At 43.6% G+C, this 57,671-nt stretch carries 52 protein-coding genes and 2 pseudogenes (2 of these 54 cut by a window edge); 24 read left to right on the top strand and 30 right to left on the bottom strand.

Annotation, left to right across the window (positions count from 1 at the left end; translation table 11 throughout):
* The 6 genes from paaG to AZH43_RS05130 all read left to right on the top strand — a co-directional run.
* On the top strand, positions 1-143 hold the 3' portion of the coding sequence (gene paaG / locus AZH43_RS05155; RefSeq protein WP_067667278.1) for a 2-(1,2-epoxy-1,2-dihydrophenyl)acetyl-CoA isomerase PaaG. The gene continues 649 nt to the left of window position 1, outside the view; the window shows 143 of its 792 coding nt (coding positions 650-792); the start codon falls outside the window, past its left edge; the stop codon is at positions 141-143.
* A gap of 3 nt (positions 144-146) precedes the next feature.
* A complete protein-coding gene (locus AZH43_RS05150; protein WP_067667277.1) occupies positions 147-1,700 on the top strand; it encodes a 3-hydroxyacyl-CoA dehydrogenase in 1,554 nt (517 codons plus the stop codon).
* A gap of 12 nt (positions 1,701-1,712) precedes the next feature.
* A complete protein-coding gene (gene pcaF, locus AZH43_RS05145) occupies positions 1,713-2,924 on the top strand; it encodes a 3-oxoadipyl-CoA thiolase (protein ID WP_067667275.1) in 1,212 nt (403 codons plus the stop codon).
* 60 nt (positions 2,925-2,984) lie between these two features.
* Positions 2,985-4,277: a phenylacetate--CoA ligase PaaK gene (paaK, locus tag AZH43_RS05140; RefSeq protein WP_067667273.1), complete on the top strand. Its 1,293-nt coding sequence runs from the start codon at positions 2,985-2,987 to the stop codon at positions 4,275-4,277.
* A gap of 64 nt (positions 4,278-4,341) precedes the next feature.
* On the top strand, positions 4,342-5,283 hold the full coding sequence (paaX, locus tag AZH43_RS05135; protein WP_067667270.1) for a phenylacetic acid degradation operon negative regulatory protein PaaX: 942 nt from the start codon (positions 4,342-4,344) through the stop codon (positions 5,281-5,283).
* A 43-nt stretch (positions 5,284-5,326) separates the two neighbouring features.
* On the top strand, positions 5,327-5,926 hold the full coding sequence (locus tag AZH43_RS05130; RefSeq protein ID WP_067667268.1) for a gamma carbonic anhydrase family protein: 600 nt from the start codon (positions 5,327-5,329) through the stop codon (positions 5,924-5,926).
* A 513-nt stretch (positions 5,927-6,439) separates the two neighbouring features.
* On the opposite strand, the pseudogene AZH43_RS05125 reads toward AZH43_RS05130, so the two are convergent.
* The 6 genes and pseudogenes from AZH43_RS05125 to AZH43_RS05100 all read right to left on the bottom strand — a co-directional run bounded on the left by AZH43_RS05125 (position 6,440) and on the right by AZH43_RS05100 (position 13,052).
* A pseudogene (locus AZH43_RS05125) lies at positions 6,440-7,684 on the bottom strand (carbohydrate porin).
* A gap of 142 nt (positions 7,685-7,826) precedes the next feature.
* The gene (locus tag AZH43_RS05120; RefSeq protein WP_067667266.1) at positions 7,827-9,167 is read right to left on the bottom strand and encodes an MFS transporter; all 1,341 of its coding nucleotides are present in this window, start codon (positions 9,165-9,167) and stop codon (positions 7,827-7,829) included.
* A 151-nt stretch (positions 9,168-9,318) separates the two neighbouring features.
* The gene (locus tag AZH43_RS05115; protein WP_067667264.1) at positions 9,319-9,678 is read right to left on the bottom strand and encodes a protocatechuate 3,4-dioxygenase; all 360 of its coding nucleotides are present in this window, start codon (positions 9,676-9,678) and stop codon (positions 9,319-9,321) included.
* Positions 9,679-9,701: 23 nt separating this feature from the next.
* Positions 9,702-10,538, bottom strand: coding sequence for a gallate dioxygenase (locus tag AZH43_RS05110; RefSeq protein ID WP_067667262.1), 837 nt, complete (start codon positions 10,536-10,538; stop codon positions 9,702-9,704).
* Positions 10,539-10,981: 443 nt separating this feature from the next.
* Entirely contained in the window at positions 10,982-11,692 is a 711-nt protein-coding gene (locus AZH43_RS05105; protein ID WP_067667260.1) for an alpha/beta fold hydrolase, read from the bottom strand.
* A 121-nt stretch (positions 11,693-11,813) separates the two neighbouring features.
* A complete protein-coding gene (locus AZH43_RS05100; RefSeq protein WP_067667257.1) occupies positions 11,814-13,052 on the bottom strand; it encodes a LysR family transcriptional regulator in 1,239 nt (412 codons plus the stop codon).
* Positions 13,053-13,158: 106 nt separating this feature from the next.
* On the opposite strand from AZH43_RS05100, the gene AZH43_RS05095 reads away from it, so the two are divergent.
* Genes AZH43_RS05095 through AZH43_RS05085 form a run of 3 tightly spaced genes read left to right on the top strand, consistent with a single transcriptional unit; the run spans position 13,159 to position 15,691 of the window.
* Positions 13,159-13,899 (top strand): PIG-L deacetylase family protein, encoded by a 741-nt coding sequence (locus AZH43_RS05095; protein WP_067667256.1) that lies wholly within the window; start codon positions 13,159-13,161, stop codon positions 13,897-13,899.
* Positions 13,896-14,609, top strand: coding sequence for a 4-carboxy-4-hydroxy-2-oxoadipate aldolase/oxaloacetate decarboxylase (locus tag AZH43_RS05090; RefSeq protein ID WP_067667254.1), 714 nt, complete (start codon positions 13,896-13,898; stop codon positions 14,607-14,609). Before AZH43_RS05095 ends, AZH43_RS05090 begins: the two co-directional genes overlap by 4 nt.
* A gap of 2 nt (positions 14,610-14,611) precedes the next feature.
* A complete protein-coding gene (locus tag AZH43_RS05085; protein WP_067667252.1) occupies positions 14,612-15,691 on the top strand; it encodes a 4-oxalomesaconate tautomerase in 1,080 nt (359 codons plus the stop codon).
* A 363-nt stretch (positions 15,692-16,054) separates the two neighbouring features.
* On the opposite strand, the gene AZH43_RS05080 is transcribed toward AZH43_RS05085, so the two are convergent.
* From AZH43_RS05080 to AZH43_RS05040, 9 genes are all read right to left on the bottom strand, one after another.
* Positions 16,055-16,321, bottom strand: coding sequence for a hypothetical protein (locus tag AZH43_RS05080; RefSeq protein WP_067667250.1), 267 nt, complete (start codon positions 16,319-16,321; stop codon positions 16,055-16,057).
* The gene (locus AZH43_RS05075; protein WP_067667248.1) at positions 16,318-17,877 is read right to left on the bottom strand and encodes a PepSY-associated TM helix domain-containing protein; all 1,560 of its coding nucleotides are present in this window, start codon (positions 17,875-17,877) and stop codon (positions 16,318-16,320) included. Before AZH43_RS05075 ends, AZH43_RS05080 begins: the two co-directional genes overlap by 4 nt.
* 3 nt (positions 17,878-17,880) lie before the next feature.
* Positions 17,881-18,159 carry a hypothetical protein gene (locus AZH43_RS05070; protein ID WP_067667246.1) on the bottom strand — a complete coding sequence of 93 codons (279 nt, stop codon included), beginning with the start codon at positions 18,157-18,159 and terminating at the stop codon, positions 17,881-17,883.
* A 57-nt stretch (positions 18,160-18,216) separates the two neighbouring features.
* Complete coding sequence (locus AZH43_RS05065; RefSeq protein WP_067667244.1) at positions 18,217-20,373, bottom strand: TonB-dependent siderophore receptor; 2,157 nt, start codon at positions 20,371-20,373, stop codon at positions 18,217-18,219.
* A gap of 672 nt (positions 20,374-21,045) precedes the next feature.
* Positions 21,046-22,251: an amino acid aminotransferase gene (locus AZH43_RS05060; RefSeq protein ID WP_067667243.1), complete on the bottom strand. Its 1,206-nt coding sequence runs from the start codon at positions 22,249-22,251 to the stop codon at positions 21,046-21,048.
* A gap of 35 nt (positions 22,252-22,286) precedes the next feature.
* The gene (locus AZH43_RS05055) at positions 22,287-23,699 is read right to left on the bottom strand and encodes an amino acid permease (protein WP_067667241.1); all 1,413 of its coding nucleotides are present in this window, start codon (positions 23,697-23,699) and stop codon (positions 22,287-22,289) included.
* Between the two features lie 191 nt (positions 23,700-23,890).
* Positions 23,891-24,952, bottom strand: a complete 1,062-nt coding sequence (gene hppD, locus AZH43_RS05050; protein WP_067667239.1) for a 4-hydroxyphenylpyruvate dioxygenase — start codon at positions 24,950-24,952, stop codon at positions 23,891-23,893.
* A 426-nt stretch (positions 24,953-25,378) separates the two neighbouring features.
* Positions 25,379-25,834, bottom strand: coding sequence for a very short patch repair endonuclease (locus AZH43_RS05045; protein WP_067667237.1), 456 nt, complete (start codon positions 25,832-25,834; stop codon positions 25,379-25,381).
* Between the two features lie 656 nt (positions 25,835-26,490).
* Positions 26,491-26,691 carry a hypothetical protein gene (locus AZH43_RS05040; protein WP_406564608.1) on the bottom strand — a complete coding sequence of 67 codons (201 nt, stop codon included), beginning with the start codon at positions 26,689-26,691 and terminating at the stop codon, positions 26,491-26,493.
* Positions 26,692-27,237: 546 nt separating this feature from the next.
* On the opposite strand from AZH43_RS05040, the gene sbmA reads away from it, so the two are divergent.
* Together sbmA and AZH43_RS05030 are read left to right on the top strand one after the other, a co-directional pair.
* A complete protein-coding gene (gene sbmA / locus AZH43_RS05035) occupies positions 27,238-28,434 on the top strand; it encodes a peptide antibiotic transporter SbmA (protein WP_067667235.1) in 1,197 nt (398 codons plus the stop codon).
* A gap of 260 nt (positions 28,435-28,694) precedes the next feature.
* The gene (locus tag AZH43_RS05030) at positions 28,695-29,663 is read left to right on the top strand and encodes a hypothetical protein (RefSeq protein WP_319822703.1); all 969 of its coding nucleotides are present in this window, start codon (positions 28,695-28,697) and stop codon (positions 29,661-29,663) included.
* A 104-nt stretch (positions 29,664-29,767) separates the two neighbouring features.
* Here AZH43_RS05030 and AZH43_RS05025 read toward each other — a convergent pair whose 3' ends face one another.
* From AZH43_RS05025 to AZH43_RS05015, 3 genes are all read right to left on the bottom strand, one after another.
* A complete protein-coding gene (locus AZH43_RS05025; protein WP_067667231.1) occupies positions 29,768-30,346 on the bottom strand; it encodes a DJ-1/PfpI family protein in 579 nt (192 codons plus the stop codon).
* Between the two features lie 234 nt (positions 30,347-30,580).
* Positions 30,581-31,096, bottom strand: coding sequence for a chromate transporter (locus AZH43_RS05020; RefSeq protein ID WP_067667229.1), 516 nt, complete (start codon positions 31,094-31,096; stop codon positions 30,581-30,583).
* A complete protein-coding gene (locus tag AZH43_RS05015) occupies positions 31,093-31,668 on the bottom strand; it encodes a chromate transporter (RefSeq protein ID WP_067667227.1) in 576 nt (191 codons plus the stop codon). The genes AZH43_RS05020 and AZH43_RS05015 overlap by 4 nt, the downstream gene beginning before the upstream one ends.
* A gap of 122 nt (positions 31,669-31,790) precedes the next feature.
* On the opposite strand from AZH43_RS05015, the gene AZH43_RS05010 reads away from it, so the two are divergent.
* The 3 genes from AZH43_RS05010 to AZH43_RS05000 all read left to right on the top strand — a co-directional run bounded on the left by AZH43_RS05010 (position 31,791) and on the right by AZH43_RS05000 (position 34,569).
* Entirely contained in the window at positions 31,791-32,678 is an 888-nt protein-coding gene (locus tag AZH43_RS05010; protein WP_067667225.1) for a LysR family transcriptional regulator, read from the top strand.
* A 332-nt stretch (positions 32,679-33,010) separates the two neighbouring features.
* Positions 33,011-33,871, top strand: a complete 861-nt coding sequence (locus AZH43_RS05005; protein WP_067667224.1) for a hypothetical protein — start codon at positions 33,011-33,013, stop codon at positions 33,869-33,871.
* 179 nt (positions 33,872-34,050) lie between these two features.
* A complete protein-coding gene (locus AZH43_RS05000) occupies positions 34,051-34,569 on the top strand; it encodes a hypothetical protein (RefSeq protein ID WP_067667222.1) in 519 nt (172 codons plus the stop codon).
* A gap of 64 nt (positions 34,570-34,633) precedes the next feature.
* Here AZH43_RS05000 and AZH43_RS04995 read toward each other — a convergent pair whose 3' ends face one another.
* The 5 genes from AZH43_RS04995 to gatA form a co-directional block, all read right to left on the bottom strand.
* Positions 34,634-35,104 carry a hypothetical protein gene (locus AZH43_RS04995; RefSeq protein ID WP_067667220.1) on the bottom strand — a complete coding sequence of 157 codons (471 nt, stop codon included), beginning with the start codon at positions 35,102-35,104 and terminating at the stop codon, positions 34,634-34,636.
* Between the two features lie 250 nt (positions 35,105-35,354).
* Positions 35,355-36,227, bottom strand: coding sequence for a putative phage abortive infection protein (locus tag AZH43_RS04990; RefSeq protein WP_067667218.1), 873 nt, complete (start codon positions 36,225-36,227; stop codon positions 35,355-35,357).
* The gene (locus AZH43_RS04985) at positions 36,221-36,679 is read right to left on the bottom strand and encodes a hypothetical protein (RefSeq protein WP_067667216.1); all 459 of its coding nucleotides are present in this window, start codon (positions 36,677-36,679) and stop codon (positions 36,221-36,223) included. Before AZH43_RS04985 ends, AZH43_RS04990 begins: the two co-directional genes overlap by 7 nt.
* A 110-nt stretch (positions 36,680-36,789) precedes the next feature.
* Positions 36,790-38,271, bottom strand: coding sequence for an Asp-tRNA(Asn)/Glu-tRNA(Gln) amidotransferase subunit GatB (gene gatB, locus AZH43_RS04980; RefSeq protein ID WP_067667214.1), 1,482 nt, complete (start codon positions 38,269-38,271; stop codon positions 36,790-36,792).
* A complete protein-coding gene (gatA, locus tag AZH43_RS04975; protein ID WP_067667212.1) occupies positions 38,271-39,749 on the bottom strand; it encodes an Asp-tRNA(Asn)/Glu-tRNA(Gln) amidotransferase subunit GatA in 1,479 nt (492 codons plus the stop codon). Before gatA ends, gatB begins: the two co-directional genes overlap by 1 nt.
* A 638-nt stretch (positions 39,750-40,387) precedes the next feature.
* Here gatA and AZH43_RS04970 point away from each other — a divergent pair.
* From AZH43_RS04970 to AZH43_RS04960, 3 genes are all read left to right on the top strand, one after another.
* Positions 40,388-41,794 (top strand): iron-containing redox enzyme family protein, encoded by a 1,407-nt coding sequence (locus tag AZH43_RS04970; RefSeq protein ID WP_067667210.1) that lies wholly within the window; start codon positions 40,388-40,390, stop codon positions 41,792-41,794.
* 225 nt (positions 41,795-42,019) lie between these two features.
* Positions 42,020-42,511, top strand: a complete 492-nt coding sequence (locus tag AZH43_RS04965; RefSeq protein ID WP_067667208.1) for a hypothetical protein — start codon at positions 42,020-42,022, stop codon at positions 42,509-42,511.
* A gap of 275 nt (positions 42,512-42,786) precedes the next feature.
* Positions 42,787-43,389, top strand: coding sequence for a nitroreductase family protein (locus tag AZH43_RS04960; RefSeq protein WP_067667396.1), 603 nt, complete (start codon positions 42,787-42,789; stop codon positions 43,387-43,389).
* 111 nt (positions 43,390-43,500) lie between these two features.
* On the opposite strand, the pseudogene AZH43_RS04955 reads toward AZH43_RS04960, so the two are convergent.
* Positions 43,501-45,289, bottom strand: a pseudogene (locus AZH43_RS04955) (acyl-CoA dehydrogenase).
* 162 nt (positions 45,290-45,451) lie between these two features.
* Between AZH43_RS04955 and AZH43_RS04950 the strand changes: the two are divergent.
* Positions 45,452-46,432, top strand: a complete 981-nt coding sequence (locus AZH43_RS04950) for a GlxA family transcriptional regulator (protein WP_067667206.1) — start codon at positions 45,452-45,454, stop codon at positions 46,430-46,432.
* An 18-nt stretch (positions 46,433-46,450) separates the two neighbouring features.
* On the opposite strand, the gene AZH43_RS04945 is transcribed toward AZH43_RS04950, so the two are convergent.
* The 4 genes from AZH43_RS04945 to AZH43_RS04930 all read right to left on the bottom strand — a co-directional run bounded on the left by AZH43_RS04945 (position 46,451) and on the right by AZH43_RS04930 (position 50,139).
* Complete coding sequence (locus AZH43_RS04945) at positions 46,451-47,653, bottom strand: MFS transporter (RefSeq protein WP_067667204.1); 1,203 nt, start codon at positions 47,651-47,653, stop codon at positions 46,451-46,453.
* Positions 47,646-48,089 (bottom strand): MarR family winged helix-turn-helix transcriptional regulator, encoded by a 444-nt coding sequence (locus AZH43_RS04940; protein WP_227509787.1) that lies wholly within the window; start codon positions 48,087-48,089, stop codon positions 47,646-47,648. Before AZH43_RS04940 ends, AZH43_RS04945 begins: the two co-directional genes overlap by 8 nt.
* A 310-nt stretch (positions 48,090-48,399) precedes the next feature.
* Positions 48,400-48,954, bottom strand: coding sequence for a thermonuclease family protein (locus AZH43_RS04935; protein WP_067667201.1), 555 nt, complete (start codon positions 48,952-48,954; stop codon positions 48,400-48,402).
* A 267-nt stretch (positions 48,955-49,221) separates the two neighbouring features.
* Positions 49,222-50,139 carry a LysR family transcriptional regulator gene (locus tag AZH43_RS04930; protein ID WP_067667199.1) on the bottom strand — a complete coding sequence of 306 codons (918 nt, stop codon included), beginning with the start codon at positions 50,137-50,139 and terminating at the stop codon, positions 49,222-49,224.
* A 94-nt stretch (positions 50,140-50,233) separates the two neighbouring features.
* Between AZH43_RS04930 and AZH43_RS04925 the strand changes: the two genes are divergently transcribed.
* The 6 genes from AZH43_RS04925 (at position 50,234) to AZH43_RS04900 (ending at position 55,809) form a co-directional block, all read left to right on the top strand.
* On the top strand, positions 50,234-51,475 hold the full coding sequence (locus AZH43_RS04925; protein WP_067667197.1) for an acyl-CoA dehydrogenase family protein: 1,242 nt from the start codon (positions 50,234-50,236) through the stop codon (positions 51,473-51,475).
* A 147-nt stretch (positions 51,476-51,622) separates the two neighbouring features.
* Positions 51,623-52,744 (top strand): phosphotransferase family protein, encoded by a 1,122-nt coding sequence (locus AZH43_RS04920; RefSeq protein ID WP_067667195.1) that lies wholly within the window; start codon positions 51,623-51,625, stop codon positions 52,742-52,744.
* Entirely contained in the window at positions 52,741-53,439 is a 699-nt protein-coding gene (locus AZH43_RS04915; RefSeq protein ID WP_067667193.1) for a histidine phosphatase family protein, read from the top strand. The genes AZH43_RS04920 and AZH43_RS04915 overlap by 4 nt, the downstream gene beginning before the upstream one ends.
* A 23-nt stretch (positions 53,440-53,462) precedes the next feature.
* The gene (locus tag AZH43_RS04910; protein WP_067667394.1) at positions 53,463-54,206 is read left to right on the top strand and encodes an SDR family oxidoreductase; all 744 of its coding nucleotides are present in this window, start codon (positions 53,463-53,465) and stop codon (positions 54,204-54,206) included.
* A 147-nt stretch (positions 54,207-54,353) separates the two neighbouring features.
* Entirely contained in the window at positions 54,354-55,196 is an 843-nt protein-coding gene (locus AZH43_RS04905; protein ID WP_067667392.1) for a methylated-DNA--[protein]-cysteine S-methyltransferase, read from the top strand.
* Positions 55,183-55,809, top strand: coding sequence for an alpha-ketoglutarate-dependent dioxygenase AlkB family protein (locus AZH43_RS04900; RefSeq protein ID WP_067667191.1), 627 nt, complete (start codon positions 55,183-55,185; stop codon positions 55,807-55,809). The genes AZH43_RS04905 and AZH43_RS04900 overlap by 14 nt, the downstream gene beginning before the upstream one ends.
* A 92-nt stretch (positions 55,810-55,901) precedes the next feature.
* Here AZH43_RS04900 and AZH43_RS04895 read toward each other — a convergent pair whose 3' ends face one another.
* Positions 55,902-56,648 carry a hypothetical protein gene (locus AZH43_RS04895; RefSeq protein WP_067667189.1) on the bottom strand — a complete coding sequence of 249 codons (747 nt, stop codon included), beginning with the start codon at positions 56,646-56,648 and terminating at the stop codon, positions 55,902-55,904.
* Between the two features lie 208 nt (positions 56,649-56,856).
* On the bottom strand, positions 56,857-57,671 hold the 3' portion of the coding sequence (locus AZH43_RS04890) for an alpha/beta hydrolase-fold protein (RefSeq protein WP_162840076.1). Its footprint extends 598 nt past the window's final position; the window shows 815 of its 1,413 coding nt (coding positions 599-1,413); its start codon lies beyond the right edge, outside the window — the gene reads right to left on this strand; it ends in the stop codon at positions 56,857-56,859.

The raw sequence follows: 57,671 nt of genomic DNA, 5'->3' as shown, positions 1-57,671 counted from the left end.
TTAATGCCGCTGCGCACAATAACTTGGACGATCAGCTGATTTTAGAGCGCGATTTACAGCGTTTGGCGGGCCGCTCCAGTGATTATAAAGAAGGTGTGCAGGCCTTTATGCAAAAACGAACTCCTGAATATAAAGGATGCTGAGTTATGCCGCAGATTAATTTACAGCAGGCTAAAGTTGCGGTGATTGGTGCAGGTACCATGGGAATAGGTATCGCCCAGCTGGCCGCCATGAACGGACATCAGACCTATGTTTTTGATACTGACGCAGCCAAAACCAAGCAGGCCTTAGAGCAGCTGTCGGTACAGCTGAATAAGCGTGTGCAAGCTGGAAAAATGCCCCAGCAGCTGTTTGACAGCACTCTGGCAAATTTAACGGCAGCCGATGCGCTGGCGCAGCTGGCTGATGCAGATTTAATTATCGAAGCGATTATTGAAAAGAAAGAGGTGAAGCAGCATCTATTTCAGCAGCTGGCTGAAATTTGTTCTGAGCAAGCAATTTTTGCTTCGAATACATCTTCTATTTCTATTACGGCTATTGCTTCGGCTATTTCTCATCCTGAACGGGTCGTGGGACTGCATTTTTTTAACCCCGCGCCTGTCATGAAGCTGGTAGAAATTATCAGCGGCTTAAAAACGGATTCGGCTCTGGCTGATGCGCTGTCTGCTTTAATGGCTGCGTGGAAAAAAGTGCCTGTGACTGCTAAATCGACTCCCGGTTTTATTGTAAACCGCGTTGCGCGCCCTTACTACGCCGAAGCATTTCGTGCATTGCAGGAAAATGTCACAGCACCGGAACAATTAGATTTCATCATGCGTGAATGCGGCCGTTTTGCAATGGGTCCATGTGAGCTGACAGATTTAATTGGACAGGATGTAAATTTTTCAGTCACGAAAAGTGTCTATCAAGAGTTTTTTTATGAGCCGCGCTACCGTCCGTCCTTGATTCAAAAAGAATTGGTTGATGCAGGCTGCTATGGCCGTAAGTCAAAACAAGGTTTCTATGACTACAGCCAAGCAGAAGTTCGGCCAAAATATGAATTGCCGGTCTGTTATGCCAAGTCCTTGCATAAATTAAAGCTTGTCGTGAAAGGTGCATGGCCGCATTCCTCCGCTTTGATTCAGCGTCTAATGCAGTCTTCTCACATCCAGCTGGATGTAGAAGCCGGAGGCTATGATGAAATCTTAATCGGTGATGTTTCTTTGCGTTTCAGCTTGGGAGCGTCAGTTGATATTGACCATATCAATGACAAGGTGGTGCTGATGGATTGGCATGCTGACTGGGCCCATGCCAAAGCAATACCGCTGACGGCGTCTGCCTGCTGTACACAAGAAGACATGCATGCTGTCGATTTGCTTTTTGCCGGCATGAATGTGATACCGATTTGGAGCAAAGACCATGCTGGGCTTTATGTGCTGCGCACTATTTCAATGCTGGTCAATGAAGGTTGCGAAGCTGTTCTGCATAATATTGCATCTGAACAAGATATTGATTCAGCAATGAAATATGGCGTTAATTATCCGCAAGGCCCATTTGAATGGGCAGAAAAAATCGGATATAACATTATTTTACAAACTTTAGAAAATATGTATCGTATTTATGGTGAAGATCGTTATAGACCTAGTATATATTTAAGAAAGCAGGCTGCCTTAGCAAAGGCGCAGAAGATTCAGCCGCAGCAGTTTCGTGCTGCAGGCTAAAGGAAAGTGAACATGGAACAAGTTTATATTTTTGATGCAATCCGTACCCCGATTGGGCGTTATGCTGGCGGTTTAAGCAGCATTCGGGCAGATGATCTGGCTGCCAAACCGATTCAGTATCTGAAAAAACAGCATCCGAATTTGCCTTGGGCTGAACTGGATGAGGTTATTTTAGGCTGCGCCAATCAGGCTGGCGAAGACAACCGAAATGTCGCGCGGATGGCATCATTGCTGGCAGGATTGCCGGATTCAGTGCCTGCTATTACCGTTAACCGTTTATGCGCTTCCGGGCTGGATGCAGTCGGACTGGCCGCCCGCGCAATTAAAGCCGGTGAGGCGCGGTTTATTTTGGCTGGCGGTGTGGAGTCGATGAGCCGCGCGCCATTTGTTCAATCTAAACCGGCTGCAGCATTCAGCCGTACTCCGGAAATATTTGATACGACCATTGGCTGGCGCTTTATTAATCCAAAGTTTAAAACCGCTTTTGGTGTTGACAGCATGCCGGAAACAGCAGAAAACGTTGCTGAAAAATATAGCATCAGCCGGGAAGATCAGGATTTATTTGCTTACCGCAGTCAGCAAAAAACTGCGACTGCGCAGCAAAATGGTATTTTTGCAGAAGAAATCTTAGCTGTTGACATTCAAGACCGTAAAAAAAATACCGTCACTATTGCCGTGGATGAGCATCCTCGGGCTGAAACAACGCTAGAAGCCTTATCCAGCTTGAAAGCGCCATTCCGTAAAGAGGGCGGTTCAGTAACAGCAGGCAATGCGTCTGGCGTGAACGATGGCGCTGCCTGCATTTTATTGGGTAATCAGCAATTTGCAGATGAGCAGGGATTGGCGCCTTTAGCCAAAGTGGCGGCAATTGCCAGTGCGGGTGTAGAAGCGAAATATATGGGCATAGGCCCTGTGCCGGCAGTGCATAAAGTTTTGAAGCTGACCGGTTTAAGCCTAGACCAGATGGATGTGATTGAGCTGAATGAAGCATTTGCAGCGCAGTCATTGGCCGTCATGCGTGAGCTGGGCTTAAGCGACGATGATGCACGGGTCAATCCAAACGGCGGCGCGATTGCTTTAGGCCATCCGCTGGGCATGAGCGGGACACGCTTGGTCATTACCGCCATGAAAGAATTAAAGCGCCGCAAAGGAAAGTATGCGCTATGCACCATGTGTGTAGGTGTCGGACAGGGTGTTGCACTGATTATAGAAAATGTGGATTAAGGAAATAATCTGCGGAATGAATAAACGGGCAGTCAGGACGGCTGCTTCAGGAGAAAGAATATGAATAACAATGCAATGGAAAAAATTGAAACGGTTTCAATTGATGAGCTGCGCAGCGTGCAGCTGGAGCGCATGAAAAAAACGCTGCAGCACGCTTATCAAAACAGCCCGGTGTATAAAAAGAAGTTTGATGAAGCAGGCGTACATCCTGACGATTTCAAATCTTTAGAAGATTTGGCGAAGTTTCCATTCACCACCAAAAAAGACCTGCGTGATAACTATCCCTTTGGCATGTTTGCTGTTCCGCAAGAACAAATTGTGCGGGTGCATGCATCTTCTGGCACAACCGGTCAGCCGACGGTTGTGGGATATACGCAAAATGACATTAACCTTTGGTCAGATGTGGTGGCGCGTTCACTGCGCGCAGCAGGATTGAGCAATAAAGATACCATTCAGGTGTCTTATGGCTATGGCTTATTTACTGGCGGTTTAGGCGCGCATTATGGCGTAGAGCGCTTGGGCGCAACAGTCATTCCAATGTCAGGCGGCCAAACAGAGCGCCAAGCGCAGCTGATTCATGATTTTAAGCCAACGGCGATTATGGTGACGCCATCGTATTGTTTGAACATTATTGAAGCATTAGAGAAGAAGTTCGGAACAGCGAAAAATTGCTCGATTAAAACCGGTGTTTTCGGTGCAGAGCCTTGGACCAATGAAATGCGTAAAGAAATTGAAGAGCGCCTAGGCATTGACGCGCTGGATATTTATGGCCTATCTGAAGTGATGGGGCCGGGTGTTGCCATGGAATGCCTTGAAACAAAAGACGGCCCAACAATTTGGGAAGATCATTTCTATCCTGAAATCATTCATCCTGAAACAGGGGAAGTGCTGCCGGATGGCGAGCTGGGAGAACTGGTATTCACCACGATTACCAAAGAAGGCATGCCGGTGATCCGTTACCGCACCCGAGATTTAACTCGTTTGCTGCCCGGCACAGCGCGCACGATGCGCCGTATGGATAAAATTGTCGGACGCAGTGATGATATGATGATTATCCGCGGGGTAAATGTATTTCCTTCGCAGATTGAAGAACAGATTTTGCATATTCCGCAGCTGATCCCGAATTATCAGATTCAAATTTGCAAAGAAGGCCATTTAGACACATTGCATATTCGGACCGAAATGCGTAAAGATGTTAGCCAGACATTGACGCCGCAGCTGGAGGCTCAGCTGAAAAGTCAGATCAAAACCATGGTGGGCATTTCTGTTTGTGTGGAAGTGCTGCCAGAAGGCAGCTTGCCTCGTTCAGAAGGCAAGGCGCAGCGGGTATTTGATATCCGTAAATCAGCATAAGTTTAGGAAGGGAATAAATCATCTGGTTTGTTCCCTTAAAATCAGAAGGTAATAGTTAAACGAAATGAATCCAAAATTAAAACAAGCAATCGATGATTTCATTAATACTGAGGCGCTCAGCGGCACTTCATTGATTATGACAGTCTTTGGTGACTGCATTTTTCACCGGGGCGGCATTATCAGTTTAGCAAGCCTGATTCAGTTAATGGATGTGTTTGGCTTTAATGAACGTTCAGTTCGTACGGCGGTGTTCCGTCTGGTACAAAATGGCTGGCTGATTTCTGAAAAAATTGGCCGCACCAGCTATTATCGTGTGACGGAAAGCAGCCGCCAGCGTTTTATTGTGGCCGATCAAAAAATTTACAGTTTCAGCCATCAGGAATGGGATCAAAAATGGGATTTGGTTCTGCTCAGCTCAGTCGAGCTGGAAAACAAACTGGTGCTGAAAAAAGAACTGGAATGGCTTGGCTTTGCCAATATTGCAACCAATGTCATGGCTTATCCGGGCTGTGATCATTTAAAGCTGCAAAATTTATTGCTGAACTTAAAAATGACAGATCAAGTGGTTATTTTTAAGGCCGAAGCGCTGCAGCTTTGGCAAGAGTCTTATCCAACGGTTAAGCGGATGGTCGAGACCAATTGGCCGGTACAGGAATTGCATCAGCGCTATGAAAAATTTATCGGAGATTTCAGAGAGTTTTTCAATTTGGTGGAAAATGAGGACGAGCTGGATCCGGTACAGGCTTTCCAAATCCGAATTCTGCTGATTCATCAATACCGCCGTATTTTGCTGAAAGATCCTAATTTGCCATTTGAACTGCTGCCTGGTCACTGGCTGTCATTAAATGCCAGGAATTTAAGCAGCAATCTTTATCAAACCGTGGTGATGGCCGGTGATGAATTTTTCATGGAAACGGCAAGAACATCGGAAGGTTCTATGCCGCCTGCGCATCCGCAATTCTATAAGCGCTTTGGCGGGTTAAAGCAGGAAGAAGCCAGTTATTAATTGCCTTGAAGGCAAAGGTTTAAATGTTTTAAAGGAATAAACAATGCCGTGCTATGCCATTGATGGTGTGATCCCAGTCGTGAGCCCCAAAGCTTATGTTCATCCTACTGCTGTTTTAATTGGCGATGTAATTGTTGAGGAGGGGGCATATATTGGCCCTTTCGCCGCGCTGCGCGCAGATTTTGGCGGCATTCATATCCATCAAAATGCCAATGTGCAGGACTCCTGCATTATTCATGGTTTTCCAAACTATGTCACTGTAGTTGAAGAATTTGGCCACATTGGACATGGCGCAATTTTGCATGGCTGCCGTATCCGTAAAAATGCCTTGATCGGCATGAACAGTGTGATTTTGGATGAGTCTGATATTGGCGAAAACACCATTATCGGTGCTAACAGCACGGTTAAGGCCAAAGCGCACATTCCAGCTAATTCTTTGGCTTTAGGCAGTCCTGCACAGGTCATTCGAGCGCTGGATGAAAAGGAGATGGCGTGGAAATCGCAAGGCACACAGCAATATATTGAATTGACGGAGCGCTGTATCAAGACGATGCATGAGGTTCAGCCGCTGACAGTGAATACATCAAATCGTTTAACGCATGAGTCTTTTTATGTCAATCATACGCTGAAACCGAAAGGCTGATATTTGCTGTAATCATATTTGCAGTAAATCGGCATAAAAAATGGAATATAACGCTGTAATCGCTGAATATAAAAAGCAGGGTTTTAAACAGTATTTTTAAGAGGTTTAATCTCCCGTATGGTTTTTGATAAAAGCCTGCAGATCTGTTGAAGCCGCTTTCAATGAATTGGCTGGAACTTGAGTTCAGCCAATGTCTTTTCAGCCGGAGCTATTGATATAAATGGGCTGTCTACGTAGTTTTGCCTTTTTACCCATTCACTCCATATTTTAGGTCAATAACAATAAGATCAAGAATCAGCGTTATTCATGATCTATTCAGGTTTTTATTCATATCATTTGGTTTATGGATATTTGAAAACGGCGGTTTGTTTGAGGGGAGGGGCAATGCATAATGAAATTGCTCAAACTCCATGTAACGCGCTGAAACATACTGTTCAGAATGCTTAAGCCCAGAAGCAGGTCTGGGCTTAATCTATAAAAAATACTTAAAAAGAGATTGAATGAATCAACTGATTAGAAATTCAATTTAACACTTACACCCGCCACCCATGCGTCATCCGTTTCTTTAAGGCCATTCGGCTGGTAAACATATTGCAAGTTCGGGCGGATCATCACAGCTGGCGAATAGTTATAGACATAATTCAGCTCCACATCTATTTCGTCATTTTTATTGCTATTAGAGGCAACTTTATCATTGAATTGATAGCGGCCCAAGCCAAAGCCGATCTGGTCCATCGGGCGGGTATCCAGCGGGCCTTTATACCAAAAAGCCGCTTGCTGTGTATTTGCAACTGAAGCAGTGGATTCATTGTTAAAGGTTAAATTGACAGAACTGTATAAACCGCGGCTGCCATTGGCGCTTTGTGCGGTCAATTGCTGTTGTGCATTCAGCCACACGCCGGATTTTGCATCTTGGCCTGCTGATCCATCAATTTTTTCATAATCTTTGCTGCTCCAGAATCCTCCAATTTTGTATTCGCCCGCCAAGTCATTTATTTTTTTTGTTTTCCACGCCAACTCTACGGGAACCATTACACCATTTGCACGATCGGTGCTTAAGTTGAAGTTTGCATTGTCTTTTTCTTCAGTATTTTCAGGATTATTTTCATATACGCCTGCACCGATTGTCCATTCAGGAGCAAGCCTGTATTTAACATTGGCCGCCCAGCCGCTGACGGGACCGTTGTACCAGACATCGCCTTGCGCTTTGCCCATTTGGCCACCGCACAGAATAATACTTTGGAATTAACAGTGAGAGCTGTTGAAATCTTCTGCCATGCCCATTCGGCCGAGCTTCACCTGCAGGGTATTGTCGATAAAGCCAGTTTTGATCCATGCTTGGGTCAAGCGCCAGATATTTCCGCGCCCATAAATTTCTGTTGGACTGCCTTTCATGCCAATGTCCTGCGCTAAGTTTTTGCCGTCGCGCTTGGTAACAGTGATTGCTGCGGTTGTGTCTTGCCAGCCTGCAATTTTATTCAAATCAAAATTCGCACCCAGCGCAACTTGGTTGGCGTTGCGTGTTTGATGGCTATCCGACTTGCCGCCATCTAATAGCGAGGCTGTTTGATTCATGACAGTCACATTGAATTTATAGCCCTGTTCTTCAAGCTGCTGACGGCCGCCATTCCAGTCGCCGAAAAGCCATTGGCGGTCTGGTGACCACGCTTCATTGGCAGCGGCCTGTACGTTAACCATTGCTATTAAAGACGCAATTAATAATGTTTTTCCCTGATGAGCGGCCATTAAATTTTTCATATAAAGCGGATCCTTTGCTGATTTTCGATGATGCGAAAGCGCAGGGGAAAGTTGAGCTTTCCCGCTGGGCTGCCGTTGACGTTATTTATGTAAATGTGATGGCTTAGAAGAAGATGCCGAAGCATCTGTCATATTTTTTTGTTTAAGGCAGGCTGTTTAGTTCGCTTAAAACTTTTTCAGACTTTTGTTTTTTTATGGCGAAGTACATCAGTACAACCGCCACACCGCCAACTGCAAAGAGTACGGCGTCAATATTGTAAAGATGCAATGGCTGTATGCCTGCGTCCAGAAGGTAGCCGGCACCCAGCGGTGACAAAATACCGCCTAAACGGCCCATGGTAATGGCTGAACCAACGCCGGTTGCGCGGATTTCTGTTTCATAGGTGCTGTTGGTGAGGGCATACATGCCTGCAACACAGCCGTTATTGAAGATGCCGACAAGTACCGCAATCCACATGGCATGCAGGTAATTGCCCGAGTTTAAAACAAAGATGGCGATGCAGACTGCTGTAATGGTAAAGAAGGTTGAAAGTACAAAGTGGATTCTGTAGCGGACTGTCAGGAAGGCCATCAGAATTGCGCCAAAAATACCGCCAAAGTTTAGGATAATGCCAAGGCTTACCCCTTGTTCTGCAGACATGCCTGCCATAGACAGCAATTTAGGGGTCCAGGTTAAGATAAAGTACTGACCGGCCATAACCGAGAAGAATGCAATCCAGACAAAGATGGTACGGGCTTTTAAATCACCTTTGAACAAGCTCTTGATTGACACTTTACCCGTGATAATTCCTTGGTAAGCAGGGAATTCTTGAATAGTGCCGATGTTGAATTTCGCCAAGGTCCGGTTGATTTTTTCCAGTGTATTGGGTTTGCGCTTGATGAGCTGATATTCCACAGACTCCGGCAGGATGAAATACACCAGCGCCAATACAGCCAGCGTAAAGAATCCGCCATACATAAACACGCTGCGCCAGCCTGTTGTGCCAATCAAGCGGAATGCAATCATGCCTCCCAATACCGCACCTAAGGCATATCCTGTAGACAGCAGCGCCACAGACAGGTTTTTCCATTTGGTCGTCGAGAACTCATTTGCCATGACTGCGCCATTTGTCAGCAGTCCGCCGATGCCTAAACCGGTGATGAAGCGTAAAGACCCCAATTGTGCATAGCTGCTGACTTGGCTGCTGAACAGCATGGTAATGCCTGAAAGCAGCAGGCAGGACAGAATAATGCTGCGCCGTCCGACTTTATCTGCAATAGGCGCAATAAAGAGTGAACCGACAGCCATGCCGATTAAGCCAAGGCTGATTAAAATTCCCAAGCTGGACCCTGCAAGCGCCCATTCTTTGGACACAGAAGCAGCGGTAAAAGACATGACCTGCACATCATAGCCATCGACAATATTCAGTAAAATGCATAACCCGACCAGCAGCCAGCGGTAGCTGTTCATTGGCCTTGTTTTTAATTCGTTAAATATATCCATATGATTAATTCCATTAATTTTTCAGATTTTTTTTGGGTAAACAAATCCATGGCGCTATGAAATACCATTTTTCAGACCATGGAATGTATGGACGGCATAGGATAAAACTGCAATCAGCTTTTATCTTATAGTGCGCAGCATAGCCCCGTATTTAAGTTGCATTGGGGACATTGCGGGTTTGCATAAACTCGTCATAGCTCACACCGCGCATGTGTGCATAGATTTCTAAATTGGTTTTTTTAACGACCCGGGCAAATTTTTCCAAGACAAAGAAATTCACACCGTGCTGGATCAGTCCGATCCAGTTTTGATCGAGCACCAATTCTTGTTCATATTCTGTGAGCTTGGCTTCCTGCATGAGCGCTGAAGGATCATCATAGAAACGCTGGCGCCATTCGGCACTGATCATTTTCCAGAAGAATCGGTTGATATTGAGTCGTTTATTGCACACGCGCACATCAAAAATATATGTGCCGGCAAGCTTCTCAATACCCTCTAACTGTGGATTCATTCTAAATTTCCTTTTTAAAATGCTTATGCGTTTTCGTACAGCACTGCTGTCATCGCTGTGGTTGTGGCGAGATAGTAATTCAAATGGGTCTGTTTTATAGAATCACCTAAAGCGCCGCGCATCGCGAGCCACATAATTTGTTCAACACTTTCTGCGCCTCCGCGTTCTACAAAATCGATATGCTTTAATTCGGTCAATTTTTCTGGGTTTTTTTCCAATAACTCCAGAAATTCATGATCCCAATCGGTATTGTTAAAGCCGACACGTTCACCGTGAACCTGATGGGATAATCCACCGGTTCCGACCACAACAACTTTTAAATCTTCAGGATAGCTTTCAATAGCGCGCCTTAAAGCTTGTCCCAGACGGTAGCAGCGGCGTGCGGTTGGCAGCGGGAACTGCAAAACATTGACTTCAATAGGAACAATGGCGCCAGGCCAGTCTGGCTGATGCGGCCAAAGCAGAGGCAGCGGAGACAGGCAGCCATGATCGAGCGGCTTATCATGAAAAACAGTCAAATCAAATTCATCATTCACCAGACTTTCAGCAATATGCGCCTGCAATTCAATATTGCCTTTAACTGGCGGCAAATTCCGCAAGCCGGCGCCTTCATCCGCAATGGGAAATGCATCGCTGATGCCTAAGGCAAAAGTTGGATAAAAATCAAAGAAAAAAGAAGAACAGTGGTCATTATAAAACATGACCATGGCATCAGGCTTTTCTTTGGCAAGCCAATCCGCAATCGGCTTATATCCATCAAACATTGGTTTCCAAGCCGGATCTTCCTGTTTGCCTTTGTCGTAGGCAACCCCAATCGTCGGGACATGAGAAGTTCCAATTCCACCAATAATTTTCGCCATGAAGTTTGTTCCTTAACTTTAAATCTTGATCTCATGCGCCCGAGCTGTCACTTGGTATAAGCAGCCATTTGCCTAGATCATTACATGATGACATTTTTATGCTTCTTTATACTGAAAAGATAATTCGTTTCACTCGTAAAGGTATGATTTTTATTTATATGAATGAATGGCTCGCATTAAGATGATTTCTTAATTATAAATATTTGAAAATAATAAATAAATTAATTTTAATTGATTCACTCGGCTTAAATTGCAAGGTGCTTGAATACTGGATTTAAATACCGAATAAAAAGAAATAAAGCATGATTAAAAGTGATGATGGTCAACGCAATGAAGAAGTTCACAGGATTGTTGTATTGAGTTTTTCAAAATCCAGCAAATACATGCTTGCATCTGCTGGAATGAAAAGAAGAGGGCGCTGCACCTAAAATAAGGCCGTATGGTTAGCGCTGTAGCGGATTGCGCTCTAGCCAATGCTGTAATGTGATATTTACCTGATCTGCCGCTTCAATAGGCGACATATGGCCGCAATGTTCGTAGATATGCAACTCTGCCGCGGGATTCAGTACACACATGCTTTCATGCTGTTCCAAGGTGCTCCATTGATCGTTGCGTCCGACACCAAGATACAGGGGAACATCAATCCTGCGGAATACCTGTTCTGCATTGGGCCGGTTAAGTAGCGCTTGAATCTGCTGTTCAAAACTGCCGGCAGTCTGCTGTAAAAGCATTTGCTTCATGGGCTCGAACATCTGTGGATTAGAGCGGTTTCCTTCATAAATCATCGGTTTCAACCAATGCTCTACTAAATAAACCATTCCATGCTGCTCTGCAGCGCGGAGCAAGGCATAGCGTTTTTCTGCCTCTAATGCTTTTTGAGGATGAATACCGAAATCCAGCAGTGCAATTTTACTGACCAATTCAGGCGCTTGCCGGATGATTTCCAAGGCCACGCATGCGCCCATGCTGTGTCCAATAATAACGCTGGGCGCATGCAGCTGATGAATAACTCTTTTTGCCATTTGTTCCATGCAATTGATATCTGGGAAGCAAAATACAGAAACGTCATACTGTTCAGAAAAAAAATCCTGCTGCGCGCGCCAAATGCTGTGGTCGCAAAGCAGGCCGGAAAGAAAAATAATTGGAGTAGGCATGCATTGTCCTGCCGCAGAAATACAAATGAGTAAATACCGTCTTTGTTTTATGCTGCTTCAGCAGGAAAAGATAATGCCTTTGATGGTCACGGCTATGCATTTTATTTATAAGCGCCTGCATTTAACCGCTTGGTTCTGTTGCGGCGCATACCGCTATTAAGCTGTCAATGAGCGCTTTGCTGGCGGCGGATTGAATACTGTTTTTGCGGAAAATAATGCCGATTTGCCGAGTGGTGTATTGCAGGTCAAACGGCAGCTTTTTAATCAGGCCTTGATCAAGTTCATGCTTCATCTGCTGTTCAGATACCACAGCAACCATATTGGACTGTAAAAGCAGGCCGCGGCTGAGCGCCAGATCCCCCGTTTCCACGGTCGGTTCTGGCGGTGTCAGATTCAAGCTGCGGAAGTTATTTTCCATTAAAAGACGGGCAGGAGAATTAGCGCGGGGCAAAATCCATTGCTGTTCCAGCAGATCGTGGAACTGCACTTTTTTTCTCAGCAGCGGATGCTTGTTACGGACCACCATAAACATGTTTTCATCAAACAGCACCTGAATGTCCAGATCTGAAGACTGCTGCTGAGGGCGCAGCGCGCCGACAATAAAATCAATATCGCCTGAACGCAATTGGGCAACCAGAGATTCGTAGGCATTTTCAAAGGTCAAAAAACGGATTGCAGGAGAGTGAGCCGCAAGTGAAGCAATCGCTTTGGGCAGCAGAAAGGTTCGAATCAGCGGCAGTGCGCCAATCCGGACGGTTCCCTGCAGTTTGCCGATAAAGTCTGCGGTTTGGTTGGGAACATCATGAATAATATTGAGGCAGCGCTTAATGTTTTGCTGCAGTAAATCGCAGATTTCTGTGGCTTTAATGCCATTTGGCGTGCGGATAAATAATTCTATATTTAACGCTTCTTCCAGCAGTTTGACGGAGGCGCTGACTGCTGGCTGAGTAATGCCCAGCAAAGACGCGGTATTCTTCATGCCTTTGGTTAAATACAGCGTCGAAAAAATGTCCAAACGGCGGGTGTTGTATAAAAAGAAGGGCTCATTGATATTTTGAGAAGGCGCTGCGCCTTGATGCTTGTATTGATGCACCAGTAACGGAATTTGACGCAGCTCCTCAATTGCGCTTTTGACTTGCGCATGAATATGATGGCCAATTTCAGTTAAAATGACGCCGTTATGATGGCGTTCAAACAATTCGGCATTCAGCTGTTTTTCCAAATCCGCAATGGCGCGGGTAATGGCGGATTGGGTACGGTATAAATGTTCAGCCGCTTTAGAGATATTTTGAAATTCTGCAACTGTTAAAAAGAACTTCAGCTGCATCAAGTTAATCTGGCTATGTGTGTTCGGGCACATAAAAATCCTTTTTCAAAATATAAATAAAACTCATATCCCTGCGGGATAAAGTCATTATCTTTTCCATTTTGTACGTGTGAACATTTCAGTACAAAGGAGATGATTTATGAACGGCAATACTTCTAACAAAACAGGTCTTGTAATCAGCGCTCACTCGGCAGATTTTGTATGGCGCTCAGGCGGTGCAATTGCACTGCATGTAGCGCGCGGCTATAAAATGCATGTCGTCTGCCTGTCTTATGGCGAGCGCGGCGAGTCTGCGAAGTTATGGCGTCAGGCAGGGATGACCGAAGAAAAGGTCAAAGCAGTGCGCGAGCAAGAAGCGCGTGCTGCGGCAGAGGCGCTGGGCGCCAGCATTGAATTCCTGAATCTTGGGGATTACCCTTTGCCGAGCAACAGCGACATTATTTTTAGACTAGCTGATATCTACCGCGAATTACAACCTAGTTTTGTGCTAAGTCATTCTTTACATGACCCTTATAATTATGATCATCCGCGCGCGGCGCATCTTGCGCAGGAAGCGCGCATCATTGCTCAGGCTGAAGGCCATAATCCAGGTCAGCAAATTATTGGCGCGCCTCCATTTTACTGCTTTGAACCGCACCAGCCTGAACAATGCAATTGGAAACCGGACGTATTTTTAGACATTACCGAGGTTTGGGATAAAAAATACGCGGCGATTCAGTGCATGCAGGGGCAGGAACATCTTTGGGAATACTATACCCGTGTAGCGCTGCAGCGCGGTGTGCAGGCTAAACGCAATATCGGCATCACCAGTGCAAAAAATATTGTCTATGCAGAAGGCTATCAAAGCATCTTCCCGCGTGTAACGGAGGATCTTGCATGAGTCAGCTTGGCCGCAAAGGCGTCGTGGTCCGCAATATAGACCGTGCTGATGCAGAAACTGTAAAAAAACTGGCAGCTTATGGCGTGGCGACTGTGCATGAGGCGCAGGGCCGCAAAGGCCTGCTTGCGCCGCGCATCCGCCCGATTCAGCAAGGCGTGTCAATTTCAGGCTCTGCGGTAACGTTATCGGTTGCGCCGGGCGACAACTGGATGTTCCATGTCGCTGTAGAGCAGTGCCAAGCTGGCGATATTATTGTGGTTGCGCCTACATCACCCTGTGTGGACGGTTTTTTTGGCGACTTGCTGGCAACCTCCATGAAAGCGCGCGGTGTGATTGGCTTAGTCGGCGATATCGGCATCCGCGACAGCCAAGTGCTGCGTGATATGGGCTTCTATGTCTGGTCACGGGCGGTATATTCGCAAGGTACGGTCAAAGAAACTTTAGGCTCTGTGAATATTCCAATTGTCTGTGCTGATCAGCTGGTAAATCCGGGGGATGCCATTGTTGCCGATGATGACGGCGTGGTTGTCGTGCCGCGCAATGATGCCGCCAATGTTCAAATCCTGAGCCAAAAGCGCATGGACTTAGAAGAAGCGAAACGTGTGCGCATGGAACAGGGCGAACTCGGTTTGGACATTTATGAAATGCGCCCTAGATTGGCAGACAAAGGGCTGATTTATGTAGACCGCTTGGAAGATATGGAAACTTAACCATGCAAACAAAAATACGGTGCATGCTCATGCGGGGAGGAACCTCAAAAGGAGCATATTTTCTGGAATCAGATTTGCCGCAAGATTCTGCGCTGCGTGATCAGGTCTTGCTGGCTGTGATGGGTTCACCTGATGCGCGCCAAATTGACGGCTTAGGCGGAGGAGATTCCTTAACCAGTAAAGTGGCCATTATCAGCCCATCTGAACGTGATGATGCCGATGTAAATTACCTGTTTGCTCAGGTTAATGTGGATCAGGCGATTGTGGATTATGGGCAGAATTGCGGCAATATTTTATCTGGTGTTGCACCGTTTGCGATAGAGCGCGGTTTGGTTCAGCCAGAAGATGCTGTGACTTCGGTGCGGGTGTTTATGCAAAACACTGGGCAGCTGGCGGAAGTTGTAGTGCAAACGCCAAATGCTGAACTGGAATATGCTGGGGAAACTTTTATTGATGGCGTGCCGCTGCCTGCTTCAGAAATCATTTTGAACTTTCAAAATATTGAAGGTTCAACCTGCGGCAGCCTGCTGCCGACAGGGCAAGCGCAGGACGTTATTCATGAAACACCTGTGACTTGTATTGATAACGGCATGCCTGTGGTACTGATTCGGGCAGCAGATTTTGGGATTCAGGGCAGTGAATCGAAACAGGAACTGGATGCCAATCAAGCATTGAAAGCGCGTATTGAGGCGATACGCCTCATTGCAGGCGCAAAAATGAACTTAGGTGATGTCAGCCAAAAAAGCGTCCCTAAAATGTCCATTATTTCTGCACCTTTGGCTGGCGGCGCAATTAATACCCGCACGTTTATTCCGCATAAATGCCATGCGGCCATCGGCGTATTTGGGGCAACCAGTGTGGCTGCTGCTTGTTTGATTCAAGGCACTGTGGCGGCGGATATTGCGCGTACTTGCAATGATTTGCAGCAGCGTTTGGATATTGAACATCCGCAAGGGCGCTTGACGGTGCTTTTAGAGCGGGATGATCAGCTGAATATGACGGGCTGCGGCTTTATCCGCACGGCGCGGGCAATTTTTGACGGTTTTGTCATGATTCCTGAACGAATTTGGCCGCAGCCTTAATGGGCAGAATGCGATGCAATTACGCAGATTGGCATTCTGGAGATTAGATTTAGGCGTAATATTTATTTCAGCATCATGAGATCAGTATCTGTAGCAGAGCTATTGCAGATACTGCTTTTCATGATTCATTTTGCAAAAATCCCGGCCTGCTTTAAGCGCCTGCAGTATTTAAAAGTTAGCGGATATTCATTACAAAATTTTGTGGCTCATATGATCGGGAGAATACAGTATTTTTCGCGTCTGAAATTCAGGTACATCCAATAGGCAGCTGTATTGATTTTCTGTACAGTTCCTTAAGCATTGATTTCTCTTTGGCGCTAAAGCCTTAAGGTTTTAGGAGCAAGATTGCAGCAGGTAAATCGCTCAGCGATTGGCCTTGAGAATAAATAGAAATAACAGCGGTGCGGAAAAAATACACAGCGCAACAATACTGATGCTGCTGCCAAATGTTAAGCACAGCAGATATAGCGCAAGAATCAGGCTGATGCATGATGCTGTTCTAGTCCATTTTGGCCTATGGGCAAGCCAAGCTTGCGCAGACTGACGGGTTTGAGCAATCTTTTTGCTGCTGACCGTATAAAAGCCATAGAAGGCAATCCAAATCAAGCAGCAGGCTAGGACTAGTTTCATTTTGAAGCCTTCAGCATTGAGTTTTGTTTGAGGCGTATTTTATGCACCGCCTTTTGCTGAATAGGGGTGATTTTTTGGTGCAGAAAAAGGGCAAGAATCGCAAAAGTTAAAATCATCAGGTCTACACGTAAAAAAAGCCAATATTGCGAAAACGACTGTATATAACCCTTTGACATTAGGTAGGCAGCATCGAATATAGGCAACAGCATCGCCGCCGCAATAAAGCATTTGAGCTGTGTTTTCCATAGCGCGCGCTGTGCTGTGAGCAGCGCGATGATTAAGCTGGCGAGCCAGACAGCAGAAAATGCATATATTTCATAATTGGGCCCGCCCGCCTGAACCTGAATGAGCCGGTTAGCGTATAAATACGCCAGCATGGCGCAAGGCAGGCCAATGACAGCTGCAATATTGAAACGGTTGACGGCATAATGGCCTAAATGAAAGCGATCATTTTTCTTCTGCATCTGCCGCTTTAGGCTCCAAAGCAGCAGCCCTGATGCAATCATGGCGCAGCCTAAAATACCTGAAAAGAAAAAGCCTAACCGCAGCAGCGGCTGTGCGAATTTCGCCATGTGCAGGCCATATACCCCGGCATTTAAGGTCGCAATCGCACTGGTGTTGCGCGTAGCGCCAAGTATTTTTCCATCGGCGGCGGCAAAGCTGATTTGCGCTTGATTGCGGGTAATGGAGCGGTCATCCAGTTCAGTTATGCTAAGCTTTGCTTGCTTGGTATTCGGCAGGCTGACACTGATATTATCAATGGGGACATTTCCCCATTGCTGCTGAGCCGTATGAGTGAAATATTGAACCGGCAGCATCTCGGCTTTAATTAATGTACTGCTGTTTGCCGAGGGGCTGGCAGTGGAGCGGATTTCTTCAAAATACTGAAAAGGATTATCTGGGTACATTTTTTTCATGCCGGGCGGCAGCACAATATAGAAGAAGATCGCTAAGCCGGTAAATGTCACGGTAAGAAAGAACGGCAGGGCAATCACCGACGATACATTATGAAAGTCCAGATAAGAGCGCTGTCCTTTAAAAGCCCGCAGTGTGAAGAAATCAGTCAGAATTTTTTTGTGGGTAATAATGCCTGAAATTAAAGTGATCAGCATGACAAAGGCCGCAATAGTCGTAATGAGCCGGCCAATAAAATAAGGCAGGCCATACAGCTGAAAGTGAAAGCTGTAAAAAAAGGCGCCGCCTTGAGTGGCTGATAAATTGAACTCTTGACCAGTCACAGCGTCCAGCGTTTTACTTTCGTAGGCGCCATCTGCTTTTTGCCAATAGATTTTATTCACTGGCGAATCTGAATTTGCGACTCCGATGTACCAGCTTTTGGCATCTGCCGCATGGCGCTGCAGATAATCAAATGCCGAGTGAATGGCTGTGTCTTGGTTAACCTGCATGCTGGCAAATTGCGGCTGCATCCATAAGCTGATTTCATGGCGGTAATAGGTGGCGGAACCGGTCAGAAATATTGCGAACAGCAGCCAGCCAAAAGTCAGGCCTATCCAAGAGTGGAGCCATGCCATAGATTGACGGACAGATTTATGCATGAATTAACCTAGGGTGTGATATAGGGCAAATAGGCCAAGCAGCAAGGCAAAGCTGAATAGACTGAGCCGTTTCAGATGCGGTGTGCAAAAAGCGAAAATGACAAAACCGGCATAAAAAATTAAGGCAATAAAGGCCGCCAGATAAATGGATTCCGCTTTAGGCCAATACAAATGAAAAAAAAGCGTCAGATTGAGCGCTAAAAAATAGCAGCACAGATAGCCTATGCCAAACGCAGCAATAAAGCGGTATAAAACGGCTAAAGGATATCGGAGGGAATGCATGGCTTACCTGTACTGTATAAATAGGCCCCGTGAGTAAAGAACAGGGCCAGAGTTGAATCAATATTTGAATTTTACAGCCACGCTGTAGTTGGCCGGCGCACCATAAAAGCCTTGCTGATCCGGGAAATTAAACAAGTATTTTTCATTGGTTAAGTTGTTGCCATTCGCCTGCAGGGTAATGTGGCTGTTCAGTTCATAACTGGCCATCAAGTTCAGCAGAGCGTAGGCATCCTGTTCAATGACTCCGGCTTGCTGCGTCACAACGCCATTGCTGCTGGATTCTGGAACATCTAAATAGGTTTTGTCCTGCCATTGCACGCCTAGGCCTAGTTTCAATTTTGGAATTTGCGGCACTTGATAGGTCGTCAAAATATTAAAAGACTGCGTCGGGTTGAAAGTGCGGGCATCTCCGCCATTAATAAGATCTTTCAAACTGAGCGAGGTAAAGCCAAAACTCAGGTTTAAATGATCGGTCAGCTGCCCAGCAAGTCCAAATTCATAGCCTTGTGAACGCAGATCGCTGACTTGTGTTTTGCGCAAAGTCGGAATGCCGTCAGAATTTCGCAGCGGATAGTTGCTTTCTTCAGTACGGAACACTGCCATAGTCGCGGTTAATTTATCATCCAGCCAAGCGCTTTTAATTCCAATTTCATAGCTTTCGCCCTCAATGGGTTTGTTGATGCTGCCATCCAGCGCTTTGGTGGTTTGCGGGCGGAAAATAGAGGTATAGCTCATATAGCCTGTATATTCGGGACTGAAGCTATAGGTTAGGCCCGCATAAGGCAAAACTTTATTTTCATCATAAATGGCATCTACGCCATAACTGCTGCCTTTGCTTTCAGACTGTACATAATTTGCGCCCAAAAGCAGCTTTAAATCATCATTTAAATGCAGGCGGGTTGCGGCATAGACACTTTGATTTTTCTGCTTGATATGCATTTCACCGCTGGTTTTTGACATATCCCATGTCGGTTCTTCCGGTGTCAGGCTCGCTAAATCAGACGTCATATGATTGGAAAAGCTGCCGCCGTAGCCTAATTCATTGGTATTGTTTTCTGCCCACGAATAGCCGAATGACGCTTCATGGCGCTGTCCCCAGAGTGGGTATGTACCACTGAAATTCAGGCTGGCCTGACGCGCTTTATTGTCATCTTTATATATGCCGGGATATAGATAAATGCCTGAAGTTCCATCTGCGCCGGGGTTGCCGGATAAAAATAAAAGTTTCGAATCGCGGGTGGTCTGCTTTTCATCATATGCGATTTTGGCTTTCCAGTCGCCGCCAAGCTTTTGTTCAACTTCAGCAAAATAGTTTTTAATATTGGTATCCCAATAGGTCCAGTTTGGGCTGAAGCTGTAATTTCGGGAGTAGCTTAACTGTTCGCCTTCGGTGCTGATTAATGGGTTGGCTCCCCAGTTATTGCCATTTGCCTTGTTGTTGGTTTCTGTATAGCCGGCAGTCAGGAGTGTCGTATCTGTTAAATCTGCTTCAATGACGGCGCCGAACCCGTTCTTTTCCAGTGCATAGCGGTCTAAATAACTGTCGCCAGTTTGCTGATAGCCAAACACCCGTCCGCGGATCTTGCCATCCTGAGTGAGGGCAGAAGATGCATCCGCTTCGTAGCGCTGTGTATTCCATGAGCCGTAGCTGGCGTTGAAGGACGCCTGCAGATCCTGAGTAGGACGCTTCCGAATCATGTTGATGCTGGCGCCTGGGTCGCCAATGCCATTATTTAAAGCATCAGCGCCTTTCACCACTTCTACACGGTCAAATAAGAAACTGTCAGGATTGTCATTATTGTAATTATAGCTTTCTAAAGGAAAACCGACCCCATCAACCATAATATTTGAAATTTCAAAGCCGCGCGCAAGATAGGAAGTCCGGTCAGTTTCCTGATTGCTGACAATCACCCCAGGTGTATTGCGAAGCACATCGCGGGTATTATTCAGTGCAAAGTCATCCAGCTGCTGACGCGTCACAACGTTGACCGTTTGCGGCGTTTCTTTCAGCGGAATGTTGAGTTTGGATGCGGTGGCAGATTTTTGGATGATATAAGCTTTGCTTTGTTCAGAGGTTTGCTCTGTTTGCTGCGCCTCGACAGAAATAGCAATGGTCGGCAGCTGCTGCAGATCGTCTGCGAAAGTTTGCTGTGCGGTTAAAATGGCGAAGCTGATCAGAGACAGCTTGAAGGCGGGCTTTAAAGATGGAGGCATGTGATTATTAATGATAATGAAAATAATTATCAGTTAGTTTATTGTTGGAGTATTTAAATAGCAATTATGGGTTGACCGAAAATATAAATAGAAAATGAATAATTGATAGAATTTTTTGTTTTTGTGATTGAGCAGCTGACAATTTTCGGCTCTTCTTGTTGTTCCTGCCATGCAATGCAGGTGGGCGCTTAAAGCAATAGTTGATTGCAGGCTGCTGCAGCGCATGCTGTAAAGTGGATGGCGTAATAATTTGATAGATGTTACTTTTTGATTTAACTATCTGTTTTTTAGAATTGATTGCCCATTTTTAGCCTATGAATAGAACAGGCATTCTGGATTAAAAACATTGCTCATCAGCTGGCCTGTATTAGGAATCCCTCAGTTATTAAGGTCTTAGAGACAGCACAGTTTCGCTGTGATGCAAAACTTGCAGGGTGCAGGGATGGCATTCGATTTTACGGATTTATTTTATGGACTTAGAGTGAATACAATTTAGCTGATCATTCTGAAAAAAGGGCAGAGCCTAGTTTCAGCTGGTTGCAATAGAACGGCCGTATGCTTCTAAGGAGACGTATGCAAAGCCAATTGAATAAATAGATTAAATTTTTGTTTTTTTAAGCATAAAAAAGCCCTCATATATCGAGGGCCTTTTTAGTTAAACAGGCAGCGGTATTAAGCAGTTGCCCGAATAACTTCGGAGATAGCATCCGCCACGTAATCAATATTGTTTAAATTCAGGCCGGCTACACACATGCGGCCGCTGCGCACCAAGTAAATGCCATACTGTTCTTTCAGCAGGTCTACCTGTTCAGCGCTGAGGCCGGTGTAGCTGAACATGCCTTGCTGTTTCAGTAAATAATCAAAATCGCGTTCAGGCAGCGCTTGGCTTAATTTGCTGCTGAGCAATCCGCGCATTTGAATAATCCGCTCACGCATTTCGTTCAGTTCGGTTTGCCATTGCGCATTCAGTTCTGGCGTATTCAGCACATTTTCAACCAAGAGTGCACCCGTGGTTGCTGGGCTGGAGTAAATGCGGCGGACAGTCGCTTTCAGCTGGCCCAGCACTTTTTGCGCTGTTGCCGCGTCATCACAGATAAAGCTCAAGCCGCCAACACGTTCGCCGTACAATGAAAAGATTTTAGAAAATGAATTGCTGACAATGAAATTCATGCCGGACCGGTCCAGCGCGCGGATCGCATAAGCATCCGCTTCAAGACCTTGCCCAAAGCCTTGGTAGGCAATATCCAGAAATGGAATTAAATCCTGCTGCTTTAATACCGCAATCACTTGGTCCCATTCGGCAGGGTTTAAATCTGCACCTGTCGGGTTGTGGCAGCATGGGTGCAGCAGCACAATGCTTTTTGCAGGAAGCGTGCTCAAGGTGTCCAGCATGGCCGGTACATTTACGCCATTGGTCTTTTCATCAAAATATGGGTAAAAGTGAGATGCAATGCCTGCGCCATTAAAAATAGCAATATGGTTTTCCCACGTTGGCTGGCTGACCCAGACATCAGACTCAGGAAAGTATTTTTTCAGAAAATCTGCGCCGACTTTCAATGCGCCTGAACCGCCTAAAGTTTGAATAGTGACTGCGCGGCCATTACGGCGGGCTGGGCTGTCTTCGCCTAATACCAAGGCTTGCGTCGCTTGGTTATAAGGCTTCAATCCATCCATTGGCAAGTACAGTTTAACTTTGTCATTGCCTGCTTCAATATTTTTATAAGCGGCTTGAACAGACTTTAACTGCGGCACAATATTGCTTTCGTTATAATACAGTCCAATACTTAAATTAACTTTTTGAGTCCGTTCATCTTTTACAAAGTCTTCCATTAAAGACAGAATCGGATCACCTGCATAAGCATCTACATGTTGAAACATGGTCTAACCTTCATTGTTAACGTTGAGCGCCGTCTTTAAGAAAGACGGACTTTATCCTTTGACAGTATTGCATGATCAGCCGCTTTTTTCTTTTGAAAGAAATAGGCGATCAGCAAAATTGATATCCATACTGGAATCATCCAAACCGCAATAAGCATATCGGGTGTTTGACTCATGATGAATAAGATGCCGCACATAAAAGCAATGCATAAATAGTTGGTGAACGGGTAGGCAATGCTTGGAAACAAAGTGGCAGTCTGCAGCGCGATCATGCGTCTTTTAAATTTTAGATGCGTGTATGAAATCACCACCCAGTTAATCACAATGGCGGCAACCACCAGCATCATCAGCAAGCTGAAGGCTTTTTCAGGAAATAGGTAATTGACCAGCACGCACAGCAAGGTGAAAAATGCAGAAGCCATCACCGCATTGACAGGAATGCCGCAGCTGTTGATTTTACTGAAAAATTCAGGCGCATTGCCTTGTTCTGCTAAACCCAGCAGCATGCGGCTGGTACAGTAATTGGTGCTGTTATATACAGAAACCGCAGCGGTCAGCACAACAAAGTTCAGCACTGTTGCCGCGGTTTGGCTGCCCAAGGAATCAAAAATCATTACGAAAGGGCTGCCGCCTTGCGCCATTTGATTCCACGGATACAGCGACAGAATAATCACTAAGCTGAGGATGTAAAACAGCAGCACGCGGTAAACAATCTGGTTAATGGCCTTGGGGAGCGTTGTTTTCGGATTATCCGTTTCCGCTGCGGCAATGCCCACCAGTTCAATACCGCCAAAGGCAAACATAATCATCGCCATGGCCATGACTAAGCCCATGACGCCATTCGGGAAAAAGCCGCCCAGCGCCCACAAATTACTGATATTTGAGCTGGCAGAACCGCTGCCGCTGGCCAGCAGATAACTGCCGAAAGCAATCATGGCAATGATGGCAATCACTTTGATAATAGCCAGCCAAAATTCCATTTCACCAAACAGTTTGACGTTCAGCAGGTTAATCACATTAATAAAAATAAAAAAGCCTAGGGCAGATACCCAAGTCGGAATTTCAGGCCACCAATAGTGAATATACAGGCCAATCGCGCTGAGCTCGGCCATGCAGACCAAAATATTCAGCACCCAATAATTCCAGCCGGACATAAAGCCAGCAAATTTGCCCCAATATTTATAGGCAAAGTGGCTGAATGAGCCGCTGACAGGTTCTTCAACAATCATTTCGCCTAATTGGCGCATCATTAAAAATGCGATCAGGCCTGCAATGGCATAGCCTAGAATGACTGAAGGGCCTGCTAGCTTAATGGTTTGCGCGATGCCAAGGAATAATCCTGTTCCGATTGAACCGCCCAGCGCAATCAGCTGAATGTGGCGGTTACTTAAACCTTTTTTCAGGTTTCCTTGCGGATGTTCATGTTGAGGTTGAAGTGTTTGAGGCATTTGCTTCCATCATCCGTGTCGTGACCGTACTCTATCATTGAATGTCCGCATTATTATTGTTTTGCTTGGGCCATCAGAGCCGTATCGTAATTTTTGAAGATCATGTCCATAAAAAGCGCATTGCCTGAGCGTGATGCAATTAAATGCAGCTCAGGCAAGCAGCGGCAGTGCTTTAGGCCGCATGCCTAAAATCAAGCATTGGAAATATCCAGTACGCCGCGCTTAATTTGATCGCGTTCAATCGATTCAAATAGCGCTTTGAAATTGCCTTCGCCAAAACCATCGTCGTCTTTACGCTGAATGAATTCGAAGAACACAGGGCCAAGCATATTCTGAGAGAATATCTGCAGCAGCAAACGCTTATCTTGATTTTGTGTATTGCCGTCCAGCAAGATGCCGCGCTTTTGCAGTTCTTCGGTCGGTTCGCCGTGATTTGGCAGGCGTTCCGGCAGCATATCGTAATAAGTGCTTGGCGGCGGCGTCATAAATTTAGCGCCTAATGCTTTCAGCTTGTCCCAAGTGCCAATCAGATCATCGGTAATAAAAGCAATATGCTGAATACCTTCACCATTGAACTCGCTGAGGAATTCGGCAATTTGACCATTACCTTTGTCTGAGTCTTCATTCAGCGGAATGCGGATTTTACCATCCGGTGCGGTGAGGGCTTTAGAGGTTAAACCAGTGTATTCACCTTTAATGTCAAAGTAGCGGATTTCTTGGAAGTTGAAGATTTTTTCATAAAAATTTGACCAATAATCCATGCGGCCTTTATAGACGTTATGGGTTAAATGGTCGATTTCTTTTAAGCCTGTGCCTGCAGGGTGCGGGTCTTGACCCTCGATGAAAATAAAATCGCTGGCATAAATATCTCGGTCAACCAAGAAAATAGGAGAACCGCCAATCCCTTTAATGGCTGGAATGTTTAACTCCATTGGGCCAATTTTGCTATAAATCGGCTCAGCGCCAAGTTCAATGGCTTTATTGAAGGCTTTGGCCGCATCTTTGGTTCTAAAGCCCATTGCGCAGGCTGAAGGGCCATGTTCTTTGTAAAAAAATGCCGCATAAGATTCTGGCTGATAATTCAGGATGATATTGATATTGCCCTGACGCCATAAATATACATTCTTAGATTTATGCTTTGCCACTTTGCTGAAGCCGATTGTTTGAAAAATTGCATCCAATTCACCGTCTTGAGATACAAACTCAATGAATTCAAATCCGCAGAGCTCTAAAGGGTTTGCCAGCTCATTCATAAAACGTCCTCATTCTTTCAAGCAATCCAATTGCTTTAAATTGTTGTCGTGCGCAAATGGATTTTTCATATCCATGATATCTGAACGCAGATATCCATTTAATTTTTATGACAATTCCATTTGCCTTAAATCAAATTTATCGAACATTCTTGGCGTTATGCCAAAGCATAAATTCGATAAAATCAATGCATGCTTTCATCATAAAGCGGAGATTGAATTATTCAATACATAAATAAATTACTAATTACGTAATAAATGAATTTTAATGTATATTTTTATAACATAAAGTAATGAAATTAATAATTAAAAGTTTTGTTTGATGAGGCGAAAGAGAATTTTTTAAATTGTAAATTTTTGTAATTATTTTGTGCGCAGCAAAGTTAGAGATCAATTTTGTACTGCTGAACAGCTACGCAAATGAGGCTTTTAAAGCTCTAAGTATGTGTCGTTGGCATTTGACAGCCATGCTTGGAATTTAGTCAAAGACCATGCAAAATCTTGTGCATTGCGGGTGGAGCATTCCCACCAAATGCAGACTTTCCAGCCCAAATCCAGCAGTTCTAAAGTATGGCGGGTATCACGTTCAACATTCTTCAAAATTTTAGGCTGCCAATATTCCAAATTGCTTTTGGGCCAATGAAAATATTTGCAGTCATGGCAGTGCCAAAAACAGCCGTGCACAAAAATGACGGTATGGTATTTTTTCAGCACAATATCAGGTTTACCGGCCAAATCCTTATGGTGCAGGCGGTAACGGTATCCTAAATGATGCAGCGCTTTTCGAATTTTAATTTCTGGTTTGGTATTTTTGGAAGGGATGGCTGCCATGTTTTCAGAACGGGTCAATGGCCTGTGAGCAGCTTTTTTTTCTTTGCCTGACATTTTTAAGTTCCTTGTAGATCTTTCCGCAAGCAGCACACTTATGCAGTTTCAGGTCTCAGCCTATCTTCAGTATAGCTATATAGAGAATAAGCGGTCATGAAAAATTGCAGTACTGCCACTGTCTTTATCAGGGGGCTCTAAATATAATTTTAGGCACTGACAGTGGAGAGGCGCAAGGCATACAGGGCATGGGAGTGTAATGGCCAAGCTGAATGTGATGAGATTTGCATGGGTAAAAGGAACATGATTGCAGATAAAATAAATCGAATGTTTTAAATGGCGGTATGCAAATTCTGAAGTTAAATGTTAGACATTGAATACAGCTGAACTAATATGGCTCAGTAAGAGAGTTGAAAATCAATGAGGCAAAAAATATAGGGCAATGCCTATTATGGGGTGTATTTAGCAGATCTAAAATGAGATCGGCATATAATGATAGTTGATGAGTTCAGCAGCATTATTTTTTTGCCGTTCTTAGAATAATTCGAAGCGATTTGTTCAGCTGTTCTTCATCAACATTGAATGAATTTAGCGCCTATCATATCGAGGACTTGCGCTGCTATAGACGAATTAGAAGAACTTGCGCTGTAAATACTGCATCGATCTGGGGAGCGTAAATTGAAAGATGCAGTATGTTTTTCAGCAGGGCAATACGCTCAGATTTCGCGCCAGATTGTATCCTGATCTTTCAGTGAAATCATGAAGTTGAAGTTATTGTCATTGCTGACCAAAAGGCCTTTAGGTGTTTGCATGATCACTTTCAAGACAGTGCCTTGTTCAAAAGTCAGCGGTTCACAGTTTTCTTTTTCAAGTGTCACTGGTTTAAGCAGCTCTACAATTAAATTATTCACGTCCATCCCCTTTTTAACGTTATATTGTCTGTTTATAAAATCTTAACACATTCTATGTTTTTTTAACTATTGTTGTAAATACTGTGGGATAAGTCCGATAAAAAACCATAAATGGAGGATAGTTAATATAAAAAATCATTAGAACTTTAAGCATCGCTTCATTTTTAAAGTGTATATTTCATCACAATATGCTGTTTTAGAAATGCGTTATTGCTGAAGCGGCGCTGCTATTTGGTATCTAATATCAGCAGGTACCGATTCCAAAGAACAGTATATAACCGTATGCTGGATCATCTGGCGTTTTCTCTTTATCGGGGCCAAATCATTAAATTGAATCGCTTAAAATGGGCTGAAGAGTCATCTAATTTTTTATGCATGAGCTGAGTAAACTTTTTGAAGCGAGTAACATCCCAAACAAGAAGCGGAATAAAATTCAACAAAACATCTGGAAAAATTGCAAAATTTAAAAGAAAAATTAAGATTTAAGTTCTAAGATCGGCTCATATTTTTCATCGCAATTTTACAGCAATAATAAAGGACACCTGCAGCAGAATGTTTAAATCCTTTTTCCCAAATCCAAAATGGTTTTTTGGATCATTAATCCTGTGGTTCGCAATTAATATCGCGCTTTGGTATAGCGGGGGCAGCGGTTGGGGAACATTCCTAGGCATGCCGCAAGGTTATGCTTCGGCAGAGATGCCGATCGGTGTCAGCCGTTTTTGGGCGCCATCCTTTCTTTGGTTTTACTTGTGGTTCTTTATTTCAACGGCCATTTTTGCGCTTTTTTGGAAATTTAAATCCAACAATCCGTGGCAAGGCTGGTCTGTATGGGGCTCTGCATTTATTCTGTTCAATATATGGTTTGGCGTGCAGGTCAGCGTAGTGGTCAATGCATGGTATAACCCGTTCTATGACCTCATTCAAAAGATGCTTAGCAGCGGCGGCGGCGATGTTACTCAGCTGTACAGCGGCGTAATGACCTTCTTATATGTGGCGATGGTGTATGTCACTACGGCGGTTTTTAACCTGTTCTTTGTCAGTCATTATGTGTTCCGCTGGCGCACAGCAATGAATGATTACTATACGGCCAATTGGGACAAGCTGCGCCATATTGAAGGCGCTTCGCAGCGTATACAGGAAGATACCATGCGCTTTGCCAAAACTATGGAAGGGCTAGGGGTCAGTTTGGTCGAAGCCTTGATGACTTTGCTGGCATTTTTACCGGTATTATTTTCACTGTCATCCCATGTTAAAGACTTGCCAATTGTCGGTGAAATACCGCATGCATTAATGTGGGCTGCCGTTACGTGGTCTGTGGCTGGAACCGTGATATTAATGGTCGTCGGCTATAAATTGCCCGGTTTGGAGTTTAATAACCAAAAAGTGGAAGCGGCTTACCGGAAGGAATTGGTCTATGGTGAGGACAATCCGGACCGCGCTGATCCATTAACCTTGAAAGAATTGTTCAGCAAGGTGCGTTTTAACTATTTCCGTCTGTATTTCCACTATGCATATTTCAATATGGTGCGTATTTGGTATATGCAGCTGGATAATTTGTATGGCCTGTTTGTGCTGTTTCCCAGTATTGCGGCAGGCGCCATTACCTTAGGCTTAATGATGCAGATTTCTAATGTATTTGGCAAAGTGCGTGAATCTTTCCAATATTTAATTGCGTCTTGGCCGACCATTATTGAATTGCTGTCCATCTATAAGCGTTTAAAGGCCTTTGAATCAACCTTGGATAAATAATTCATCTGCCCGCAGCCTGCGGGCTTTTTTATAGCCACACTAAAGGCAGCGGCTTTAAAAGATTTAAACTGCTGCTTTTTAGGCAATTAAAAAAGCAGCCTAGTTCAAATAATTGTATAAATGGCTTATGGATTTGGCAGTTTCTGTCTGAAAATATAGATTGGTTCATTAAAAAAATACATGAAAAACAAAGTGTTGAATTTGAGCTTTAAAGGTGTTTCGTATATGTTTATTTTCTCAGCATGATTGAGAATATATGCGTGAATTTCAAAACATTATTGTTGATGGGCAGTTTAACGCTGCTGTTGCCTGGCTGCGCCAGTATTGGAAAATCTAGTTCGGAATCTATGAATAGATATGCTTCAGCACAGGAGCTGATCGATCAAAAAAATCTGAATGAAAGCAGCGGCGGCGCCAAAGAATATGTGTATGTGTGGGGTGCAAAGCATGCTGATGCTGAACCGCAGTCTTTATATCCGCGGAAGTATTTAAGCAATTACTGCCATAGTCAAAATGGCAGTTTTTCATTGCTGCATAAAAGTACGCTAAGCTTGGTCAAAGATGCTAAATCAAGAAATACCTTGGCAGCGCATTCGAGTATTAAGCAGGGTGTCGGCGCATATCAATGTGCGCAGAAAAATGGCCAGCGCTGGATTGTATCGATTGAACCTGTATCCGAGTCTCGGTCTTCTCAATTTACAGATGCACGGGCTGTACGGCTGAAAACAGAGATAATAAGTGCAGATGAAGCGAGGAGATTCTACAAAAACAGCAGTGCAAGCGGAAATGCCTCGAAGAAAGCAGCAGCTGCACCCGCAGCAAAAAATACAGCTGCGCCCAAGCCGGCAGTAAAAAATCTTGATGTCAAAGATGCCGAAGACAAAAAAGAGACAGCGGAAACTGCTAAGCCATCGTCTGCTGCTGTGACACCGCAGCAGCAGCAAATGAAATATTATGTGGCGGCGCGCCGTGATTTAGCCAAAGGGCAGACTCAGGTTTCAGGCTGTCAGAATGCGCAGAAGGCTTATAATTATGGAAAATTGCATGGCGCAAATGCATCGAATGTGTATGCAGATTCTGGCGTGCTGCTGGCGCGCTGTTTAACCTCGGTGCCTGCGTATAACCGTCAAGTGCCGAATGCTCGGGCAAAAGCGGTGGGAATTTTGCAAAATCTGTCTAAAAATTACAATCATGCAGGCGCTAAGCATATGCTGAACCAAATGAAGTGATACAGATGCAGATGGTGCAGATAAAGCCATCTGAATCTTTGATCCGCAAAAAAAGCTAAGCGCAGAAACGCTTAGCTTTTGTAGTTTTGAATTAATCAGATTATTCAAATGCTGATGCTGGCGCCCAATGCTTTTACAAATTGCGCCATCCATGCTGGATGCGCAGGCCAAGCCGGAGCCGTGACCAAGTGGCCGTCTGTGACCGCGTCTGTCACAGCAATATCGGCATATTGGCCGCCCGCCAGCTTCACTTCTGCTGCGCAGGCAGGATAGGCAGAGCATCGTCGGCCTTTCAGCACATCTGCTGCGGCCAAAATCTGTGCGCCATGACAGACCGAAGCGATCGGTTTTTGCACAGCGTCAAATTCGCGGACAATTTCAAGGACACGTTCATTCATCCGCAAATATTCAGGCGCCCGCCCGCCTGGGATGACCAATCCAACGTAATCTTGCGTATGAACGGCGCTAAAGTCGTAGTTAATAGCAAAGTTGTGACCGCGCTTTTCACTGTAGGTCTGCTCGCCTTCAAAGTCATGAATTGCGGTAGCAATGCTGTCTCCGGTATTTTTATCTGGGCATACAGCATGTACGGTATAGCCTAGACCTGTTAAAAACTGAAAAGGCACCATCGTTTCATAATCTTCGGCATAGTCGCCAACCAGCATGAGAATTTTTTTAGACATAATTTTTCCCTCTGTTTGAATTGAATTATCTGAGTTTTGCTTTTAGCTTAGCATAGCAGGATCATGGATTTAAGCAGATGGGTCTTCTGACCGGCTGGGCTTTTCTTTAGTCGAATATCGGTTATCGCTGAAGCATCATTTAGGCATTTTTTAATGGGATGCTATACCGCACTGTCCAATATTTTTTGCATAGCCTCAATAGCTGAAATTGCCGTAGAGTTCAGCAGCCAGCTGTTATAAGAAGCATGCGCCGGCCGCGGCGCCAAATACCATGACCCATAATGGATGAATCTTTTTGCATAAACTCAGCATTGCCGCAACAGCTACAATGGCGGCCAGAAGCAGATTTTGCGCGGATGCCTCTGCAATAATCCATGCACTGGTCAGCACCAGCCCGACAGTAATGGGTTTCAGTGCTTTTTCGAAACGCTCCCGCAGCGGATTATCTTTAAAATGATTCCAAAATTTCAGCGCATAAATGGTAAGTACAGAAGATGGCCCAAACTTGGCAAGAGAGGTGATGAATAACCCTGCCGGACCTGCTACATGCCAGCCGACCAATGGGACAATCATCATATTCGGGCCGGGCGCCGCTTGCGCCATGGCAAACATCGCGCTGAATTCACTGTCGCTCAGCCAGTGATGCACTTCAACCACCTGATGCTGCATTTCAGGCAAAATGGCATTGCCTCCGCCAAATGCCAGTAAGGACAATTGGGTAAATATAATCGCTAAAGTCAGCAGGATCATGCGTTTTTGCCTCCTTTGTTCAGGCTAAGTACAGTCATATTGATTGTCACTAAAATTAGCAGGGTCAGCACCAGCGGTATTTTCACAATCAGCATGAAAATAACCGTCATCATGATGGTGAAATAGGTTAAATAGCTTTTTAAAATCGGCCGCAGCATTTTCAAGCCCATGGCAAACAGCAGGCCTGCAGCGGCGGCGGCCAAGCCTTCAATCATGTGTTTAATGGCCGGGATTGACTGAAACTGCGCATACAGTTCGTATAGTAAAATGACAATTGCGGTAGGAGCTGAAATCAGTCCGATCACTGCGCTGAATGCGCCTTTAACTCCCTGAAATTCATAGCCGATTGCCACTGCCATATTAATGATGTTGCCGCCCGGCAAAATTTGGCAGACACCCAGCAAGTGGGTGAACTCTTCAGTGCTCAGCCATTTTTGCTCTTCTGCAATCATGCGGTGGGCAAGAGGCAATACACCGCCAAATCCCATCAAACCCAGCTTCATAAACCCTGTAAATAATTCCTTGCTGGTCGGGTGAATTACGCGTTCGAAAGGAAGAACTTCAGTTGTCATTTGCTGGCCTCTATGTGGTGATTGGGCTCATTATGAGCTTGTTGAGCTATGATGAAAAATGCTATTTTTGATGTTATCTATACTTAAATAGTATGCTTAATGGTGTATACAAGGAGCCGAGCATGATTGATATTCATAAACTGAAAGCCTTTGTGGCGGTGGTGGAAGAAAGCAATATTTCCCGTGCAGCGGTCAGGCTGAATATGCAGCAGCCGCCGCTTACCCGTATTGTTAAAAGCTTGGAAGATGAACTGGAAGCCAAACTGCTGAACCGGTTGCCCCGCGGCGTAGAAGCGACTGAGGCGGGCAAGGCGCTGTATCAGGAGGCTTTGACCATTCTGGCGCATGCGCAGGCCATTCCCAAGCGCGTACAAAATATTTCTCAGGGCATCGAAGGGCAAATCAATATCGGTTTTACCAATTCGGTTGGCCTGCATTCTTTTCTGCCTGCGCTGCTGCGCAATTTCCGCGAAGCCTTTTCAGCTGTTTCCATACAATTGGAAGAAGATGGCAGCAGCTCTTTGATTGATGCTGTCATTAACGATAAAAATGACATCGCCTTTTTGCGCAAGCCCGCGCCAATAGGCTTGGGTCTGACCAGCCTGCATGTACTGGATGAACCGCTGATTGTCGCGTTGCCGAATAATCATCCTTTAGCTTCAGGGCATCATCAAATTCATCTTTTAGATTTAGAGCCTTTTGATTTTGTGCTGTACCGCCGCTTAGCAGGGCAAGATTTATTCGACAATATTTTGGCCAGCTGCTATCAGGCCGGATTCAGTCCAAAAATCATTCAGGAGGCGCCGCGTTTAACATCCAGCTTGAATTTAATTGCGGCCGGTATCGGCTTGTCGATTGTGCCCGAATCTATTAAAGATTTTTGGAATAAGCAAATTGTGTATAAAGCCTTAAAGGCGGATATCCCATGTATTGCGCCCATCTATGCGGTGTATAAGGATAACGCGTCAAACGCGCGCCTAAATCATATATTGGATTTATTGCAAATTTGATAAAGCGCAGCAGGTTTTCATCGCACAGTGTGCAGAAACTGTGCATATATTTTGCATGCATGGCAGTATCAAAAAACCTGCCGCATCGGCTTGGCTTCAATTGAGCAATACCAGTTGTCTAAAAAATAAAAATGAAGTTGTAGAAGATAAAATGTGTCCATAAGATCCGGATAATAAAAATAATTTTATGCATGACTAAAGTTTAGCTTAAGTAAAAGATACACCGGAAGTTCAGCGCTAGGCAGACCTGTATCAGTCAAATTGAATGCAGGACATGCGCCTTAGCGCAGAGTTTGAGATAACAATTGCAGATAAATGATTGGGGAAAAATAATGAATCAAAATGCATGCAATAAAGTGGAGTTTGAGCCGCTGCTGCTGGATTGGGAAAAGAGGCAGCAGGACATTGATATCAGTCAAAATCCATATTTTTATAATGATCAGGGGAAGCCGAGCTATTTGAATAGTTTGCCTGAAAAGGCTGATTTGATCTTAACTCCGACCATTGACGCTTTAGCGCTGAAGGGGCGTAAATATCAGGTTAAGAATACGCTGGGCAGCAGCAATGACCCGCAATACGGCCTTCAGACGCAGCTGGACTTTGATGGAGCGTTTTTTGAATATGAAGCGATGTGGGCAACCTCACAGGCGGCAGCCGCTTTTGGCATAACGCTAATACAGCCGGGGCAGGCGATTCAGATACAGAATAAAAGCAGCATGCTGTCTCATGTAGAGTATGAATATGGAAAATATGCCGGGCATTGGTGCCCTTATTTAGAATCTGGATTGAATGATGGAAAAACCTTATTTCCTTTTGTCAGTACAGACTTAGAGCATCATGATTTTCCGCATATATTTGCATCGACAGATCAGCAGCTGCCGCTGGTGATTTCAGTCGCCCGTTACTGGCCGGAACAGGGCCAAATTTATTTGGCGGATTTATGGGTGAAACGCGGTGATGCCTTGTATATCCCGCCTAAACCTGCAGGCGTGGGCAAGTTTATTGATCTGCACAATAACCGCAACGCGGCTTTGGCTTGCTGGGGCGGCAGTACAGACCAGCTGCAGAGCAATGCGCAGTCAAGAAAAAAATCGATTGCGACTGAAACTTTAATGCAGTCTAAAGACAGTTATTTTTATTGGTATTGGAATAAAAAGCGCACGGTGCATTCGCAATTGCCCATTGAGCCTTGAGTTTGGCGCTGCGGATATTCAGTCATTGGGAAATCCTGTTCTGCCAAAATAAGACAAGATATGCTGAATGCTTCAGCCTGAAGCTTTGTCAATTTAACAGGCAGTTTTACAGAGTCATAACAGGCTTGAAGAGGCGCTTTGTGATACAAAGTAGCTGACTGTAAATAGGAGTTTGCCTGATGCCGCTGAATATTTTAACTGCCGTACGCCACAGATTTTCCCATGTGAGTTGCCTAAGCCTAATGGCCATGTCTTTATGGGGAGTCAGCCAAATGGCTGCAGCAGGGCCAACAGTCGATCAGCTCAGTGACTGTTTAGTGAAATCGACCACTGCTGCGGATAAATCTGCTGTATTGCAGTGGACGTTTGTGGCGCTGTCAGCGCATCCGGAATTGAAAAAATTCAGCAATGTTACTGAAGAGCAGCGCACCCAGCTGGATAAAAATTTAGCGCAAGTTTTACAGCGGATTTTAGTCGAACAATGTTCTGCACAGACTAAAGCGGTGATTCAGGCAGAAGGCATGCAGGCGGTAGGCGACAGTTTTCAGGAACTGGGCAGCATAACCGGTGAGGAAATTCTGAAAACACCAGAAGTCAAAGATCAGCTGAAAGGTGTGGTGCGCTATATTGATTTAAATAAATTGGTGATGACTTTTTTAACACCCGATTTATGGAATAAGCTGGGCGCAATACGGTAAGTAAACTCAAAAAAAATCCCTCTTCTATGAGGGATTTTTTTACAGGTGAGATAGACAGGCTGTTTTAGTTTAATGTGCAGGCTTTACCCTGATATTCATAGCGATGAACCTTATATTCCTGACCATTCCAACGTAAAACTTCGAAGCAGAAACCGGGGCCGCCATTTTCTATATCTGGCCAGCCGTCTTTGCCTTTAGTTTTTAAGAAGTCAGGCATGCCTGCTTCCTTCAAAATAGTCTGCCACTGTCCATTTCTTTGTTGTGCAACAATATAGTAGCCGGCACCTGTGTTGCCATAACACATGGTGCTGTAATCTGAGATGATTGCGTCTTTTAGACCGTCACCATTGAGGTCTTTGTATGCGGTGATTTCACCGGTCCCGCAATCTGCTTTCCATGCTTTTTTGGCTTTTGTAAAACCAGCGGCTTTAAAGATCTGACTTTCTTCTGAGGCGGGAACTTTCGGTTTTGTTTCTGCAAAGGCAGTGGCGCTAAGGAGGGCAAGGGTAGCAAGTGTGAGGATAGCTGTTTTCATATTGTCCTTTTTTTGAAAGTGATTAAGGCTTTAAAGTATTAGAATAAGTTGAGTGTAGTAGTTTTTGGGAAATTAGCTAGATGGGGTTTTACCTCTCCCTAACCCTCTCCTAGAAGGAGAGGGAATTTCGCGTATCTAAGGAATCACATGACACTCCCTCTCACCATGGGAGAGGGCATAAAGAAAAACTTTGAAAGTTGGATACGTCCTAAGTCTTTGAATTTAGCGATAGAGGATACTTTTTTGGTAGTCATTTTATTTTTTCATGTTGATGGTTTTTAAATTCTTTATAATCAATGTGATATATTAATATGTAATATAGGGATTCATTAATTTCTATACTGTTTAATTGTTGCAACAATTGCATGTCTTCTAAATACTCTGCCATTTCTTCAGCATTATCTTCATTAATGTTTTTATTTCGGATGCTATGGGAAAAATCTGCATTTTTAGCTTCAATGGCTTCAATATTTTCTTGAATTTTGCTATTCATTTCATCTAAGGTCTGGAATTTGTATAAAGCTGAGTGTTCAAGTTCTCTGTGCTTATGAAAATTAAATTTATATATTAGCTGTAAGCGCTTAGTAAGATTTTCAGGATCTAAATTTAAAGAAATCTTTTCTAGATCTGTGAAATATTTAATCCATTGTTTATTATTAGCAAAAGTTTGTGGCGAAAACTCATATGCATGAGAAGTCAACATATGATTTAATTCCCAATTTTCATTCATGTTTAAGTTATCGATAGAAAGACTTTTGAATAAACTATATTTTTCAGCAATTTTTTTAATTTCTTTGTCTATCAAAGAATAAAAAAATAAAATTTTAAGCTCATTTATAGTTAAAGTGGCACCTAAAATATTAATGTATTTAAAGTTGTTTATATTTTCAGTTCGATTAATGAAATCATCACATGTTTTTATTGTTTCATAAAGAATTCTAAAATATGAGGAAAAATATTCAGTAAGTTCATGGTTATAGTAGTTGGATATTGAGTCTGGTTGAGACTGTAACTTTTGTGTTAATTGTTTGATTGCATTTTGGCCTGTAAAAATCTTTTCTTCTCTAAAGCTCTGATATTCATAATATATGCTATCGATACTTTCTTTTTTAGTTTTCAGCAACTGAAAAAAATGTTTTCAAAGTTTTGCAAAGAAATTTGTTCTTGTTGTGATTTAGAGGCTATGATTTGTTTTTCTAATGTTAATTGCTGTATTTCAAATAATTTTTTTTGAGTTTCTACATTAATATTTTCTAATTCTGCTAATTTTTCTTGATGAATAGCAGTTTCTTTAAGTACTTCTCTAGTATCTCTTAGCTCTTTCAACTGTAGTCTTATTGAAGCAGTAAGCCAGTAAAAACCTAATGCGGCAAGAATTGGGTTTAATGTACCCCCAATGAAATCTCCAAAGGTTCCCCAAGTCGAATCATTTTTTGACAAGTAGCCATGAAAATTTGAAAAATATGTTATTAATACAATACAAATAAGAGCGAAACCTATAAAGAGTGAAATTTTAATTTTCCACTCTATGGTTTTGAATTCTTCAACTTCTAAATTATTAGATTGTTTGCTCATCGAATATGACTTCAGAATAAATATAGAGATTTAATTAGCCTATTTATGGAATAAAAACCCCGCATTAAGCGAGGTTTTTATAACACAAAATCAATGAATTAGCGAATAAATCAACCAATCAATTTCTTCATTAATTCATTCACTTGAGCAGGGTTAGCTTTACCTTTCGCTGCTTTCATCACTTGGCCAACAAGACCATTGAAAGCTTTCTCTTTACCAGATTTATACTCTTCAACCATCTTCTCGTTGGTAGCAAGCACTTCCTTAATAATGGCTTCAACTGCGCCTGTATCAGTTTCCTGTTTCAAGCCTTTTTCAGCAATAATTACGTCTGCAGTTTTGCCTTCTTCCCACATAAAGCCGAACACTTGCTTCGCGATTTTACCGTTAATTGTGTTGTCCACAATACGCGCGATCATGCCGCCCAATTTCTCCGCAGAAACAGGAGAATCTTGTAGTTCTAAGCTTGCTTTGTTTAAAGCGCCCGAGAATTCGCCCATCACCCAGTTTGCAGCCACTTTACCTTGCGCAGCGCCGCCAGCAGCGCTAACAACAGCCTCATAGAAGTCTGCCATTTCACGTGAAAGCGTCAATACATGCGCATCGTATTCAGTCACTGCAAAGTCAGCAATAAAGCGCGCACGGCGGGCTTTCGGCAACTCTGGCAATTTAGCGCGGGCATTTTCAATCTGCGCATCAGAAATGATTACAGGCAGCAGGTCAGGGTCAGGGAAATAACGGTAATCGTTCGCTTCTTCTTTCGAACGCATTGAACGGGTTTCCATTTTCACTGTATCGAACAAACGGGTTTCTTGGTCGATTTTGCCGCCATCTTCCAAAATGTCCATTTGACGTTCAATTTCAACATTGATCGCTTGCTCAATGAAACGGAAAGAGTTGATGTTTTTCAACTCGCAGCGTGTGCCGAACTCATCGCCCGGACGGCGTAAAGACACGTTACAGTCACAGCGGAATGAGCCTTCCGCCATGTTGCCGTCAGAAATGCCTAACCAGCGCACTAAAGTATGAATAGATTTGATATAGGCCAAAGCTTCTTCAACTGAACGCATATCCGGTTCAGAGACGATTTCCAGCAAAGGCGTGCCTGCACGGTTCAAGTCAATGCCTGACATGCCTTCAAACTGGTCATGAATTGATTTGCCCGCATCTTCTTCAAGGTGGGCACGGGTCACGCCAATGCGTTTAACCGTACCGTCTTCAAGCTGAATGTCGATATGGCCCAAGCCCACAATAGGGTTGTCCATCTGGCTGATTTGATAGCCTTTAGGTGAGTCTGGGTAAAAATAGTTTTTACGCGCAAACACAGACGCTTGGTCGATGTACGCATCGATCCCTAAACCAAAGCGGATTGCTAAATCAACCACTTCTTTATTCAATACAGGCAATACACCCGGCATTGCAAGGTCTACAAGGCTGGCTTGGGTATTCGGGTCTTGACCGAAAGTGGTCGACGATCCAGAGAAAATCTTGGTATTGGTGGCAAGCTGAGTATGAATCTCGATGCCGATAACCACTTCCCAGCCATCAATCAGGTTAGATTTTGGTTTAGCCAATTTTTGAGCTTGAGCCATTATGCATTCTCCTCAGCAATTGCCGCGCGTTTCGTATGCCAATCTGTCGCTTGCTGGTACTGATGAACCACAGACAATAATTGAGATTCTGACCAGTAGTTGCCAATCAGCTGTAAGCCAACAGGCAGGCTGTCTTTGTCAAAACCGACAGGCGCGTTAATGGCAGGCAGACCTGCCAAGTTCACTGCGATGGTGTAAATGTCGCCTAAGTACATTTCGACAGGAGACAGGTTGGCACCAATTCTATAGGCAGTGGTCGGCGCAGACGGCGCAGCAATCACATCAACCGATTCAAAGGCTTTTAAGAAATCTTGCTGGATTAAACGGCGTACTTTTTGCGCTTTTACATAGTAAGCATCGTAATAGCCGGCAGAAAGCGCATAAGTGCCAATAAGGATACGGCGCTGCACTTCTGGGCCAAAACCTTCAGAGCGTGAACGCTTGTACAAATCCATCAAATCCACAGGATTTTCGGCACGATAGCCATAACGCACGCCATCAAAACGGGAAAGGTTTGAAGATGCTTCGGCAGGGGCAATCAGGTAATAGGTTGGAACATAGCTTTCAGTCATGTTGAGATCAATCTCAACAAGGATTGCGCCCATGTCTTCCAATTTTTTCAGTGATTCTTCAACGCGGGCTTTGACGTCTGCATCTAAGCCGGCAACGTTAAAGTACTGTTTTGGAATACCAATGCGTAAGCCTTTTACAGTTGTACCGTTTAAGTTGGCAACATAGTTGTCTACGTCTTTTTCAACAGAAGTTGAATCTTTGGCATCATGGCCGGCCATGACATTCATCAAGTAAGCGCAGTCTTCAGCCGAACGCGCCATTGGGCCGCCTTGGTCTAAAGATGAGGCATAGGCGATCATGCCGAAGCGTGACACACGGCCATAAGTCGGCTTTAAGCCAGTCAGGCCGCAGAAAGATGCAGGCTGGCGAATTGAACCGCCTGTATCTGTGCCTGTTGCAAATGGCGCAAGGTCAGCGGCCAGCGCAGCTGCAGAACCGCCTGATGAACCGCCCGGAACGTGGTCCAGCGCCCAAGGGTTTTTGGTTGCGCCAAAGTAAGATGACTCAGAGGTAGAGCCCATGGCGAATTCGTCCATGTTCACTTTACCCAAAGTCACTAAGCCTGCAACTTTACCTTTCGCGACAACGGTGGCGTCATAAGGAGAGATAAAGTTATCCAGCATTTTAGAGCCGGCAGTGGTTTTAATGCCGTGCGTGCAGAAAATGTCTTTATGCGCAATCGGCACGCCTGTAAGCGCAGCTGCACCGCCTGCTTTACGTAAAGCATCTGCAGCATCGGCCTCAGCTAAAGCCAGTTCAGGCGTGACCGTGACATAAGACTGCACTTGCGCATCGATTTTTTCAATGCGTTTTAAATAGTGTTCGGTAAGTTCGCGAGAAGAGAATTGAGCCGCAGCCAAACCTTCTGTCATTTCACGAACGGATAAGCGATGTAAATCTGTCATGAGAAATAATTCTTTACGTTTAATTTTAAGAAAATAGATGAACTGAGCAGTAATTACTCAATTACGCGCGGGACAAGGTACAAGCCGTCTTGTGTTKTAAAATAATAGAATTTTTTGAAAAATTATTCTTAAATTTTATTCTGTAGTTTTTAAAACATTTAATGATAATTAAATATGTATAAGTTCTATGGGTTACAATATTTTTATTAAGTTAAGTGACTTTTAGAATGTCAATTCTGATTAGAATTTTGCCTTATTTGGATTTTTCTTGATCTTTTTATTTGAATTATTGTTTATAGTTATTTGAAAATTAAGTATTTTTAGATTTTTGATGAGTCTGGGCTGATGTTGTTGCAGTATCATCGCTTAAATAATATTAAAGTTGTATCTTATATTTTAATTGTATTTTTTGGGTCACTTCATAGAGCGTATTGATTTTATTAAAATATAAATGTGATTTACATCACACATAATAAATTGTTACTTATTTGATTTGAAGTGTTTATATTGCAAGATACTGTATTTTAAAGGCAAATATTTTTTGATTACATGTTTTAACTTTATGTTTCAAATGTGTGAATAAAATTAATAAATACATCAATTATGGTATTTAAGACATTTACCGCGTGAGAATTAAAATGCCAACTGCAGTAAAAGAAAGAATTCTGAATTTAATAACCAAAGATCATCAAAAATACTTTGAAATAACGCAGTTCTTCTTAGATCCTTCAATTTCAAGATCAGCAAAAGAACTTAAATCTTTTCATTTTCTGGAAAATGAAATTGAGCATCTAGATGATACAACTTCTGAATTTCCTTCTGCGCTCGAGCAGCTGGTTGATTGGATAAACAAGCAAAATAAAGCCCAATGCATGCACTATAAAGAATATATTGAGCGGCGTGGAAATGGCGGTACTCGAGAGTTTTTCAGCACCACCGCTAAAGCCTATGAATTCTTATATAAAATTGCGCCGACAAAACGTGTAGATGGGGCTTGGCTTTATAGCTTCACGCAGTATTGGAATGATCCGGCATTCAGGGACTTTATCCAGATCTATCTAGAAGAACTGGGTCTAGGCCAAGAGAAGGGCAATCATGTGAAATTATTCGACAGTTTGCTGTTTTCTTTGGGGCTGCATCATTTTTCAATGAACTTGCCAGATGAATATTATCATCAGTCTGCGATTCAACTGGCATTGGCTTATGCGCCATCAGATTTCATTCCTGAAATAGCAGGGTTTAATTTGGGTTATGAGCAACTTCCGCTCCATTTGCTGATTACCAATTACGAGCTGAAAGAGCTAGGTATTGACTCAAAATATTTCAATTTGCATATCACAATTGATAATTTTGAGAATGGCCACGCGCAACTGGCTGCAAACGCCCTTAAAAAACTTTCTGCTCAATACAAAGATCAGGCTGAATTTATTCGGAAAGTAAAATTAGGTTTTCTATTAAATAATCGCGGCATGAGTTCAGTTCAAATTATCAAACGCCTGAATACTGAACATGTGGTTATGGAAATATTTAGAAAAAAAGCTTTGGTTGGCCAATATATGCATAGCAACCATTGTTTGTTTAATAACAAGTCAACAAATGAATGGTTGTCTGAAGATGATCAGGTAGAAGAGTTTATCTTTGAATTAATAAAAAAGGGCTGGATTAAGCTTGATCAAGATCCTGACAACAGCAGGTTCTGGAAGTTAATAAATGAGGAAGATGGGAAAATGTTTGGGGTGTTCTCTGTGGCTGAGAAGGCGTTCATTTATGATTGGATTGCTGGAAGTCAAGCCGCGCAGCATAAAAACTCAGTTAATGCTGAATTGATTGACAACTTTCTAGAACTCAGCAATTTCAGCTATTTGGCAACACATGAACTTGCCCAATTAAAAAAGCAGATACAGGGCTCAGGCAGTACTGCTTATAAGGTAAGCAAGCTGATGCCGTACTTAGCGCCACATAGTCACCATCAGGAAATTGGGTTATGGAGCACCCAGAGAATAGTTGAATATTTATTTCCATTTCTATCAGAGCGTAGACGATAAGAGATAATGAAAAATGCCGCTGCTGATGCGGCATTTTTATTGGGCTGCTGGTTTCATTGAAGCGGGAATCAATAGGCGATCCTTTCGCAAAACTCATTGAATAAAATGTCATAATTGCTAAAATACGTTTCGGTTTTTATTACAGTTTTGCAAGGATTTTGCTAAAATTTTGCTAAGCCAAAAATAAACTGTTTTAAAACAATATTTTATGTAGGAAAAAATTTAATGTTTGATATTTATTTAACGGATGTCCAAAAGAAAATTCAATTCAAGGATTATCCGGGTGAACATCCAGTTAAATTTGTTTTAAATTTTAAGAAGATTTTTCCGAGCGTGATGGAATTGATGCTCCCAGTACTGCCAGAAAATGAAAATCTGGAAGAGATGACTTGGGAATCGACCACAGAAGATTTAGAGATTTTTAAATTGCTTCTTAGCGGCTGGGGTATCATTGAATTGCGTTTAAATGCAATTGCGCAGTACAAAGACCGCAAATATGCCGATGCTTTAGTCAAACAGGCGCAGCAAAAGCGTAAAGAATTTTCTAAAGCGCAGCCTATGTTGACTGCAGTCGATTTAGATTATTTATTTATGCATGAAGTGCATGGCTTGATTGATGCGGAATTAATCGAGCTTGGCGAAAAATTCTACTTGCCGGCGCTGCGTGATTTATGGAAAGGTAAAGTTTCTGCTAAAGTGTTGCAAGCGATTTTCTAAACTTCGCTCTGCCGCATCTGTCTCTGAGCAATTGACTGCAGAGTCTGAGTTTAGATGTTAAGTCCTCCAGATAATGGGGGATTTTTTATGGGTTTATTCTTTGAATGAATTAGTTCAGCTGAAAATATACTTAAAAAATTGAACAAATGGTTAAAAAAGATTCTTATTGAGCTGGTATATGGAATTGATTTTGCATAATGTTAAGCGTTTTAAAGCATTTTTGCTGTGTAAAAGATGCCTTTATTCGATTGAATGACAATGCAAAGGAAAAATTTATGTCAAATCAGTTTTTAGACCAAATTACCCAACGCCGTACGATTTATGCAATCGGCAAAAATGTCAATCAGACACCGGAACACTTAACTGATTTGATTCAAACTGCAATTAAGCAGAGTCCTTCTTCATTCAACTCTCAGTCTTCTCGCGCTGTAATTTTATTTAATGGCGAAAGTGAAAAATTTTGGAATTTAGTGGCTGAAAAATTAAAATCTTATGCAAAAGATGAAGAAAACGCATCTAAAACTGCTGCCAAAATGGCAAGTTTTGCAGCAGGTATAGGCACAGTTTTATTTTTTGAAGATATGGACGTGGTAAAAGGCCTGCAAGAGCAGTTTCCATCTTATGCGGAAAATTTCCCGATTTGGGCCGAGCATTCGACAGCAATTGCGCAATTTGCCGTATGGACTGCATTGCATACAGACGGTATAGGCGCGTCTTTACAGCATTACAACCCCATTGTAGATGAACAGGTTCATGCTGAGTGGGATATTCCTGCCAGCTGGAACCTGCGCGCACAGTTAGCCTTTGGGTCGATCGAAGGTGAAGCGAAAGCGAAAGGCTTTATGGATGATGCTGCGCGTTTCAAAGTATTTCAATAATATTGAATCTTTGGTTATCTAACCAAGAGATTTCAAGTTGGCTTAGAAAGAGCTTTTCAGTGAAATGAAGAGCTCCTTCTTTTTTGGCCTAATTGAAGGGTGGGCTAAAACTTAGAACCAATCAGCCTGCATGTTTAAGCAGGTGTCATCAAGTTGATTAAGCAACTGGGCATAATGTTCTATTTCTGGCAGTTCCCAACRAATGAAATATTGGCGCGGCCTGTMCTTTGCCCGCCATAAAATGCTGATCTTCGGCATGGCTGCTGTCTGAATATTTCAAAACAGCCTGATTTGCCATTTCTAGCCATAGCCATGCAATAATTATTTTACCCATCATTTCCAGATATAAAGCAGAGTTGGCCAAAGCCAGATCGGTTTGGCCTTGAGTCAGCGTTTGGCCTAAAAACTGCGTAGTCTTTCGTACGGTGTCTAAATGCAGCTTTAATACCATCGCCAATGCTTGCAGGTCATCCCGCTGTGTTTCACGGAGTGTTTGCTGCATGCGCTGTATTAACAGCATGAAACCTTTACTGTTGTGCTGCCATAATTTTCTGCCCAGCAGATCAAGAGATTGGATGCCAAAAGTCCCTTCGTGAATAGGATTTAAGCGGTTGTCACGGTAGCATTGTTCCAGCGGATACTCACGCGTATAGCCGGCGCCGCCAAGCACCTGTATGGCGAGATCATTGGCCTTTGGACCGTAGGCTGACGGGAATGATTTCACTACAGGCGTAATTAAATCTAAAAGAAGAGCGCTGTCTTCATTGCCACTGGCTTGATATTCATCAATCAGGCGCGCTGTAAATAGGCACAGCGCTAAAGATCCTTCTGCATAAGATTTCTGCGCCAAAAGCATGCGTTTTACATCGGTATGCTGAATAATGCTGACAGGCTGAGCTTGCGGGTCTTTATTTGAGATGACGCGGCCTTGCGGGCGGTGTTTGGCATATTCTAAAGACTCCAAATAACCGCGGTAGCCAATCATGGCAGCGCCAAGGCCGACACCAACGCGCGCTTCATTCATCATTTTGAACATATACTTCAGGCCTGAACCCGCCTCGCCAATCAAATAGCCGGTACAGTTGTCCTGTTCTCCAAAATTCAGTACGGTCGATGTTGTGCCGCGGTATCCCATTTTATGCAGCAGGCCAGCCAGCTGAACATCATTGTGTTCTGCCAGCGAACCATCGGGATGAACCTTAAACTTAGGCACAATAAACAGTGAAATGCCTTTAACGCCTTGCGGTGCACTATGAATGCGCGCCAGCACCAAATGCACAATATTTTCCGTAATATCCTGATCGCCGCCGGAAATAAACATTTTCTGGCCTTTAATCCGGTACGTGCCATCGTCTTGCAAAGTTGCTTTAGTCGTTAAATCACCCAATGAAGATCCGACATTCGGTTCAGTCATCGCCATCGTGCCGGAAAAACGGCCGTTGAACATATGCGGTAAAAAAGCGCTTTTTTGTTCTGCTGTACCAAAAGCTTGAATCAGATTGGCCGCAGCAGCCGTTAAAAAAGAATAGGCGACGGTTGACGGGTTGGCCGACATAAAATAGGCATTTGCCGCCATGTTAATGAGCGTGGGCAATTGCATGCCGCCATCAGCATAATCCTGCTGCGCGCAAAGCAGGCCAGCATCGGCAAACTGTTTCCAAGCGGTTTTGACTTCAGGAATGGTTTCTACTTTTTTGCCATCAAAAGCAGGTTCATGATGATCTGCTTTTGCATTGTGCGGCGCAAAAAAATCTTCCGCAATGCCGCGGGCAGTATCCAAAATACTATTAAAAGTGACTGTATCATGTTCTGCAAAACGGGGGAACTGTGTCAGCTCTGCAGCCTTAAACACGTCATACAGCAGAAAGTTTAAATCCTTTTCATTAACCAGCTGAACCATCAGGCATCTCTTTATCATTCATTATTTGATGTTTAAAGACTAGCAGTTGATTTATTGCCAGTGGATTGTCAATAATGACACTTAACAGGTTAAAAATGACAAAACCAATTGGGGCTATTTATTCTTCATTGGTGTTTTTACATAAATAATTGAAATGACGCTATGAAAAGAATCGTTATATTGGCATTTGATGGCGCCTTGGCTTCGGCCATTACTGGTGTAACAGATTTGTTCGCCATGGCAGGCGTGAGCTGGAACCGTATTCAGAATCAAAGTATTACACGCCTGTTTCAGGTCGATATTGCTACTCCGGACGGGCTGCCCATTCAATGCATTAATGGCATCAAGCTGCAGGCAGATACGGCTTATCATCAGATTGGCCCAGCGGATGTGCTGATTGTGCCGACCATTGGCGCCGCTATTTTTGAGACTTTGGCGCTGAATCCGGATTTAGTCGAATTGCTGCAAACAGCAGACCGTCAATACCAGCTTATTGCAGGCAATTGCACGGGAAATTTCTTTTTGGCAGAGGCCGGCATTTTAAACTATAGGCAGGCCACAACCCACTGGGGCTTTCAGCAGCTGTTCCATGAGCGCTATCCGCTGGTGAATTTAAATGCTGATCAATTAATCAGCCGCGACCAGCATGTCTATTGCGCAGGAGGCGGCTTAGCCTGGTTTGATTTGGGGCTGCATCTGATTGAACGTTTTTATGGCTTTGATGTGGCCATGCAATCTGCAAAATCGTTTGTCATCGACTACCGCCGTGACAGCCAGCTGTCCTATTCTTTGATGAAAATCGGTAAACCGCATCAGGATATGCTGATTCAGAAGATGCAGGAGTGGATTGAGCAAAATTTTCAGCACAGTTTTACTTTAGATGAATTAGCAGCGCAGTTTAATATTACAGTCAGGACCATGATCCGCCGTTTTAAAGCGGCTTTAGATGTTCCGCCGAACCAGTATGTTCAGGTAATTCGCATAGAAGCTGCGCGTAAGCGCCTAGAGGAGACTGAACAGTCCTTGGATTTTATTATGCAGGATGTCGGCTATAGCGACCCGAGTTCTTTTAGGCGCTTATTTCATAAAAAAACGGGACTGACCCCGTTAGAATACCGACGGAGATTTAGCCGGCGGTTTTAAGCAGCTACAGTTAAGCCTTTAAGCGGCAGCCTTCTTTACATAGCGCCCATGCAGCGCGAAGTACACTGCAATACATGCAAAGGCGGCAAATGCACTGTACAAGTACAGCTGTGAATAACTGATGTAGTCTAAAGACTTGCCAATAAAGTATGGGCCAAAACCCAGTCCAGCATCGAGGAAAATGAAGAAAGTAGAGGTCGCGAAACCCATGCGTTCGATACTTGAACTTTTAACAGCAATGGTCTGGCAGACAGATTGAATATTGCCGTAACCGAAGCCAAGCAAGGCTGCGCAAAGCAGCAGCATCCAAGAACTGCTGGTTATGCTGAGCAAAATCAAGGCAGCGCCCATAATCGCAAATGCCGGATACATGATGATATTCGCACCTTTGCGGTCCATCAGCGGGCCTGTAATTGGGCGGGAAATCAAAATAGCAATTGCATAGGTTAGAAAGAAAAACGAGGCGGTTTCTACCAGATCTATTTCTTTGGCATAAAAGTTAATAAATGAGAGTACGCCTGAATAGCAGATGGAGGCCAACAGCATAATCAATGAAATTGGCAAGGCTTTGGGCTCTACAAAACGCGATAAAAAGCTGGGTTTAGCCGGCTGACCCGCAGTATTATCTGAAGGCATTTTTACGGATTGCGGCAGATTCGGCACTTGAATTAAAAGCGCTACAATTAAGCAACTGACCGCTATTGCACTGGCGACAATAAAGATGGAGTGGTAGCCAATGTGCAGCATCATCCAAATTGCCAGAAATGGCCCAATGGCTGTACCCAGTGTACTGCTCATGCTGTAATAGCCAATGCCTTCACCGCGCCGTGCTGGCGGTAAAATTTGCGCAATAACGGTGCCTAAAACAGAAGATGCTATCCCCATCATAAAGCCATGCATAAAGCGTACAAACAGCAGCATGCCCACGCCAAAATGGATGAAGTATAGAAATGAGAACAGCAGAAAACCGATCAGTCCGGCAACCAGTGTTGTTTTGCGTCCAAAGCGTTCGAGAAACTGCCCGACCAGCAGGCGGCCGACTAAAGTACCGACAATAAACAAGCCCGAAACAAGGCCAGCCTGAGCAGTAGAAGCGCCTAATTCGGCCACAGCGTAGCCAACAATCACAACAACCAAGAGATAAAAAATCAATACCAGCTGAAAATTAATAGCGCTGACCAAAACGAAGTTTCTGGTCCATAAAGGAGTCTGATCATTCATGGCTTCGCTCCGCGGTTTGAGTTTCAAGCGCGGCGGTTAATTGATGAAGCAAATTGAGGCTGCGGGCAACTTCCTGACAGTCTAGCCGCTGAATCAGCTGCTGCTCAAAAAGGTCTATTTCTGCAGCGCATTGCTGATACAGATTTTGTCCAGCAACGCTTAAAACAAGTTTTTTCTGCCGTTTATCATCAGTTTGAACCTGAGTGACAATGTTCATTTGTGCAAGTATTTGCGTGCGCTTGGCAATTGAAGGCTTAGAGACATTCAAATAATCAGCAATTTCTATTGATGTGCAGCCTTGTTTATCATGAATAACAAACATGACTTGCCAAAGAGAATAATTGAGCTGATAAGGCAGCAGCAGGGTATTAACTTCATCACCGAACTTGCGGGCGCAGCGCATGAGGGATGCGCGGAAACTTAATGGGGAGTTCAAAATGGTTAACTAGGGTAACTAAATTAAATGCAACTTTACGCCTATTAAAATGCATTTTCAAGAATGCGCTGTACAGAAAATTTCTTGTGAAAGAGATGCCGGGTTCCTATTCAATTTAAGTCATTCAAAAATAATCTGATTGAGCTGTTATTTAAAAATTCACTGAATTGGAGAAAAGAAAAATACTCGATTTAACTGCAGTGTTTTAAACAGCTAATCTAAAAAGAAAATGGGGAACAAGGCGCACCCCTTATATCTTCCAACTTAAAAAAAGAATTTGCTGCCGTAAAATTTAATGTGGTTTCACAGGTTATTTGTTGAGCTTTCGGTATTCTTTCGGGCGCATTGGGCGGCTATTTTTCCAAAGCCCTTTTTTCTGCTTCTTGGCCTTTTCCTGCAAAGCTTTCATATGCTGAAGCTGTTTCTTATCACGGATATATTCTTCATATACCCATGCTGCGCCGCGCTTTACCATTTCTTCATTTACATTGCGCCGATAGCGGTAAATGACACCCACGCATCGCCCATAGCGGTCTACATCGGTAATTTTGACTCTGACCAGCTTTTTATAGACGAGGGCTTTAACAACGCGCTGTGACTCTTTGCCATAAGTTTGACTGGACTCAGGCGCATCAACATAAGCAAAACGCAGTTTGGTCTTTGAGCGGCGGATATTCAGCCGTGTGCAGGTGAGGGTATCGCCATCGCTGATTTGAATCACCCGGCACCAGTACGACCGGCCTTTTTTAAACGGTTTAAACAGTTCCGTAAGAAAAATATAAATTTTATGGCAAATAAATAGTAAAACAATGCAGAGCAACATGCCTAAAGCAATGAGCCAGCCAGAAGATAAGTTTGAGAGCATAAGAAAAAACTGCTGAATTTATCGATCCGTATCAAATAAATTCAGCAAAAGTTGGAGCTGTTAAGGACTTATATTGTAGATGAAATATGACTTATATTTTGTTTAAATTATCGGCTAACGATTAAAAAACGAATAATAATCAATGGATTGCTCTAAAAATATGCAAGTTTCTCAGATGCTGAATGAATTTATCGAATGGTAATCAATATCCATAGATATCCCAAATAGCCTAAGCAAAACAGATATTAATAACATTATTAAAATAGCCTAAGCAAAAATTTTTAACATTTCGTTTCGTAAAAAAAAATGCCGTGCATTTTGCTGACTATCTTTATGCCAAAACATTCCCATATTAATTTTAGGCAAGTCTACAGGAACTTCAAAAATATTCAGACACTTGGCAATTTGAAGATTGGACAGAATATGCTCTGGAATTGTCAGTACTGAATTTGGCTGCTGTACCAAAATTTGCAGAGCCGTTGAATAATGCTGGCAGCGCAAAATTATTTGCCGGGAAAGCTGCTTGCGGTTTAAAAAAATATCTTCTACCAAAACCCCTGTACGGCGTGAAGAAACCCCAATATGTGTAGAAGCAAGGTAAAGAGGTTCATTCATTTCTGTTTGCTGGGAGCAGACCACAAAACGGTCTTGCTTCAATTGTTTAAATTGAATTTTTTCACCAAAATCCTGTTCTAAATCAATCACAAAATCGATTTGTTGTGAAGCAAGATCAGCAGCAATATTTTTACGGTCTAATTTAATGCTGGAAAATTGAATATCGAATTGGCTCTGCTGAAAGTGTGCAACCAGCTTAGGAAAAATCAATGGTTCAATTTCATCATGCACAGCTATTTTTAAGCTGTGCACCATGCTTGGATCAAAACTTTGATTTTGCATAGAGATATTTTGAATCGCATATAAAGCATCTTTAACCGCAGGGTAAATCTGTTCAGAAAAAGGTGTCGGCAGCATTTTGCTGCCTGCGCGCACAAACAGATCATCCTGTAAATGCTGTCGCAGGCGCTGCAGCGCATGACTAGCTGCAGATTGGGTGATGCATAGCAGTTGTGCAGATTTTGATATGCTTTTTTGCTCATAAACGGCAATAAAAAGCGGATATAGATTGATATCAATACGGTGAAAAGCCGCCATATCCATATGATGTTTACTATGAATTTTATTCATGTTGAATTATAAAATTAAATCATTTTGTTCATAATAGTTTTCAGGTTAATGTGTTGTAAAGGCCAAATAACACTATATTTAAAAGGATCATGCCATGTTTGAGCTATCAGCACGCGCTCAGGATTATATTGAAAGAACAAAGCAATTTATTAAAGATGAACTCGAACCTATTGAAAATGAATTTTGGCATGAAGTTCATGAACTGAATCAAGGCGGTGACTGGACGACATGGCAATGGCCAGAACAGTTGGAAGGATTAAAAGCCAAAGCCAAGGCAGCAGGGCTTTGGAATATGTTTTTACCTTGCCCTGAACTGGGTCAGGGCCTGTCTGTACAAGAATATGCGCATATTGCTGAATTGTCTGGCCGCAGCCTGCTGGCACCAACCGTTTTTAACTGCAATGCGCCGGACAGCGGCAATATGGAAGTTATCTGGCGCTATGGCACAGAAGCGCAAAAAGAGCAGTGGCTCAAACCGCTTTTGGATGGGAAAATCCGTTCGGTTTTCTGCATGACAGAACCGGCTGTTGCCTCTTCAGATGCAACCAATATGGAAGCTACGGCGGTTGTTGCTGGTGATGAAATTGTGCTGAATGGTCGGAAATGGTGGTCATCCGGTTTAGGTGATCCAAATGCCAAAATCATTATTTTTATGGCGCATACTCCTGATGAATCTAAAGACCGTCATCATCAGCACTCAATGGTGTTAGTGCCTGTTGATACCGCGGGTGTAAAAATTGAACGTATGCTGCCGGTATTTGGTGACTATGACGCTCCGCATGGGCACGGCGAAATCAGCTTTAACAATGTCCGTGTACCGGTTTCAAGCTTTATTGGCGGTGCAGGCCAAGGCTTTGAAATTGCGCAAGGCCGCTTAGGCCCAGGCCGTATTCATCACTGTATGCGCTGTATTGGCGCGGCTGAAAAATCTTTAGAATTGATGATTGACCGCGGTATGAGCCGAACGGCATTCGGCAAAGAAATTTTGAAATTAGGCGGCAATATGGAACGTGTTGCAGATGCCCGTGTTGCGATTGATCAGGCACGCTTATTGACCTTATACGCAGCCTATAAAATGGATACTTTAGGCAATATGGCGGCGCTGACAGAAATTTCCGCAATTAAAGTCGTTGCGCCGAGTGTTTTGGAAAAAGTGGTTGATATGGCGATACAAATTCACGGCGGTGCAGGTGTCTCCCGTGATACACCATTGACCGGATTTTTTGCGCAGGCACGGTCTTTGCGATTAGCAGACGGCCCAGATGAAGTACATAAGGGCATGATTGCTAAGCTTGAACTGACAAAACGCGGCTACAGTTCACGCCGAAAAAAATAGTCAGCGCAGGCAGACTTATACGCATGGCTGAAATGCGCGCGCCATGCTATAAGAAATGTATACTTTTTAACAATGCATAATTGAATTGCGCATATTTAAAAAATGCACAATCAACGTCAAAAAAATTCAGAGTTTAGGAAATAAAGAATGTCAGTCATTGATGTTGGCGGAACAGTCCGTGAGGGTGAAGAATTAGATGTCAGCGCGGTGAGTAACTGGCTCATTGAAAATGGTTCAGAAATTACTGGCCCAGTTGAAGTGACACAATACTCTGGCGGCGCATCTAACTGGACATACCGGCTTAAGTATGAAAATGCAGACCTGATTTTACGCCGCCCGCCTAAAGGTACCAAGGCGAAGTCAGCACATGATATGGCGCGTGAATACAATGTGCAAAAAGCCTTGGCTGAGTTCTATCCGGTTTTGCCGGAAATGGTGGCTTTGTGTCAGGATCAATCTGTCATTGGCTGTGATTTTTATGTGATGAAACGGGTTGAAGGCATTATTCCCCGCGCCAATTTACCCAAAGATTTGAATTTTAATGAAGCGCAAGTGCGTGAACTCTGTATCAATGTCATTGATAAATTAATTGAACTGCATCAAGTGCCGTATCAGGGTACAGAACTGGAAAAAATAGGTAAAGGGGAAGGCTATTGCCGCCGTCAGGTTGAAGGCTGGGACGCCCGCTATGAAAAAGCCAAGACCTTGAATGTACCGTCCTTTAAATATGTGCGCAACTGGTTGAAAGCACATATTCCTGAAGATACAAATACCTGCGTTATTCACAATGACTGGCGTTTTGATAACGTCATTTTAGATCCGGAAAATCCGACAAAAGTGATTGGTGTACTGGATTGGGAAATGGCGACATTGGGTGATCCGCTCATGGATTTAGGTTCTGCTTTAGCTTATTGGGTTGAAGAAAAGGACAATGCGATTTTCAAAGCGACGCGCCGGCAACCAACTAATCTAAAAGGCATGTTCACCCGAAAAGAAGTTGTAGATTATTATTTGGAAAAAACCGGCCTGCACACAGACAACTGGACCTTTTACGAAGTCTTCGGCATTTTCCGTTTAGCGGTAATTGCGCAGCAGATCTATTACCGCTATTACCATAAGCAAACCAATAATCCAGCCTTTAAAGATTTCTGGATTGTCATTCATGCCTTGCATATTCGCGCATTAAAATTAATTGGCCTGCAAAAAATGGAGGCGAATGATATTGCGCACAAATATATTGAAAAAATGAAGGATATCTTAGGAAAATGACCACGATTTATTTGGTTCGCCATGGGCAAGCTTCATTTGGCGCAGAGAGTTATGACAAACTTTCTCCGAATGGTGAGCTGCAAGCGCAGGTGCTAGGCCAGTATTTTGATCAAATTTTAAAAGAAGCGCCTTATGCTGTTGCCGGATCTATGCAGCGTCACCAGCAAACGGCCAGTTTGGCACTGGAAAAATGCTTTCCAGAAAGTGAAGTTATGACAGACAGCGCGTGGAATGAGTTCAACCATCAGCAGGTTTTTGCCCAGTATGAACCGCGTTTTAATGAACCGCATTTACTTAAGGAAGATGTGGCGAAGGAGTCCAATCCGCGCGCGTACCTGGCCAAAATCTTTGAAGGTGCGATCGGCCGCTGGACTGGCGGTGAGTATCACCACGAATATGAAGAATCTTGGCCGCATTTTAAAAGCCGTGTAGAAACTGCATTGCAAAATTTATGTGATGAATTAGCGGAAACGAAGCCGCGCTATGCAGTGGTGTTTACATCCGGCGGCGTAATTTCGGTGGCTGTGGGTAAAATTTTAGGCTTAAGCCCTGAAAAAACTTTTGCGCTGAACTGGGCAATTGCCAATTCTAGCCTGACGACATTGCGTTTAGTCGGCAATGAGCCGCAGCTGCTAAGTTTAAACGAACATCATTTTATTAAAGCTGCCAATCCAAGTTTATTGACATGGATTTAATTAAAAAAATAAAGGAACAAGTCATGGCGAAAACAATTTTAATTACAGGTGCAAGCTCAGGGATTGGAGCAGGCATGGCGCGTGAATTTGCGCAAAAAGGCTATAATCTTGCTATTTGCGCTCGGCGGTTAGAGCGGTTAGAAACATTGAAGCAAGAGTTGGAAAGCCAATATGGCATTAAAGTGATTGCAAAAATCTTGGATGTAACCAACTACGATCAAGTTTTTGAAGTGTTCCGTGCATTTAAGGCTGATTTTGGCACCATTGACCGCGTGATTGTCAATGCGGGAGTCGGTGAAGGGCGCCGCATTGGTAAAGGAAATTTTGAAATTAACCGTGCAACTGTAGAAACTAACTTTATTTCCGCTTTGGCGCAGTGTGAAGCCGCTGTGGAAATTTTCCGTGAACAAAATGCAGGGCATTTGGTGGTGATTTCATCCATGAGCGCAATGCGCGGCATGCCAAAACACTTGACTGCTTACGGCGCAAGCAAAGCCGGTGTTGCACACTTGGCAGAAGGCATTCGTGCGGAGCTGATCAATACGCCAATCAAAGTATCAACCATCTTCCCAGGCTATATCCGTACAGAAATTAATGAAGGCGCGAAAAAATTGCCTTTTGAAGTAGATGAAAAAACTGGTTCACGCTTGTTGGCTGCCGAAATTGAAAAAGAGCCGGTCAAAGCATATGTGCCAAAGTGGCCTTGGCTGCCGTTAGGCACCATAATGAAAGTATTGCCTTTAAAGTTAGTGATGAAATTAGGCTAGTTTCACCGCCAAATAAAAAAGCTCCGTATGGAGTTTTTTTATTTTTTAACATGCAGTGCTTAAAACACAAGTTTCGGATTTTCTCTGCTGTTGTATATTTTTATACTAAGAAGAACAGAGGAGGCTGACACTATGAATCATGCTGAAATGCTCAAGCAGAATCAATATGACCGAATTGCAGATGCAATCGCATACATTCATCAGAATTTTAAGCAGCAGCCAAGCTTAGATGAAATTGCTTCATCTGTTCATCTCAGTCCAATTCATTTTCAAAAACAGTTTAAGGATTGGGTCGGGGTCAGCCCCAAAAAGTTTCTGCAATATATCAGTGTTGAATATGCTAAAAAAATTTTGGAACAAAGCGCTGAGTTTTCAATGTCAGATGCAGTCTATGAAACTGGATTTTCAAGCCCAAGCCGCTTGCATGATCTTTTTATTCAGATAGAAGGCATGACACCTGCTGAATTTAAAAATCAAGGCAAAAACTTGGTCATTTCATACAGTTTTGCAGATACACCTTTTGGAGAAGTGATTATCGCATCTACCCACAAAGGGATTTGCCATATGGCTTTTGAAGAAAGCCGCGAGCTGGCATTCCGGCAATTATTTGATGCTTTTCCGCTTGCACAATTTATAGAGCAGACGGATGCTTTTCAACAAAGTGCTTTGTGTATATTTACTAATGCAAAGTCATTGCCAAGCATTAAACTGCATTTAAAAGGGACGCCATTCCAGCTAAAAGTCTGGCAAAGCCTGATGAAAATACCGATGGGCCAGCTCAAGACTTATGGCGATATTGCGCAGAATATTGAAAATCCCCAAGCCCATCGGGCTGTAGGCACAGCTATAGGCAGCAATCCTGTCGCATTTTTAATTCCATGCCATCGAGTAATCCGTTCCACAGGCATTATTGGCGGCTATAAATGGGGAGCGCCGCGCAAAACCGCTATGATTGGCTGGGAAGGAGTGAAAACGCATGAACCTGCTTGATGACCGTAAACCCGAATCAGCATTCAGTGCTCCTTGGCACAATTTACTTCCTTATGATGGCTGTGTGGAATATCGCGGGCTGATTTTATCAGAGCCAAAAGCCAATGATTATTTTCAGCATTTTATGCAGTGTATTCAATGGCGTCATGATGAGGCAGTCATTTTTGGCAAACGCATTTGCACAAAGAGAAAAGCAGCATGGTACGGTGACGGTGATTATTCATATACGTATTCAGGCGTAGAGAAAACAGCATTGCCATGGACAGATGCGCTATTAGAATTAAAGGCTGTAATAGAAGCGAATTGCGGTGAACATTTCAATTCCTGCCTGCTGAATTTATATCATGATGGCAGTGAAGGTATGGCGTGGCATAGCGATGGTGAAACTGCCTTGAAAAAGAACGGAACTATTGCGTCTCTTAGTCTTGGCGCAGCCCGCCGCTTTTTATTTAAACATAAGCAAACGGGAGAAAAAGTAGAGACGCTTTTAGCGCATGGCAGCTTGCTGTTAATGAAAGGCACAACACAAAGCAATTGGCTGCATCACTTGCCGGTCAGCCGGAAAGTTCATACGCCGCGAATTAATCTGACGTTTAGGAGCATGTCTGAATAACCTGATATTGCAAGATCATTCAGACTTTGAAACAGTCCGTATTTAAAGCATTCTGCTTAATTATTATTTAAATATTTTTTGATTCAATAGCTTTAATGCATGAGCTTTCCAGCTTGATTCAGGATAGTTTTATTATGCTGTTTTACCTGTAAAGCCACTTCATGTGTTGTTTTCTCGCCCATGATATTGCGTTCAACGGTATAGAGATATGAACCGCTTTTAAACGTGTAATGATGATTTCCGCCGCTGCCGTCAAATGTGACGGAACCTTGATTTAAAATTAAAGATGGCTTTGCAGCTTGTTTTTGATTGGCCTTCCAAGAAGCGTAGCGGTATTGGCCATTGCTGAGTTCATCAATACGTACCATAAAGCTCAGGGTTTTAAAACTGAAAACTGGCGCTTTGAACTTCTGCAATGATGGATGCAGCTGCTGTTTCTGCTGTGCAATTAAATTTTGTTTATATTGCTGTTCAGCCTTGCTGCTGTAATTGACTGCAGTTATTTTTCCGCCATCCAGCCAAACCTTGCCCTCATCCAGCATCAGGCCTCGCCAGCCCATAGAGCTCCATTGGCTAAGCTTAGAGCGGGCAATGTCCTGTTTCAGCTGAGTATCAAAGACCTGATTAAAGCGTTTTTCCATGTCTGCAGCACTTTGAATCGCTGGAATTGGCGCTTCCCGCTGCAATGGATAACGGATATTTTGAATAATAGCCCGCTGATTGTTCTGCTGAAAATTCTGGATAATCCGATTCACTTGCTGCTGTTCTGAATTTGTCAGAGCAAATGCGGATGTACTGCCAATTGCGATTATGACTGCAAGCGCAGCTTTATAGATCATGGGAATTTACCTTCTGCTTTTTCAGAAACCACAATTAGTAAAGTCAGCCTGCAGGATTAAGAACCTTAAAAGAGGCTAAGCCTGCAAGAAAACGGCATTTTATTTAAATACAATATCAGTCTTATGACTTAGCTTAGCCGTAATCACGTATCTATTTGGTAGCACAGGCCTCTAATCAAAATATTTCCTAGAATTGTTAAGGCAGAGATTAGTCTGCAAAGAAATGCCTCAATGCATCCTGTAAAGCGACTTGCCAAACAGCATAGGAATGTCCGCCTGCATAACTTTTGTAAGTCACATCATGCCCTTGAGCTTTTAAGTCCGCTGCGACAATTGGAGCTGTCTCTAAAATGCTTAGATCATTATTATTACGTGAGCTTTCATAGCTGTTGGCAGAAATAAACCAATGCTGTTCAGGCGATGTTTTTTGAGAACGAATAATTTTGCTCATGCCGTTGGGTTTATCCACTTGATCGGCCTGCCACCAAAAAGAGCCAGAAAGCGGTACAGCATGACTAATCTCCTTCGGATATTGCAGGGCCAAGTAAGCAGAACTCAGACCGCCTAAGCTTGAACCTAGCAGGACGGTTTTTTTCTTATTACGTTTATTCGGCAAATGCTGGTCTATCCACGGCAATAATTCTTGACCAAAAAATGCTTTAAATTCAGGATTCGGTGTCAACTCTTTAGGTCTTTCAGCGTCATTTGGCGCAGAAACAAAGACGGCTTGAATAGGCGGAAGCTTGCCTTGTTCAACTAAAATATCCAATGCTTTAAATTCAGGATTCGGTGTCAACTCTTTAGGTCTTTCAGCGTCATTTGGCGCAGAAACAAAGACGGCTTGAATAGGCGGAAGCTTGCCTTGTTCAACTAAAATATCCAATGCTTTAGGCACCTGCAGCAAGTCCGCATATTGTTTGCCATCAAAGAAGATAGCTGTAATGTAATCTTGCTGTGAATTTTTAGACTTGGATTGGTAAATTTGGATACTGCGCTGATTCTTTAAGCCTTTGCTGTCTAAGG

The organism is Acinetobacter pragensis (genome assembly GCF_001605895.1).
Taxonomy (GTDB): Bacteria; Pseudomonadota; Gammaproteobacteria; order Pseudomonadales; family Moraxellaceae; genus Acinetobacter; species Acinetobacter pragensis.
Note: the sequence above shows the minus strand (reverse complement) of the source record. Positions and strands in the feature narration are given on the sequence as shown.

Excerpts from the sequence above, each read along its gene's own strand:
- AZH43_RS05130 (WP_067667268.1), top strand. The coding sequence starts at position 5,327 with ATGCCGTGCTATGCCATTGATGGTGTGATCCCAGTCGTGAGCCCCAAA.
- AZH43_RS05105 (WP_067667260.1), bottom strand. The coding sequence starts at position 11,692 with ATGCCTACTCCAATTATTTTTCTTTCCGGCCTGCTTTGCGACCACAGC.
- AZH43_RS04965 (WP_067667208.1), top strand. The coding sequence starts at position 42,020 with ATGTTTGATATTTATTTAACGGATGTCCAAAAGAAAATTCAATTCAAG.
- AZH43_RS04920 (WP_067667195.1), top strand. The coding sequence starts at position 51,623 with ATGTCAGTCATTGATGTTGGCGGAACAGTCCGTGAGGGTGAAGAATTA.
- sbmA (WP_067667235.1), top strand. The coding sequence starts at position 27,238 with ATGTTTAAATCCTTTTTCCCAAATCCAAAATGGTTTTTTGGATCATTA.
- AZH43_RS05070 (WP_067667246.1), bottom strand. The coding sequence starts at position 18,159 with ATGCATTCCCTCCGATATCCTTTAGCCGTTTTATACCGCTTTATTGCT.
- AZH43_RS05075 (WP_067667248.1), bottom strand. The coding sequence starts at position 17,877 with ATGCATAAATCTGTCCGTCAATCTATGGCATGGCTCCACTCTTGGATA.
- AZH43_RS05110 (WP_067667262.1), bottom strand. The coding sequence starts at position 10,538 with ATGGCGAAAATTATTGGTGGAATTGGAACTTCTCATGTCCCGACGATT.
- AZH43_RS05060 (WP_067667243.1), bottom strand. The coding sequence starts at position 22,251 with ATGTTTCAACATGTAGATGCTTATGCAGGTGATCCGATTCTGTCTTTA.
- AZH43_RS04905 (WP_067667392.1), top strand. The coding sequence starts at position 54,354 with ATGCTCAAGCAGAATCAATATGACCGAATTGCAGATGCAATCGCATAC.
- AZH43_RS05055 (WP_067667241.1), bottom strand. The coding sequence starts at position 23,699 with ATGCCTCAAACACTTCAACCTCAACATGAACATCCGCAAGGAAACCTG.
- AZH43_RS05080 (WP_067667250.1), bottom strand. The coding sequence starts at position 16,321 with ATGAAACTAGTCCTAGCCTGCTGCTTGATTTGGATTGCCTTCTATGGC.
- AZH43_RS04930 (WP_067667199.1), bottom strand. The coding sequence starts at position 50,139 with ATGAATAAAATTCATAGTAAACATCATATGGATATGGCGGCTTTTCAC.
- AZH43_RS05120 (WP_067667266.1), bottom strand. The coding sequence starts at position 9,167 with ATGGATATATTTAACGAATTAAAAACAAGGCCAATGAACAGCTACCGC.
- AZH43_RS04995 (WP_067667220.1), bottom strand. The coding sequence starts at position 35,104 with ATGAAAACAGCTATCCTCACACTTGCTACCCTTGCCCTCCTTAGCGCC.
- AZH43_RS05045 (WP_067667237.1), bottom strand. The coding sequence starts at position 25,834 with ATGTCAGGCAAAGAAAAAAAAGCTGCTCACAGGCCATTGACCCGTTCT.
- AZH43_RS05020 (WP_067667229.1), bottom strand. The coding sequence starts at position 31,096 with ATGATCCTGCTGACTTTAGCGATTATATTTACCCAATTGTCCTTACTG.
- AZH43_RS04915 (WP_067667193.1), top strand. The coding sequence starts at position 52,741 with ATGACCACGATTTATTTGGTTCGCCATGGGCAAGCTTCATTTGGCGCA.
- AZH43_RS04925 (WP_067667197.1), top strand. The coding sequence starts at position 50,234 with ATGTTTGAGCTATCAGCACGCGCTCAGGATTATATTGAAAGAACAAAG.
- AZH43_RS05010 (WP_067667225.1), top strand. The coding sequence starts at position 31,791 with ATGATTGATATTCATAAACTGAAAGCCTTTGTGGCGGTGGTGGAAGAA.
- AZH43_RS04900 (WP_067667191.1), top strand. The coding sequence starts at position 55,183 with ATGAACCTGCTTGATGACCGTAAACCCGAATCAGCATTCAGTGCTCCT.
- AZH43_RS05115 (WP_067667264.1), bottom strand. The coding sequence starts at position 9,678 with ATGAATCCACAGTTAGAGGGTATTGAGAAGCTTGCCGGCACATATATT.
- gatB (WP_067667214.1), bottom strand. The coding sequence starts at position 38,271 with ATGGCTCAAGCTCAAAAATTGGCTAAACCAAAATCTAACCTGATTGAT.
- AZH43_RS05040 (WP_406564608.1), bottom strand. The coding sequence starts at position 26,691 with ATGGACGTGAATAATTTAATTGTAGAGCTGCTTAAACCAGTGACACTT.
- AZH43_RS04985 (WP_067667216.1), bottom strand. The coding sequence starts at position 36,679 with ATGAGCAAACAATCTAATAATTTAGAAGTTGAAGAATTCAAAACCATA.
- AZH43_RS04960 (WP_067667396.1), top strand. The coding sequence starts at position 42,787 with ATGTCAAATCAGTTTTTAGACCAAATTACCCAACGCCGTACGATTTAT.
- AZH43_RS05065 (WP_067667244.1), bottom strand. The coding sequence starts at position 20,373 with ATGCCTCCATCTTTAAAGCCCGCCTTCAAGCTGTCTCTGATCAGCTTC.
- AZH43_RS04945 (WP_067667204.1), bottom strand. The coding sequence starts at position 47,653 with ATGAATGATCAGACTCCTTTATGGACCAGAAACTTCGTTTTGGTCAGC.
- AZH43_RS05000 (WP_067667222.1), top strand. The coding sequence starts at position 34,051 with ATGCCGCTGAATATTTTAACTGCCGTACGCCACAGATTTTCCCATGTG.
- paaX (WP_067667270.1), top strand. The coding sequence starts at position 4,342 with ATGAATCCAAAATTAAAACAAGCAATCGATGATTTCATTAATACTGAG.
- AZH43_RS05015 (WP_067667227.1), bottom strand. The coding sequence starts at position 31,668 with ATGACAACTGAAGTTCTTCCTTTCGAACGCGTAATTCACCCGACCAGC.
- AZH43_RS05100 (WP_067667257.1), bottom strand. The coding sequence starts at position 13,052 with ATGTGCCCGAACACACATAGCCAGATTAACTTGATGCAGCTGAAGTTC.
- AZH43_RS04910 (WP_067667394.1), top strand. The coding sequence starts at position 53,463 with ATGGCGAAAACAATTTTAATTACAGGTGCAAGCTCAGGGATTGGAGCA.
- AZH43_RS04970 (WP_067667210.1), top strand. The coding sequence starts at position 40,388 with ATGCCAACTGCAGTAAAAGAAAGAATTCTGAATTTAATAACCAAAGAT.
- AZH43_RS05005 (WP_067667224.1), top strand. The coding sequence starts at position 33,011 with ATGAATCAAAATGCATGCAATAAAGTGGAGTTTGAGCCGCTGCTGCTG.
- AZH43_RS05085 (WP_067667252.1), top strand. The coding sequence starts at position 14,612 with ATGCAAACAAAAATACGGTGCATGCTCATGCGGGGAGGAACCTCAAAA.
- AZH43_RS04935 (WP_067667201.1), bottom strand. The coding sequence starts at position 48,954 with ATGCTCTCAAACTTATCTTCTGGCTGGCTCATTGCTTTAGGCATGTTG.
- AZH43_RS05025 (WP_067667231.1), bottom strand. The coding sequence starts at position 30,346 with ATGTCTAAAAAAATTCTCATGCTGGTTGGCGACTATGCCGAAGATTAT.
- AZH43_RS04950 (WP_067667206.1), top strand. The coding sequence starts at position 45,452 with ATGAAAAGAATCGTTATATTGGCATTTGATGGCGCCTTGGCTTCGGCC.
- pcaF (WP_067667275.1), top strand. The coding sequence starts at position 1,713 with ATGGAACAAGTTTATATTTTTGATGCAATCCGTACCCCGATTGGGCGT.
- hppD (WP_067667239.1), bottom strand. The coding sequence starts at position 24,952 with ATGAATGAGCTGGCAAACCCTTTAGAGCTCTGCGGATTTGAATTCATT.
- AZH43_RS04895 (WP_067667189.1), bottom strand. The coding sequence starts at position 56,648 with ATGATCTATAAAGCTGCGCTTGCAGTCATAATCGCAATTGGCAGTACA.
- AZH43_RS05095 (WP_067667256.1), top strand. The coding sequence starts at position 13,159 with ATGAACGGCAATACTTCTAACAAAACAGGTCTTGTAATCAGCGCTCAC.
- paaK (WP_067667273.1), top strand. The coding sequence starts at position 2,985 with ATGAATAACAATGCAATGGAAAAAATTGAAACGGTTTCAATTGATGAG.
- AZH43_RS05150 (WP_067667277.1), top strand. The coding sequence starts at position 147 with ATGCCGCAGATTAATTTACAGCAGGCTAAAGTTGCGGTGATTGGTGCA.
- AZH43_RS05090 (WP_067667254.1), top strand. The coding sequence starts at position 13,896 with ATGAGTCAGCTTGGCCGCAAAGGCGTCGTGGTCCGCAATATAGACCGT.
- gatA (WP_067667212.1), bottom strand. The coding sequence starts at position 39,749 with ATGACAGATTTACATCGCTTATCCGTTCGTGAAATGACAGAAGGTTTG.